This window comes from Burkholderia sp. AU4i (assembly GCF_000466765.1).
GTDB lineage: Bacteria > Pseudomonadota > Gammaproteobacteria > Burkholderiales > Burkholderiaceae > Burkholderia > Burkholderia cepacia.
Genome location: NZ_ASSI01000036.1, coordinates 1 through 51,025, shown reverse-complemented (window position 1 = coordinate 51,025; position 51,025 = coordinate 1). Strand labels below are relative to the sequence as shown.

The following is a 51,025-nucleotide window of genomic DNA, read 5'->3' as shown; positions in this document are numbered from 1 at the left end:
TCGCCGGGTTCGTGATCAGCTCATCGGCGATCTCCTTCGGGTCGCCGGTGAGCACCTGCAGCATCTGCGGCGGCAGGCCCGCTTCGTACAGGATGTCCGCGAACAGGTAGCACGACAGCGGCACCTTCTCGGACGGCTTCACGACGATCCGGTTGTTGGTCGCGATCGACGGCGCGATCTTGTGCGCGACCTGGTTCATCGGATGGTTGAACGGCGTGATCGCCGAAATCACGCCGAGCAGCGGATCGCGCTGCGTGTACACGCGGCGCTTCTTGCCGTGCGGGGTCAGGTCGCACGAGAAGATCTGCCCGTCGTCCTTCAGCACCTCACCGGCGCCGAACGTCAGCACGTCGGCCACGCGGCCCGCCTCGTAGGTCGAATCCTTGATGCACAACCCGGCCTCGGCCGTAATCAGCGCCGCGATCTCCGCCGTGCGCGCACGCACGATGTCGGCCGCGCGGCGCAGGATCGCCGCGCGATCGTGACGCGTGAGCGCCGGCCGGTATGCGCGCGCGACCGCGAACGCGCGCCGCACGTCGTCGAGTGTCGCCTTCGGCACGGTGCCGACCAGCGCGCCGTCGTAAGGGTTGCGCACTTCGATCACCGCGTCGCGCCACACGCGCTGCCCGTCGATGCGCAACGCTTCGTGCCGCACGTCGGATGCGGGAATCGGCTTCAGGACCGTGTTCATGTCGTCTCCGTTGTCGTGATGCGTGATCGTGGCCGCGCTACCGGGTGCCCGGCGCGCACTAGCGCACCACGACCAGCCCTTCGTATTCGAGGCAGCGGCACAACGTCGCCCATGCCGGCGAGTCGGGCCACTCACGCGCGCCGGTATCGATGCGGATCGGCCGTCCGAATTCGCGCGATGCACACGCCAGCAGCGTGTGCGCGATGCCGCTGCGTCGATACGCGGGTTCCACGTACAGACGCGCAAGCGATGGCGATCGCGCGGCACCGCCGCCGTCGTCGTCGATGCCGAGCTCGCCGATTGCCTCGTCGTCGCGATACGCGACCGCCGTCGCGCGCGTGTCGTCGAACACGATGCGGATCACGCGCTCGCAGCGATCCCTGAACACGACGACGTGCATGGCCTCCTCCCTTCGCATCACGATGCGGGCGAACGCGATGCGCGCACGCCCTCCCGCGCCCGCGTACCGGGGAGTTATCCGGATCGTCCAGGGGCGACGACTTGAGTATCGTCTTGCCACGTCGCCGCGCAGTAGTGCCAGACGACACCTTTCATTGAGTCCACATCCGCGGCGCGACGCGCGTATTCTCGCGAAACCGCGCCTCTCGCGGGCCGCGCGCACCCCGACGCGCACCGCCTCGCGTTTCCCGTACCGATCACAGGAGGAAGCATGCCGAGTCGTACCCCGACCGCCCTATGGGCCCAGCAGTTCCGGCGGTCGTCGGCGTCGAGCCTGCAGGACCAGATCCGGCGGATGCTCGTGGCCGCGATCCTCGACGGCCAGCTCGCCCCCGATGCCGCGCTGCCGTCGAGCCGCGAGCTCGCCGACCAGCTCGGCGTCGCGCGCAACACCGTCGTGCTCGCGTACCAGATGCTCGTCGAGGAGGGCTACCTGATCTCGCGCGAACGCAGCGGGCACTTCGTGAACCCGAAGATGCTCGAGGGCGTGCCCGGCTTCGCGGCGGCCAAAACCGGCGAGAAACCGGACGGCAACGACGACACGCCGGGCCGCCCCGCATGGGAGAAGCGCATCGCGCATCCGCCGTCGAGGCAGCGCAACATCGTGAAGCCCGCGAACTGGCAGCACTACGAATTCCCGTTCATCTACGGACAATTCGACCAGTCGCTGTTTCCGACCAACGACTGGCGCGAATGCTGCCTGAAGGCGCTGTCGGTGATGGAGATCCGCAACTGGGCGCCCGACCTGATCGAGCGCGACGACGAATCGCTGATCCAGCAGATCCGCACGCGCGTGCTGCCGCGGCGCGGCGTGTTCGCGATGCCCGACGAGATCGTCGTCACGAACGGCTGCCAGCAGGCGCTGTACCTGATCGCGGACCTGCTGTGCGGCAAGCACACGACGGTCGGCTTCGAGAATCCCGGTTATCCCGACGCGCGCAACATCTTCGAGAACCGCAACGCGCGGCTGCTGCCGCTGCCCGTCGACGGCCACGGGATCGCGCCCGATGCGCTCGCCGATACGCTGGCGCGCTGCGACTACGTGTACGTGACGCCGAGCCACCAGTGCCCGACCACCGCGACGATGCCGGTCGAACGCCGCCGCGCGCTGCTCGACTGCGCGCGGCAGCACGATTTCGTGATCATCGAGGACGACTACGAGAGCGAGAACACGTTCTCCGGCACGCCGCATCCGGCATTGAAGAGCCTCGACACGGCCGACCGCGTGATCTACGTCGGCAGCCTGTCGAAGACGTTCGCGCCGGGGCTGCGGCTCGGCTACGTGGTCGGGCCGCGCGAGCTGATCCGCGAGTTGCGCGCGCTGCGGCGGCTGATGGTGCGCCATCCGGTCGCGTATATCCAGCGTGCGTTCGCAACCTTTCTCGCGCTCGGTCATCACGACGCGCTGCTGCGCCGGCTCGCGCATGCGTACAGCGAGCGCTCGCAGGCGCTGATGGCCGCGCTCGATGCGCATCTGCCGGAAGCGCGTCATGTGCGTGTGACGGGCGGTGCGTCGTGCTGGGTCGAGGGGCCGCCGTGGCTCGATGCCACGCGCCTCGCGATCGACGCGCAGGCGGCCGGCATCCTCATCGAGCCGGGGAACGTGTTCTTCATGGACGATACGGGCGACGCGCGACGCTGCTTCCGGATGGGGTTCTCCGCGATTCCGCTCGAACGGATCGAGCCGGGCGTGCGGGCGCTGGCGCAGTGCGTGCGGGCGCAGAAGCCGGGCGCCTGACCGGATGCGGAGAGGCGTCGTGCCACCGATGCATGACCGCCCTCGCTCGTCGTCCACAATCACGCATCCGGAAACGATCGCGACTTTCGTTGCGCGGCAAGCATGTCGCCGGTGTCGCGCGCGTCGCTCCCGTGCGACGCGCGCAGGTGCCGATCGTAACGATCGATCGGGTTGCTCTTCCGGGCAGCAAGCTGCCTTTCGGGTAGAGGTCGCGTTCACGTGCGCACGCAACGTGCGCCGCCCCCGATCGGCACGTTGTTTCTCGCCTTGCCGTAGAACCCTGCATTCGCCACGTGCTCGCTGCATCCGCTGCACCTTCCGATACCGCGCCACCGCCTGCGCATCGTTTCCACTCGTTTAGTAAATCTAATAAAAACATTACAAATCCGTTATTCGGATTGACAGCGAATTCATGCGAATCCTAGTGTTACGACGCAACACGACAGCAACAACCCACTGCGATCCCGGGATTCGATCGTCGGGATCGTCAAGGCAAAAAGGCATCTCCGACTGGAGGGGACGATCATGAGTCGATTCACGACGCTCGCGGCGTTGCTGGCCGCGGCGTGCGCATTGAGCGGGTGCGGAGGCGGTGACGGCAGCGACGGAACGGCGGCGTCGATACTGGCCGCCCATCCGGCGGAATCGTCGGCCGGTGCGGCCGACACGACCAACCTCGACGACAACCGCAGCCTGTCGTTGACGCAGTATGTCGACCCGCTGATCGGCACGCTCGCGAGCAATTCGCCGAACCCGGTGCCGGCGGGACAGGCCGGCAGCGTCGTGCCGGCCGCCGGGCTGCCGTCGGGCATGGTGCAATGGGCGCCCGACACCAACACCACGCCGGCGCCGAACGACAGCAAGGAACCGAATTCGCCGGCCGGTTATTACTACGACCTCCATTCGATCCAGGGTTTCAGCGTCACGCACATGCCGGGTGCCGGCTGCAGCGGCAACAACGGCGAATTCCCGGTCATGCCGACCACCGACGCGACGCAGCTCGTTCCGACCTTCAGTCATGCGAATGAAACGGCCCGGCCCGGCTACTACTCGGTCGTGCTCGATTCGCAGATCAAGGTGGAACTGACCGCCACCCTGCGCACAGGCTTCGGCAGGTTCACCTACCCGGCCGGCAAACCCGCGCTGCTGGTACTCGACGCGACACGCACCAATACGAAGACCTCGACCACCGGCGCGATTACGCAAGTTTCCGGCAGCGCCCTCTCGGGCAGCACGATCGGCGGCGGCTTCTGCGGCAACTCGGTGCCGGTGCCCGTCTACTTCTATGCCGCGTTCGACCAGGCGTTCACGTCGGCGTCGATCTCGCACGGCGTGGCGCAGCTCGGCTTCCGTCCCGGCCAGGCGGTCAGGATGAAGATCGGCATTTCGTACGTCAGCGCCGCCAATGCAAAGGCCAACCTCGATGCGGAAAATCGCGGCTGGGATTTCGAAGGCGTGCGCACGCAGGCGGACCGAATCTGGAACGACCGCCTCAACGCGATCCGCGTGGCAGGCGGGACGCTCGACGCGAAGAAGAAGTTCTACACGGCGCTCTATCACGCGCTGTGGGCGCCCAGCATCTTCAGCGACGCGAACGGCCAGTACATCGGCTTCGACAATACCGTGCACCAGCTCGGCAAAGGCCAGAACGCGCAGTATTCGTCGTTCTCGGGCTGGGACATCTACCGTTCGCTGATCCAGCTCAAGTCGATCCTCAACCCGTCCGAGACCAGCGACATGATCCAGTCGCTGGTCAACGACGCCGATCAGTGCGGCGCGATTCCGCACTGGGTCAACGACAACGTCGAGGACGGCGTGATGCCGGGCGATGCCGGTTCGCTGATCGTGTCGAGCGCCTACGCATTCGGCGCGCGGCGCTTCGATACGCGCGCCGCGCTGCAGCATATGGTGAAGATGGCGAACATCCCCGGCACCGCCTGCAACAACGTGACCACCAACGGCGGCCGCGCGAGCTACCTGCAGGGCGGCTACATCACCGGCGGCGAGTGGGGGCAGGCTTCGTCGACGCTCGAATACACGAGCAGCGACTTCGCGATCTCGCGCTTCGCCGGCGCACTCGGCGATACCGCCACGCAGCGCATGCTGCTGAGCCGCTCGGCCTACTGGCAGAACCTGCTCAACACCGCGCTGACGCCGCCGCTGATCGCGGCGCGGCAATCGAACGGCGCGTGGATACCCGAAACGCCGGGCAGCGGCGACAACTACGTGGAGGGCAATGCCGAACAGTACACGTGGATGGTGCCGTACAACGCGGCGGGCCTGTTCGCGCAGCTCGGCGGCAATACGGCCGTGACGTCGCGGCTCGACCAGTTCTTCACGGTGCTCAATGCCGGCCTGAGCCTGCCGAATTTCTACATGGGCAACGAGCCGACCTTCGAGGTGCCGTGGCTTTACAACTGGGCCGCGCAACCGTCGGGCACGCAGCGCGTGGTGCAGCAGATCATGGTCAGCGCGTTCGGCACCGGCCCCGACGGCTTGCCGGGCAACGACGACCTCGGCGCCGTGTCGGGCTGGTACGTGTGGGGCGCGCTGGGCCTGTACCCGCAGATCCCCGGCGTCGCGGGCCTGGCGATCGGCAGCCCGCAGTTCCCGCAGATCGACGTGCGGCTCGGCAACGGCCACACCTGGCGGATCCGTGCCGCAGGCGCGCCGGCCTCGAGCTACGTGCAGTCGCTGTCGATCGACGGTCGTGCCCACCCTGCCGCATGGGTCGCCTATGACGACATCGCCAACGGTGCGACGCTGCACTTCGCGATGGGCAGCGCACCGTCTCGATGGGGTGCCCAGGCGCAGCCGCCGTCGTTCGGCGTACCGGTGGCGCTCAACGCGGCCGACAGCTACAACAACCGCGGCTTCAGCATGGACGGTGCGACCAATACCGACGGCCAGGGCGCGGACTTCGACGGCAGCCTGTTCAGTTACTCGGTCAATGCGCTCGGCGCGGCGGGCGTGCAGCCCGGCAAGCCGTTCGCGGTGGCCGGCGCCACCGTGACCGTGGCGGGCGGGCCGCTCTCGCTCGACAACACCGTGACCGTCGGACAGACGGTGATGCTGCCGCCGGGATCGGCCGGCACCGGCGTCGTGGTGCTCGGTTCGTCCAACAACGGCCCGAGCAGCGGGATCGCGCAGCTGAACTTCGCGGACGGGTCGAGCCAGGCCGTCACCTTGGCCTTCGACGACTGGACCCTGAACGGCGGCAGCGCGAGCCCACGCTCGACGGTGGCCGTCACGATGGCCTATCGCAATGCCGGCAACGGCCAGCAGGACAACGTCAAGACCTACATCTTCGCGCAGAAGATTCCGGTGCCGCCCGGCAAGGTGGTGACGAGCATCGTGCTGCCGCGGCAGGTCAGCGCCGGCAAGATGCACGTGTTCGGTATCGGCATGACGGCGTCGTGATGCCTGCATGACCTCGGGGGTACGTCGCACGCAGCGATGTACCCCCGGCTCCTTCTGCCTGCCCGCGACGCGGTTTGAAAACCGCCGGAGCGACGCGGGGCCGGCCCCGATGCCGGTCGAATCCTTCTTCCGTCATTTCCCGGCACGCGCCGTCACCGACCTGATTCGCGACAACGTCATTCGCGCCATGCGACACGGCACGAAACCGGATCAAGCCACACAATCCGCCGGGTCGGACACCCCGTGAACGGGCGAACCTTCCCTGCATCCGCCGCTGGCCCAACCGAATCCCCCGAACTGGCGCTACCGCCAAAAACGAGCGCTCACTAACGTGTCGATACCGCGTGCCGCATGCGCGCCAGCGCCTTGCGCACCGCCCACCATTCGACAGGAGACACGTTATGTCCGATACGCTCACCGCCCCCGCCACGGCCGCCACGCTCGCGGCGTTTTCCGACGCATTCAACCGGCATGACGCGAATGCGTTGATGGGCTTCATGACCGAGGACTGCGTATTCGACGCGGCCGGCGGCCCCGACATCCACGGCACGCGCTTCGTCGGCCGCGACGCCGTGCGCGCCGCGTTCGAAGCCGTGTTCAAGACCTTCCCCGACGCGCACTGGGGCCACGGCCGCCACTACGTGACCGGCGAGCGCGGCGTGTCCGAGTGGGTGTTCACCGGCACGCACGCCGAAGGCTGGCGCATCGAGGCCGAAGGCTGCGACCTGTTCGAATTCCGCGACGGGCTGATCGCCGTCAAGCGTGCGTTCCGCAAGGAACGGCCGAAGCAGCCGGCCTGAGCGCACCACTCGGGGCCACCGTACCCGCGCGCATTTTGAAACGAATCATTTCATTTCATTCCACATTTCCCCGCAGCAGGTGGAATGACTTGACCGGCTTTTCCCGGCAAATAGCATCTGGAACAAGACGTTCCGTTAATTGAACAATCGGAGACAACCCATGAGCGAACAATCCACTTCCCTGCGTGCATCGGCCAGCGGTCCGCAGGACATGACGCCGTCCGAAGCCTTCGTCGAGACCCTCGCGGCCAACGGCGTGACCGACATGTTCGGCATCATGGGCTCCGCGTTCATGGACGCGATGGACATCTTCGCGCCCGCCGGCATCCGCCTGATCCCGGTCGTGCACGAACAGGGCGCGGGCCACATGGCCGACGGTTATGCGCGCGTGTCGGGCCGCCACGGCGTCGTGATCGGCCAGAACGGCCCCGGCATCAGCAATTGCGTGACGGCGATCGCCGCCGCGTACTGGGCACACAGCCCGGTCGTGATCGTCACGCCGGAAGCCGGCACGATGGGCATCGGCCTCGGCGGTTTCCAGGAAGCGAACCAGCTGCCGATGTTCCAGGAATTCACGAAGTACCAGGGCCACGTCACGCACCCGGCGCGGATGGCCGAATTCACCGCGCGCTGCTTCGACCGCGCGCAGGCCGAGATGGGCCCGACGCAACTGAACATCCCGCGCGACTACTTCTACGGCAAGGTCAAGGTCGAGATTCCGCAACCGCGCCGACTCGATCGCGGCGCCGGCGGCGAACAGAGCCTCGACGATGCGGCCGCGCTGATCGCGCAGGCGAAGTTCCCGGTGATCATCTCCGGCGGCGGCGTCGTGATGGCCGATGCGATCGAGGAATGCAAGGCGCTCGCCGAACGGCTCGGCGCACCGGTCGTCAACAGCTACCTGCACAACGACTCGTTCCCGGCGAACCATCCGCTGTGGTGCGGCCCGCTCGGTTACCAGGGCTCGAAGGCCGCGATGAAACTGCTGTCGCGCGCGGACGTCGTGATCGCGCTGGGCTCGCGCCTCGGGCCGTTCGGCACGCTGCCGCAGCACGGGATGGACTACTGGCCGAAGGACGCGAAGATCATCCAGATCGACGCGGACCACAAGATGCTCGGCCTCGTGAAGAAGATCTCGGTCGGCATCTGCGGCGATGCGAAGGCGGCGGCCATCGCGCTCACGCAACGCCTCGAAGGCCGCACGCTCGCGTGCGACGGCTCGCGCGGCGATCGCGCCGACCAGATCGCGACCGAAAAGGCCGCGTGGGAAAAGGAACTCGACGACTGGACGCACGAGCGCGACGCATACAGCCTCGACATGATCGAGGAGCAGAAGCACGAGAAGCCGTTCAGCGGCGGCCAGTACCTGCATCCGCGCCAGGTGCTGCGCGAGCTCGAGAAGGCGATGCCCGAGGACGTGATGGTGTCGACCGACATCGGCAACATCAACTCGGTCGCGAACAGCTACCTGCGCTTCAACAAGCCGCGCAGCTTCTTCGCGGCGATGAGCTGGGGCAACTGCGGTTATGCGTTCCCGACGATCATCGGCGCGAAGGTCGCCGCACCGCATCGTCCGGCCGTGTCGTATGCGGGCGACGGCGCGTGGGGCATGAGCCTGATGGAAACGATGACCTGCGTGCGCCACAACATCCCGGTCACGGCCGTCGTGTTCCACAACCGCCAGTGGGGCGCGGAGAAGAAGAACCAGGTCGACTTCTACAACCGCCGCTTCGTCGCGGGCGAACTCGACAACCAGAGCTTCGCGGCGATCGCGCGCGCGATGGGCGCCGAAGGGATCACGGTCGACCGCCTCGAGGACGTCGGCCCCGCGCTCAAGCGCGCGATCGACATGCAGATGAACGAAGGCAAGACCACGATCATCGAGATCATGTGCACGCGTGAACTCGGCGATCCGTTCCGCCGCGATGCGCTGTCGAAGCCGGTTCGCATGCTCGACAAGTACAAGGACTACGTGTGAGCCCGCGTCGCTGACGCAACCGCTTCAGGCCGCGCGCATCGCCGCGCGGCCTGAAGCCGGCCGGACGCCGTGCCCCGTGCGGGCCGCCGCATCCGGCCGTTTTTCCTTCCCGTTTTCCATTCCTCAGCGAGCGAACGATGAAAGCCCTCGACCGCATCCTCGAATCCGCGCGCCGCGCGCCGATGCGCATCGCGCTGTGCGAAGCGGACGATCCGCGTGTGCTGCACGCCGCCGCGCGCGCGACGCGCGACGGCATCGCGCGCATCGTGCTCGTCGGCAACCGTACGGCCATCCACGCGGCGGCCGCGCGCGACGCGATCGATCTCGACGGCATGACGCTCGTCGATCCGGCCGACGCCCCGCAACGCGATGCGTATGCCGACGCGCTGCATGCGCTGCGCGCCAACAAAGGCATGACCGCCGACGCAGCGCGCGACGCGGTGCGCGATCCGTTGACGTACGCCAACCTGATGGTGCGGCTCGGCGAGGCGGACGGCTCGGTCGCGGGCGCCGTGCATGCGACGGCCGACGTCGTGCGCGCGGCGATCCAGCTGATCGGCGTGGACCCGACGTTCCGGATCGTGTCGAGCTTCTTCCTGATGATGCTGTGCGAGCCGTTCCACACGATCAAGGGCGGGCTGATCTTCTCCGACTGCGCGCTCGTCGTCGATCCGGATGCCGGCCAGCTCGCCGAAATCGCGATGGCCGCCGCCGACAGCGCACAAGCGCTGCTCGGCGAGGAACCGCGCGTCGCGATGCTGTCGTTCTCGACGAGCGGCAGCGCGCATCACGCGGCCGTCGACAAGGTGACGGCCGCGACCGCGCAGGTGCGCGAACGGCGCCCCACCCTCGCGATCGACGGCGACGTTCAGCTCGACGCCGCGATCGTCGCGGAGATCGCCGAGCGCAAGATCGCGCATTCGCAGGTGGGCGGCCATGCGAACGTGCTCGTGTTCCCGAGCCTCGAGGCCGGCAACATCGGCTACAAGCTCGCCGAGCGGATCGGCCGCGCGAAGGCCGTCGGGCCGCTGCTGCAGGGGCTGCGCCGGCCCGCGAACGACCTGTCGCGCGGCTGCGGCGCCGACGACGTGTATCACGTGATCGCGGCAACCACCGTGCAGGCGCAGGCGGCCGCGCAACGCGCCGCGACCGGCGAGGCCGCGCACGCATGACGGCCGACAAACTGGCGATCCTGATCGCGGTGATCGGCGCCGGCAGCTATTTCCAGACCGTCACCGGCTTCGGGCTCGGGATGATCGTGATGGGCGCGACGAGCGGCTTCGGGCTGGCGCCGCTCGCCACCGTCGCCACGCTGATGAGCGTCGTGTCGCTCGCGAACGGCGCGGCCGCGCTTCCCGGCCGGCTGCATCACATCGACTGGCACGCGGTCGGCGCGGCGACGCTCGGCATCCTGCCGTCGGTGGTCGCGGGCGTGCTGCTGCTCGAATGCCTGAGCCGCTCGGCGGCCGACCTGCTGCAACTGATCCTCGGCGCGGTCGTGCTGTACGGCGGCCTGAGCGCGGCGCTGCGCCCGACGCTGCTCACGGCGCGCTCGGACAACCGCAGCTTCTTCGTCAGCGGCCTGTTCGGCGGGCTGCTGAGCGGCATGTTCGGCGTGTCGGGGCCGCCGCTGATCTTCCAGTTCTACCGGCAGCCGTTGACGCTCGTGCAGATCCGCTGCGCGCTGATCGTGCTGTTCACGACGACCTCGGCCACGCGGGTGCTGTACAGCGCTTGCGAAGGCCAGATCGATCGCGACATCTGGCTGCTGGCCGCGATCGCGACGCCGGTCGTGATGCTGACGACGGTCGCCGCGCGACACTACCCGCCGCCGCTGTCGCCGGTCGCGCTGCGCCGGCTCGCGTTCGGCGTGCTGATGGCGATCGGCATCGGGCTGATCGCGACGTCGCTGCCGCCGCTGCTGCGCGGCGTGTAGCACCGCGCGGCGCATGCCGCATCGAACCCTCCGATGCGCGGCATTCGCGCCGCGATGCGCACGCACAGTGCCCGCTTCACCGCCGCGCGCCGATCCAGCGCGCGATCTCGACGAGCCGCTTCATGTCCGGCGCCGACGCAAGATCGATCGCGAGCCGGTGCCGGTAGTACGGGCCGAGATCGAGCCCGACGCCGAGCCCGAGGACGTCGACGCGGCCGGCCGCCTCCTGGCGCGCGACCACCTGCTTCAGGTGATTGTCGAGGTAGAACGGATCGTTCGCGAGCGCCGTCGCGCCGTCCATCGGGCTGCCATCCGAGATCACGACGAGGATCTTGCGCGCCTCCGGCCGCGCCGCGAGCCGCGCACATGCCCATTCGACCGCTTCGCCGTCGACGCCCTCGCGGAACTGGTCGGCCTTGAACAGCGCGGCGATGCCCGTGCGCGCATGCCGCCAGCGCGTGTCCGCGTCCTTGAACACCAGGTGGCCGGTTTCGTTGAGCCGGCCCGGATGGCGCGGCTTGCCGCGCGCAAGCCACTCCTGCCGCGCGCGGCCGCCGTTCCAGGCGAGCGTCGTGAAGCCGAGCACTTCGGTGGCGAGCCCGGCGGCATCGCCGGCGCGGGCCAACGTGTCGACCATCAGCGCGACGCCGTCGATCCACGTCTTCATCGATCCCGAGCAGTCGATCAGGAACGCGAGCGCGCAGTCCGCGTGCGGCCGCACGCGTTCGAGCCGGAACAACCGCCGTTCGGCCGGCGAGCTGACGAGCTGCGCGAGCCGGCGGCCGTCGAGGCGGCCGTGCTCCTCGCCGAACGACCAGCCGTCGGCCCGCGGCACGACAAGCGCCGCGCGCAGCACCTTTGCGAGCCGCGTGACGTTGATCCGTTGCGCGGCGACCTGGCCGTCGAGCCGGTCGCGATACTCGCGCAGCAGTGCCGCGCGGATCTGTGCGGCCGGCCGGAGTTCGCGGTCGTAACGCGTCGTGTACGCGCGATAGACCGCATCGCCGCCATGCAGCACGACGCTGTCGCCCGTTTCGACGAGTGCCGGCAGGTCAATGCCTGTATCGTCGAAATCGACCCATAGCGAAAAATTCGTCAGCGCATCGTCCTGCTCGCGTGCGTCTTCCGATGCCGTTTCGACGACGGCCGCGCGCGCGTCGCGGATCATCGCCGCAATGCGGCGCGCGAGCGTCAGCGCATGTTCCGCGAATGCGCGCTGATCGTGCCGGCAGCGCTTCAGCCCCGCGAGCGGCACGCCGATTTCCGGCACGATCGCCGCGCGCGACGCTTCGATCAGGTCTTCCGTTTCTTCGAGCACCGGCCAGCCGGTCAGCCGCGACCATGCGATCTGCGCGACCGTGTATACGAGGATCCCGACATGCGTATCGGCCTGCCCCGACCGGTGAAACGCGCGCGACCAGGTTTCGAAACGATGGCGCAGGTTCTGCACGACGCCGCGCATCGCGGGTGCCGCGAGCGACTCGCAGCGCAGTTGCTCGAGCATTTCGAACAGCACGCGTTCGACCGGATCGTCGCCGGACAACGCGCGATGCAGGCCGGCATCCGAATGCAGGATGCGCAACGCGGCGCCGTCGGCCGCGCCGCGCCACGACGCGAGATCGTCGTCGGCGGCCTGCGCGCGCAGGTGCGGCGCGTGGATCGGCAGCGGCCGCAGGTCGCGGCACACGCGGCCCGCGCGGTAATGCAGTGCCGCATCGCGTGTCAGCGCACGCACGGTCGACGCGCCCAGCGCTTCGCGTGCCGACGCACGGCGCGCGACGTCGCGATCGGCGCTCACCGCCCTGCTCCCGGCTCGCCACCGCCGCCGGCCCGTGACACAACCGCAAGCTCCTCGCCGAAACAGCGCTGGTAATACTCGGCAACGACGGGCCGCTCGGCGTCGTCGCATTTGTTCAGGAACGTGAGCCGGAACGCGAGCGCCGGATCGCGGAAAATCTGGCAGTTCTCGGCCCAGTTGATCACCGTGCGCGGCGACATCAGCGTCGACAGATCGCCGGTCGCGAAGCCGTTGCGCGTCAGCTCCGCGAGGCTGACCATCGATTCGAGCAGCGGGCGGCCGGCTTCGTCGGCGAGTTCGGGCACGCGCGCACGCACGATGCCGATCTCCTCATCGCGCGGCAGATAGTCGAGCGTGGCGACCACGTTCCAGCGATCCATCTGCGCATGGTTGAGCATCTGCGTGCCGTGATACAGCCCGTTCAGGTTGCCGAGCCCGACCGTGTTGGCGGTGGCGAACAGCCGGAACGACGGATGAGGATGGATCACGCGGTTCTGGTCGAGCAGCGTGAACTTGCCGTCGCGTTCGAGAATCCGCTGGATCACGAACATCACGTCGGGCCGCCCCGCATCGTATTCGTCGAAGATCAGCGCGACGGGCCGCTGCAGCGCCCACGGCACGATGCCTTCCTGGAACTCGGTCACCTGCACGTCGTCGCGCACGACGATCGCATCCTTGCCAACGAGGTCGAGCCGGCTGATGTGGCCGTCGAGGTTCACGCGCACGCACGGCCAGTTCAGCCGCGCCGCGACCTGTTCGATATGCGTCGACTTGCCGGTGCCGTGCATCCCCTGCACGAGCACGCGGCGGTTGCGCGCGAAGCCGGCGAGGATCGCGAGCGTGACGTCCGGGTTGAAACGGTATGCGTCGTCGATATCGGGCACGTGGTCGTCGCGCGCGCTGAACGCGGGCACCATCAGGTCCGAATCGAACCCGAACCGTTCGCGGACCGACACCATGCAGTCCGGCTTGTTCGTCACCCCTTCCATTGCGTTGCGCTCCTGTCGTTGCCTGTCGTTGTCGGTGTTTGTCGGTGTTGGCGTGTCGTTCCCTGATGCGCGGGCGTCGATCCGTGTTTACGGAACGATTCGTTCCATCGCCGGTTATCCGTGCCGGCTTGCCGCACCCGCCGCCCCGCGCGGCCGGCCTGTCGGGCCGTTCGGTACAATGGCCGCAGTCCAGTTTCCGGAACGCCTGCCATGCTGCCCGCGGATACGCCCACGCTGCGCGCCTTCGCGCTGCTCGAACATCTCGTCCAGGCCGGCGATGCCGTGTCGCTCGCCGATCTCGTGCGCGAGGTCGATATCCCAAAGGCGTCGCTGCACCGGATGCTCGCGTCCCTCGAAGCCGGCGGCCTCGTGATCCGCGAGCCGGGCCGCAAGAACGCGTATGCGATCGGCCCGCGCCTCGCCCGGCTCGGCACCGGCGTGATGCTGCATGCGGGCGCGCGCCGGCTGCGCCATGCGATCCTCGAACGGCTCGTCGCCGATCTCGGCGAAACCTGCAATCTCACCGCGCTGCACGACACGGAAGTCGTCTATCTCGACCGCGTCGAAGCCGACTGGCCGCTGCGGCTCGACCTGAAGCCCGGCTCGCGCGTGCCCGCGCATTGCAGCGCCAGCGGCAAGCTGCTGCTCGCGCTGCTGCCGCGCGACGAGCGCGCCGCACTGGTGCGCGCGCTGGCGCTGCCGCGCTACACGCCGAATACGATCTCCGATCCCGAACTGCTCGAAGCCGAACTCGACCGCACCGCGCACAAGGGCGTCGCGATCGACAACGAGGAATTCGTCGCGGGCATCGCGTGCATCGCGGCACCGGTCGTCGGCGACGACGGCGCGTGCATCGCCGCGGTCGCCGTGCATGCACCCGTGTCGCGCGCACCGCTGTCGCGGCTGCTCGACTGCGTGCCGCGCCTGCAGGAAGCGGCCGGCGCGCTTGCGGCGACCTTCTAGCGCCGCGCGGCGGCACGCGCGCAACGTCATGACGCGCGCTGGTAGTAGATGTTCTGCGGATGCCGTGCATCCGCGAAGAAGAACCAGCGTTCCGCGACCAGCCCCGCATACTGGATCACGAATGCCGCGCCGAGCACGACGGCCGCCGCGACCGACGTCGGCGCGAGCGCACCCGCGCCGGTCAGCACGAACGGCACCGCGAATGCGCCGATCAGGAAGCCGGCCTTCACCGCACGCAGCGTGCCGTTGCCCTGCCCGTGAAAGAACTCCCGCGTATTGAACGCGCTGGCCGTGAAACCGCGCGACTTCTGTTCGACCTTCTCGTGGCGAATGCCGGTCGCGCTCTGCACGGTCGACTTCGGCCGCAGCCGCGCATTGCGCGCGAGCGACGCGAGCCGTGCCATGCAGCCCGCGAGCGTCAGCACGCATGCGGCCACAGCGAGCCGGCCGACCAGCGCCGGCGCGAGCCACGCGGCGCAAGCCGTCGCCAGCGTGCAGCCCGACGCGCAGCCGAGCAGCACGAAGTTCACGAGCGTCAACGGGCTCGCCCATTCCTGCAGGAAACGCAGACACGCGTAGATCATCGCGGTACACACGAACAGCGCGACGCTCGCGAGCGCGCCGGCCGCGCCGATCAGCAACGTGCCGGGCCAGCCGAACAGGTGGGCCGCGCCATACGCGAACGCGCACGCGAGAAACACCGGCAGCGCGATGCATTCGCGCGACAGCCACGACGTGCGCCACATCGCGATCGCGCGCCACGCGCGTTCGGGGTGGCCGAGATGGAAGAACGACGCGAACAGGCCGAGCACGCCGAGCGCGACCGACAGCGCGGCGCCCGTCACGTAGAACGCGGCGGCCACGTCGACGCCGGCCAGGCGCGCGAGCGCCTCGACGCTCACGAGCGTCAACAGCAAACCCTGTGCGGCGCCGCACAGCGTGGTGAGGAAAACGACCGAAAAGGCTGGGCGCATGGCAACTCCGTCTGGTTCTGAATGAAATGCGCGGGGCTCAGCGCTGCGTCGCGAGCGACACGAGATCGACGTCGCCACGCGCCGCGCGGGCTTCGAACGAGTCGCTCTCGTCGCGGCCGGTCGACCCGCTGCCGCATCCGCCGCCGCTGCCGCACGCGCACGACGCTTCGGTCTTCACGCGCGGCAGGTAATGGTTCGACGGCCGCGTGTCCCATTCGGGCATCAACGCATAACCGCCGCGTTCGCGGATCGCGCGCGACACGTCCGACTCCGGATCGTGCACGTCGCCGAACAGCCGCGCCGACGTCGGGCAGGCGAGCACGCACGCGGGTTTCCGGTCGCGTTCGGGCAATGCGTCGTTGTCGATGCGGTCCGCGCACAGCGTGCACTTCGTCATCTCCTTGCGGCCTTCGTCGAGTTCGCGCGCGCCGTACGGGCACGCCCACGCGCAGTACTTGCAGCCGATGCACTTGTCGTAGTCGACCAGCACGATCCCGTCCGACTTGCGCTTGTAGCTCGCGCCGGTCGGACAGACGGGCACGCACGGCGGATCCTCGCAATGCAGGCACGACTTCGGGAAATGGATCGTGTCGGTCATCGGGAACACGCCCGCTTCGTACGTCTGCACGCGGTTGAAGAACGTGCCGGACGGATCGTCGTCGTACGGGCGCAGATCCGCGAGACTGCCGGCTTCGCCCGACGTGTTCCATTCCTTGCAGCTCGTCACGCAGGCATGGCAGCCGACGCACACGTTCAGGTCGATGACGAGGGCCATCTGGGTCATGGTCGTGCTCCTTCGATCAACGGTCGTCAGGTTTCGGGCCGGTGGAAGCCGCGCGCCGCAGCCGCGCGGCGAATGCGCCGGTGCCCGCGAAATACGCCTGCACGCGCTGCAGCACGCGCGGCGTGCCGGGCAGCGCCGGCATCGGCGCGAACTGCGGCAGCGTGGTCGCGGCATCCGCTTCGGCCGGATAGATCCGCACCTGCACGTCGTACCAGCCGGCCTGCCCGGTAATCGGATCGGAATTCGACATCCGCGCGCCGTCACGCGCCGCATCCGGCAGCTCGTCGGTAATCACGTGGTTCAGCAGGAAACCGCGCTGCGACTCCCCCGCCTGCGGCCCGAGGTTCCACGCGCCGGCCGCCTTGCCGATCGCGTTCCACGTCCACACGGTGCCAGGCTCCACGGCCTCGCTGTAGCGTGCGCGGCAACGCACCTTGCCCCACGGCGATTCGACGTAGATCCACGCGCCGTCGTCGATCTGCTGCGCGGCGGCCGTCACGGGGTTCACGAACAGATGGTTCTCGCCGTGGATCTGCCTCAGCCACGCGTTCTGCGAATCCCACGAGTGATACATCGCCATCGGCCGCTGCGTGATCGCCGCGAGCGGATAGCGGCCCGCGTCGGTCAACCCGCTTTCGAGCGACCGGTGCCAGAACGGCAGCGGATCGAAATAACGCGCGATGCGTTCGCGCAGATGGTCGGGCGGCTGGCGGCCCGACGTGCGCCCCTGCGCGGCGAGCCGGAATTTCTGCATCACGTCCGAGTAGAGCTGGATCACGATCGGCACGCCGAACTTGCGCATCCCGTTGTCGACCGCCCACTGCATGTAAGGCCCGTTGCAGTTGCGCATGTACTGCAGCGGCTCCGGCAACCGGTGGTGGTACACGCAGTTGTTCTCCGCGTAACGCTTCCACTGGTCGGGGTTCGGCTCGCCGACGACGGCCTTGTCGCCGTCCTTGCCGCGCCAGCCGATCAGGAAGCCGGTGCCCGAATCCGGCGCGGTCTGGAAGTTGATGACGAAATCCGGATAGTCGCGGTACTTGCGCTGCCCGTCCGCCGTCGTGAAGGCCGGAAACTTCAGCCGGCTCGCGAGCTCGATCAGCACTTCCTGGAACGGCTTGCATTCGCCGGTCGGCGGCACGACGGGCACACGCACCGAGTCGACCGGGCCGTCGAATTCGGAGATCGGCCGGTCGAGCACCGACATCACGTCATGCCGTTCGAGGTAGGTGGTGTCGGGCAGGATCAGGTCGGCGAACGCCGTCATCTCCGACGCGAACGCATCGCACACGACGAGGAACGGGATCCGGTATTCGCCGTCGTCGCGCTTGTCGACCAGCATCTTGCGCACTTCCGTCGTGTTCATCGACGAATTCCACGCCATGTTTGCCATGAAGATCAGCAGCGTATCGATCGGATAGGGATCGCCGCGCCACGCATTGGTGATCACCGAGTGCATGAGCCCGTGCACCGCGAGCGGGTATTCCCAGGAGAACGCCTTGTCCAGCCGTGCGGGCGTGCCGTCCGGATGCACGAACAGGTCTTCGGGGCCGGCCGGCCAGCCGAGCGGGCCGGTCGCAAGCGGCGTGTTCGGCCTGATCTGCGCCGGGTCGTTCGGCGGTTTCGCCGACGGCGGTACCGCGCGCGGATACGGCGCCTTGTGCCGGAAGCCGCCCGGCCGGTCGATCGTGCCGAGCAGCGACATCAGCACCGCGAGCGCGCGGATCGTCTGGAAGCCGTTCGAATGGGCGGCGAGCCCGCGCATCGCATGGAACGCGATCGGCACGCCTTTCACCGTCGCGTGTTCCTTGCCCCACGAGTCGGTCCAGCGCACCGGCAGCTCGATCGCGTGCTCGCGCGCGACCGTCTCCATCTCGCGGGCGAGGCGGCGGATCGTGTCGGCCGCGATGCCGGTGATGTCGGCCGCCCACTCGGGCGTGCAACCGGCCACCTGTTCGCGCAGCAGCGTGAACGACGGCGCGACGGGCGTGCCGTCGTCGAGCGTGTAGCGGCCGTCGAGCGCCGGTTCGGCGCCTTGCGTGTGATGCAGCACCGCGCGGTTCGTCTTCGTGTCCCACCACATCCGGTTCTGCGGATACAGCGCGTTGACTTCCGGCGCACCGGCGTCACGCACGAACAGGCCGAACGTGTCGGCGCCGTCGCGCTGGTCGACCAGCTCGGCCGCGTTCGTGAAGCGCGACACGAATTCGAGGTCGAACGCGTCGCGTGCGATCAGCTCGTGCATCAGCGCCATGAACAGCGCGCCGTCGGTGCCGGGGCGGATCGGAATCCATTCGTCGGCGATCGCCGCGTAGCCGGTGCGCACCGGATTGATCGCGATGAAGCGGCCGCCCGCGCGCTTGAACTTGCCGAGCGCGATCTTCAGCGGATTCGAATGGTGGTCTTCCGCGGTGCCGATCATGAAGAACAGCTTCGCGTGGTCGAGATCGGGCCCGCCGAATTCCCAGAACGAGCCGCCGATCGTGTAGATCATCCCGGCCGCCATGTTCGCCGAACAGAAGCCGCCATGCGCTGCATAGTTCGGCGTACCGAACTGTTTCGCGAACAGGCCGGTCAGCGCCTGCATCTGGTCGCGGCCGGTGAACAGCGCGAACCGCTTCGGGTCGGTCGCACGCAGGTGCGCGAGGCGCTTTTCGAGCACGTCGAACGCGACGTCCCACGACACCGGCTCGAACTGCGCGTCGCCGCGCTCGGCGCCCGGCTTGCGCATCAGCGGCTGCGTGAGCCGCGCGGGCGAATACTGCTTCATGATCCCCGACGAACCTTTCGCGCAGATAACACCCTGGTTCAGCGGATGCTCCGGATTGCCGTCGATGTAACGCACCTCGCCGTCGCGCAGATGCACGCGGATGCCGCAGCGGCACGCGCACATGTAGCACGTCGTCGTCTTGATATCGGCCTGTTCGTCGCGCTCGCGTGCCCGATGTTCCATCGTCTGTCCTCGTTCGCGGATGAGGGCGCCCCCCGCAGGGCACGCCCGTGAATCGATTCGTCCATGCTAGTCGCGCCGGCCGCCGACATAAAGTCGCATCCGCCGATCGGTTCTATCACGTGGCCCGATAGTTGGCCGCAAGAGCCATCGGGCCGCCGCCGGCGCCGCATGCGCAAAGACCCGGCTTGCGTGCCGGGCCTTCAGCGTCATGCGTTACCGGGCATTAGCGCGGCGGATACGCGAGCAGTTCGCTGTCGTCGAGATGCTCACGGCGGCCGCGGCGCGTGAGCCCGTAAGCGACGACCAGCACGGCGAGGCTTGCGACGCCGAGCCACAGCGGCTTGCGCTGGTCCGGGATGAACGCCATCGCGACGAGGATGCCGACCATGCCGACGATCGCGACCCAGGTCAGGTACGGATACGCCCACATCTTGACGCGCAGCTTGCTCGCGGCCACCGGGTCGAGACGCTTGCGCAGGCGCAGTTGCGAGAACGCGATCAGCACGTACACGAACAGCGCGACGGTGCCGTACGAGTTGACGAGGAACGCGAACACGGTATCGGGCGACACATACGACATCACGACCGACACGTAGCCGAACACCGTGCCGAGCAGGATCGCGCGCACCGGCACGCCGCGCTTGTTGACCTTCGCGAGTGCGGCCGGCGCGTCGCCGTGGCGGGTCAGTGCAAACAGCATCCGCGACGCCGCATAGAGGCCCGAGTTGAGCGCGGACAGCACGGCCGTCAGCACGATCGCGTTCATCACGTTGGCGGCGGCCGGCAGGCCCATCACTTCGAGCGCGCTGACGTACGGCGTGGCCATCTGATGCGAATTCCACGGCACCAGCGCGACGACGAGCGCGACCGAGCCGACGTAGAACACCAGCACGCGGGTGATCACCGAATTGGTGGCCTTCGCAACCGCCTTGGCCGGCTCCTTCGCCTCGGCCGCCGCGATCGTGACGATCTCGGCGCCGAAGTAGAAGCCGGTCGCCGCGACCGCCCCGCTCATCACCGGCCCGATGCCGAGCGGCATGAAACCGCCGTGGCCGAGCAGCGTCGGCAGCACGGAAGTCGTGTGCATCGACGCGGGCCACAGGCCGAGCACGTAGAGGCCGCCGAGGAACAGGAACACGATGATCGCGCCGACCTTGATCGACGAGAACCAGAATTCGAACTCGCCGTAGCTGCCGACCGAGATCAGGTTCGTGAGCGTCAGCACGACCAGCAGCGCGAGGCTGATGATCCACGCCGGTGTGTCGGGCAGCCAGAACTGGATCAGCTTGGCGCCGGCGACCGCTTCGAGCGCGACGACGATCACCCAGAAATACCAGTACATCCAGCCGGTGAGGAAACCCGCCATCTTGCCGGGCCCGCGCCAGTTGCCGAACGCGAGGCGCGCGTATTCGTAGAACGAGCCGACGGCCGGCATCGCGCAGGCCATCTCGCCGAGCATCCGCATCACGAGCACGACCAGCCCGCCCGTGATCAGGAACGACAGGATCGCCGCCGGCCCGGTCTGCTGAATCACCACGCCGCTGCCGACGAACAGCCCGGCACCGATCACGCCGCCAAGCGCGATCATCGTCATGTGGCGCTGCTTGAGCCCACACTTCAGGTCACTCTGGTTCATCGAGGGTTGCATGTCTTCTCCATATCCAGTTGTCCGGACGCCGCCCGCGCCACCGTCGGGTGAACACGGGCGCCGCCGGCGACGGCGCGTGCAGGGGCGCCTGCAGCCCCGGCCGCACGGATTTCCGTTGCTTTTCTTGTGTTGGACGGCCCGGCGCGCGTTGCGTCACACCGGGCGATGCGCACTGCATTCAGAGCTTCTTCAGGGCATTTTCAGGGCTTTTCGTCGTTCCTGAAGTACGACAGGTAGAGCATCCGCTGCCCGATGCGCCGGAACGGCGCGAACGGGTGGCCGGGCAGCGGCGACGTGAAGATCGGCAGCGTCTGGCGTGCGCCCTTCCCCGCGATCTGTTCGGCGAGCCGGCGGCCGGCCTGCTGCGAATACGACACGCCGTTGCCGCCGTAGCCGAGCGCGTAGTACACCGACTGGCGCGGATCGGGCTGGCACACGCGCGGCATCATGTCGTGGCTCACGTCGACCCAGCCCCACCACGAATAATCGATCTGCACGCCGCGCAGCGCGGGAAACTTGCGCGCCATCCCTTCCTTCAGCAATTCGACATGGCGCGGGTTCGGTGCATCGTCGCCGGTGATCGCGCTGCGGCTGCCGATCTGCAGACGGCGATCGGGCAGGAAACGGTAGTAGAAGCGTAGCGTACGCGTATCGGTCAGCACCTGCGTCGTGCGGAAATTGCACGCGTCGATTTCCGCGTCGGTGAGCGGGCGCGTGACCATCGAATTCGACAGGATCGGCATCACCTTGCTGCGCAGCGACGGATGCAGCGTCTGCGCCGTGTACGCACCGGTCGCGATGCCGACCGCGCGGGCCCGCACGACGCCGCCGGGCGTGCGCAGGTGGTGCACGCCGTCGATCGTCTCGAAGCCGAGCACCGGGCTGCTCGTATGCACCTTCGCGCCGGCTGCGCGCGCGAGGCGCAGGTAGCCGAACGCGAGCTTCAGCGCATGGATGCCGATGCCTTCCGGCTCGTGCAGCGCGCCGGCCGCCTCGTGGTCGTTGATGAATTCACGGCGGAAGGTTTCCGCGCTCAGCAGTTCGGACGGGTAGCCGAACACGTCCTTCCACACCTTCGCCTCGGCCGCGAGCTTCGCCATGATGCGCGGACGGTGCGCGATCAGGAAATGGCCGCCCGGCTGCGGATCGCAGTCGATTTCCGACACGAGCGACTTGAAGTGTTCGAAGCCTTCGAGGATCTCGTCGTGCATCTTCAGCGCGACGTCCTTGCCCCAGCGCTCGATCCACTGCGAGCGCGACAGCCGGCCCGACGCGTTCTGCCCCTGCCCGCCGTTGCGGCTGCTGCAGCCCCAGCTGGTGCGGTTGGCTTCGAGCACGACGGCCTTGATGCCATGGTCCCGCGCGAGGCACAGCGCGGTCGCGAGGCCCGTGTAGCCGGCGCCGATGATCGCGACGTCGACGTCGAGGTCGCGCGTGACGGGACCGTCGTCGGGCGGCGGGTTGCCGGCCGTCGCGACCCAGTAGGTCGGCGCGTACTGCTTGCCGCAACCTGGCCCCGGCGACACGAGCGGATCGTAGGTCGGGTCGTAACGCGTATCGTTCGACCGGCCGCCGGCAAAACCGCTCGCGGTGCGTTCGATGGAAGGGGTCGACATGGTCAGACCTCCGATGCGGGCTTGCCTGCCGCGCCGCAACGGGCGCGCGAGGCGATTCGACTGACTGATGCGGGGCGTACGCTCGCCGGGCGGGCGAATGCTGCCGACTGCCTGTTGGTCATGCCTGTCTCCTGATCGTTCTCTTCGGGTCGATCGTGTGCAGATGCTTCAATGCGGCGATCTGTCGAGGAAAGTGTAGGCAGGCCGTTTTTTGGCAGGTAGGGCCAGTGGGCCGGATTCGCTTGGACCAGCGTGTGAGGGTGCCGGACGGCGGGGAATGGCGGGGAATGGCGGCGATCGCCGGCGGGCGGCAGCAGTCGCGGCGCGGGCTCTCCCCGGGACAATCTGGAGCCCGAACGGCACGCAGCATCAGACGAGCGGCTGGCGGCAACGACAAGCGGCGCGGGTACGGGCGCGGACACCGGCGCGCGCACGACGCCGACCGATGATCGACGACCGACGACCGCCCCGTCGAAACGGCCCCGCGCCCCGCCCGCACCGCCTGCCCGCCCCGCCCGCCGTCACATCGCGCGCACCGCGACCTCGGCCACGCTTCCGCGCTTCTCGATCGCCCGCGCGGACACGATCGACAGGAGTGCAGACAACATCACGTACACCCCGACGAGCCACGGCGCACCGCCGTTCACGCGCAGCAACGCGGTCGCGACGATCGGGGTCAGGCCGCTCGCGAAGATGCCCGACACCTGGTAGACGAACGAAATGCCCGTGTACCGCACGTTCGCGTCGAACAGCTCCGCGAACAGCGCGGCCTCCGGCCCGTATGCCATCGCGTAGAAGATCCCGAACGGGATCACCAGCGCGAGCCATACGGCGAGCAGGTTCGACGATTGCGTCTGCAGCAGCCAGAACGCGGGCAGCACCGACAGCCCGCACAGCGTCGCGCCCCACCGGTACACGCGTGCGCGGCCGAGCCGGTCGGACAGGCTGCCGAACACGGGGATGAACCCGCACATCACGACCGCCGCGCTCATCACGCCGAGCAGCGCATCGCCGCGCGAGATCGACAGGTTACGCGTCATGTAGCCGATCGAGAACACCGCGAACACGTTGAAGAACACGCCGTCGATATAGCGCGCGCCCATCCCGAGCAGGATCGCCTGCCGGTAGTTGCCGAGCAGTTCGACCACCGGCAGCTTCGTGTCGCGCCGCTGGCGCTTGAGCGCGACGAATTCGGGCGTATCGGCCACCCGCGTGCGGATGTAGAAGCCGACCGCGACGAGCAGCAGCGACGCCGCGAACGCCACGCGCCAGCCCCACGCGAGGAACGCGGCGTCCGGCAACACGCGCGACAGCGCCGCGACCACGCCGGCCGCGAGGCACAGCCCGATCGCGAGCCCGATCTGCGGCAGGCTCGCGTACAGCCCGCGCCGGTGCGGCGGCGCATATTCGTACGCCATCAGCACCGCGCCGCCCCACTCGCCGCCGAGGCCGATGCCCTGCAGCACGCGCAGCGTCAGCAGCAGCACCGGCGCCCACATGCCGATCTGCGCGTAGGTCGGCAGGAACGCGACGCCCGCCGTCGACACGCCCATGATCAGCATCGTCAGGATCAGCGCGGACTTGCGCCCGACGCGGTCGCCGAGATGGCCGAACAGCAAGCCGCCGAGCGGCCGCGTGACGAAGCCGACCGCGAACGTCGCATACGCGAGCATTGTCGACACGAACGCGTCGCCCGCCGGAAAGTACTGCTTGTCGAACACGATGCCGGCGACGACGCCGTACAGGAAAAAGTCGTACCACTCGACGGTCGCGCCGATCACGCTGGCCGCGGCCACGCGTCGGACGACCCGGGAATCGATTGCCATGCGAGCTTCTCCAGGTAAGGATGCGCCGCAACCTGCCCCGGCGCCGTACTGGCGGGGGCATCGATGAACGCGCGGCGGCCGTCCGGGCGCAGGCACACGGGCCACGCGGGGAGATGCGTGGCGAGGCCCTACGCGACGGCCTCGGCGGCCGGCGCGACGCTGCGGCCGCGATCGGCGGCGCACGCGTCCTCGAGGATCATGTCGGACGCCTTCTCGGCGACCATCACGATCGGCACGTTGGTATTGCCCGATACGAGGGTCGGCATGATCGAGCAGTCGACCACGCGCAGCCCGCGCGTGCCGTACACGCGCAGCCGCTCGTCGACGACCGCGAGCGGATCGCTCGCGACGCCCATTTTCGCCGTACCGGACGGATGAAAGATCGTCTGCCCGTATTCCCGGCAGAACTCGAGCAGCTCGTCGTCCGTCTGCGCGTCCGCGCCCGGCCGCACCTCGCGCTTCATCAGCGACGCCATCGGCTCGGTGGCCGCGACGCGTCGCGCGAAGCGCACGCCGGCCACCGTCGTGCGGCGGTCGCGCTCGGTGTCGAGATAGTTCGGCTGGATCGACGGCGCGTCGCGCGCATCGTCGGTGCGGATTCGCACGGTGCCGCGCGATTCGGGCCGCAGCTGGCAGATCGAATACGTGCAGCCGGGAAACGGATGCACGCTGCCGCCCGCCGAATCCGCCGACAGCGTCGAGAAATGGAACTGGATGTCGGGCGTCGCCGATTCGTCCGGCAGCGCACGGCAGAACATCCCGCCCTGGTTGATGCCGATCGCGAGCGGGCCGCCGCGGAACAGCGCCCATTGCAGCCCCATCTTCGCGCGGCCGACCCACGAATGCAGTTCGTCGTTGGTCGTGATCGGTTTCGTCACTTCATGGATCAGACGAATCTGCAGATGATCCTGCAGGTTTTCGCCGACGCCCGCCCGATCGGCGACGACCGGAATCCCGTGCCGGCCCAGCAGCGCGGCCGGCCCGACGCCCGACACCTGCAGCAGTTGCGGCGACTGCAGCGCGCCGGCCGCGAGGATCACCTCGCGCCGCGCACGCACGTCGTGAACCTTGCCGTGCTGCACGTACCGCACGCCGGACGCCTGCGTGCCGTCGAACAGCACCTTCAGCGCCTGCGCATCGGTTTCGACATGCAGGTTCGGCCGCCCGCGCGCGGGCTTCAGGTAGGCCACCGCGGTCGAGCAGCGCAGCCCGTTGCGCGTGGTGAGCTGGTAGTAGCCCACGCCTTCCTGGTCGCCCGTGTTGAAATCGTCGACGGTGCGCACGCCGAGCCGGTTCGACGCGGCGACGAACGCATCGACGAGTTCGTGCCGCTGCCGGATCGCGGAAGCCCACAGCGGGCCGCCGGTGCCGCGCGTGGGCCCTTCGCCGAGCGTGTTGTGTTCGAGCTTGCGGAAATACGGCAGGCACTCGCGCCAGCTCCAGCCGCGATTGCCGAGCGCCGCCCAGTGATCGTAGTCCTGCTGCTGCCCGCGCACGTAGATCAGCCCGTTGATCGAGCTGCAGCCGCCGAGCGTGCGGCCGCGCGGCCAGTACAGGCGGCGGTTGTGCATGTTCGGATCGGGATCGGTGTGGAAGCCCCAGTTGTACACGGGGTGGAACATCGTCTTGCCGTAGCCGATCGGCACGTGGATCCACATATAGCGGTCGGCGGGGCCGGCTTCCAGCAGGCACACCGTATGGCGGCCGCCGTCGGACAGGCGGTTGGCGAGGACGCAACCGGCCGATCCCGCGCCGACCACGACATAGTCGAAGCTGCGTGTCATTCCGTGTCTCCGTTCCGGGGTTTTGAAAAAACCGGTATGTTTCGTCCAAATTTATTGAGCACACGGAACACGTACAAGCCGATTTATTGTCCACGCGGCGAATGTGGTACAAAAACCGTTCAATTCGTTTCATTTCCATCGCACACACACCATCCCGGGACGCACGCCGATCCCGACGGAGGAGACACATGCGCGAACCTGCCCCCGCGCTGCCCGACGGCGCGCCCGCCGACGACGCGCGTGTGCTGCGCGCCCTCGCCGTGCTCGAAGCGCTCGCGTCGGCCGGCCAGCCGTACACGCTGTCGCAGCTCGCCGCGCGGCTGCATATCCCGAAGGCGACGCTGCTGCGGCTGATCGAGTCGCTGGAGGCGCGCGGCTACGTGATCCACATGCCCGACTCGCGCGGCCACGACCGCGGCATCGCGCTCGGCCCGCGCGCCGCGCAGTTCGCGCTCGCGGCGCTGTCGAACAACACCTTCACGCGCGGCTGCCGCTCGGTGCTGCGCGCGCTCGTCGACGTGCTCGGCGAAACCTGCAACCTCACCGCGCTCGACGGCGACACGGTGCTGTACGTCGAACGCGTCGAGACGACCGAGCCGCTGCGGCTCGAGATGCGGCCCGGCATGCGCGTGCCGCTGCACTGCACGGCGAGCGGCAAGCTGTTTTTGTCGCAGATGAATGCGCTGGAGCGCAACGCGATGCTCGCGCGGCTCACGCTGAAGAAGATGACTTACCGGACGCTGACCGATGCGCAGCTGCTCGCGGCCGAGCTCGACCGGCTCGCCGCGCGCGGCGTCGGCATCGACAACGAGGAATTCGTGCGCGGGATGGTGGCCGTCGCGGTGCCGGTGAAGGATGCGGCGAGCGGCCGCGTGCTTGCGGCGCTCGCCGTGCATGCGCCGACCGCGCGGGCGACGCTCAACGATTTGCTGGAGAACGTGCCGAAAATGCGCGACGCGGCAACGAGGCTCGCCCCGCTGCTGCAGGCGGCCGATGGCGCACCGGCGGCTTGAAGCGGCCGCGCGCGGTCATGCGGTCATGCGGTCATGCGGTCGTGCGGTCGTGCGGTCGTGCGGTCGTGCGGTCACGCATTCACGCATTCACGCATTCACGCATTCACGCATTCACGCATTCACGCATTCACGCGTTCAAGCGTTCAAGCGTTCAAGCGTTCAAGCGTTCAAGCGTTCAAGCGTTCAAGCGTTCAAGCGTTCAAGCGTTCAAGCGAGGTGATAACGCAGCCAGAAAGTTTCGCGGCACGCGTTGTCGAACGTGATCCGCGTCGGGCCGATCGATTGCGCATCGGGATGGCGAAGCACGTCGTAGTCGATCCAGCACTCGGCGCACAGCAGGTCGGACGGCGCGCGGTCCTGCTCGACCGAGCGGCGCACGATCGCGCCGTTGTCGAAGCGGTATTCGGTTTCGTCGCGCGTGACCTCGACGTCGTCGTCGATCCAGCGGTCGTGCGACGTGGCATGCGACACGATCGACACCGGGCCCGCGAGCCCGTGGATCGCGGCGACGTAGGAAATGAGCTTGTCCATGGCGAGGCGGCGAACGGAAGGATGGCCGCCTCGCGCAACATCGATGGCACGAGGCGGCCCGAGCGGCGAGTATAGCCGCGCACCGATGACCTTGCCGCCCGTGGGGTTTCGCGCGCTACGCCTCCAGCGCGAGCAACGCGAACGTCGCGAGCCAGTGCTCGCCCATGTAGTCGCCGGCCACGTGCGCGAGCGCGCTCGCGAGGTGCCGGCCGGCCGCATCGAGCAGCTTCGCGCGCCGCGCGTCGCCTTCCGGCAGCGCACCGGCGAGCGCGCGCTGGCACCACGCGCGGCTCAGGTTCAACCCGTCGAGGTGAGCGATCTTGCCGTCGCTGCGATCGCTGACCGTCGCCGGCTCGAACAGCGTCGCCGGCTCGCCGCGCGCGAGATCGGGCAGGAAGCGCGCGAACCAGCCGTCGAATTCGGCGGCCGGCAGCACGCGCCGCATCAGCTCGGCCTCCATCAGCGCGGGCGACAGGAATTCGTCGCCCGACGGCTCCCACGCCTGGCACGCGACGTCGTTCAGGTGCCAGCGCTTCGCGGTATCGACGATCAGCGCCGCGAGCCCGTCGCGCTGCGTGTCGCGCGCGAAGTCGAGCGTGAGCGCCAGCGCGAACGCGGTGTTGAAGTGCGTGCCGACGCGCAGCGGATAGGTCGCTTTCGGCAGGAAGGTCTCGAAGCGCGACACGAACAGGTCGGTGAGCGGTGCCATCGTCTTCGCCCAGCGCGCGGCCTGCGGCAGCGCGCCCCTCAGCGCGAGCCGCTCGAGCTGCGCGGCGAGCGCGAGCAGCCACGCCCAGCCGTAAGGCCGCTCGAAGCCGCTGTTGTGCGGCAGCGCGAGGTACGCCCGCTCGCCGGCGACGTTCGCATCGGTGAAGTGCGCATCGACGATCGCGACGATGCGTTCGGCCTCCGGCAACGCCGGGTAGTGTTCGAGCACGCGCAGCACGAGCCAGTAGCCGTGCACGCACGAGTGCCAGTCGTAGCTGCCGTAGAAGATCGGGTGCAGCGCGCGCGGCCCCTGCACATCTTGCGGGCCGGCGAGCGAATGCGTGAGCTTGTTCGGATATTCGCGGGTCAGGTGCGCGAGCGCGAGCGACGCGAACTTCGACGCGAGTTCGGGGGTGAGTCGGTCGGTCATGAGGATCTCGTCCATCGAGTCAGAAGCGGAATGCGAACGCATACATCAGCAGCGTGTTCACGGCGAGCAGCAGCACGGCGGTCGGCCACTGCGCCTTGATCACGCCGTTCTTGTCCTTCAGTTCGAGCAGCGCCGCCGGCACGATGTTGAAGTTCGCGGCCATCGGCGTCATCAGCGTACCGCAGAAGCCGCTCAGCATCCCGATCGCGCCGACGATCGCCGGGTTGCCGTGGAACTGGTGGACGATCAGCGGCAGGCCGATGCCGGCCGTCATCACGGGGAACGCGGCGAAGCCGTTGCCCATGATCATCGTGAACAGAGCCATGCCCACCGTATAGGCCGCGACCACCGCGAACGGCGAATCGATCGGCACCCACGCCTTCACGAGCCCCGACACCACGCCGCCGACACCCGCGACGGCGAACAGCGCGCCGAGCGCCGCGAGCATCTGCGGCAGGATCGCGGCCCAGCCGACCGCATCCATCGTATGGCGTGCCTCCCTCACCGCATGCACCGGCGAATCGCGCAGCATCGCGAGCGCGACGACGAACGCGACGAGCGTGCCGAGCACGAGCGAGATCAGCGTCACGCTCTTCTGGTCGACGAACGGCACGAGCTTCAGCGCGAACGTGCCGATCAGCGTGACGACCGGAATCAGCAGCGCGGGCAGGAACAGCCGGTTGCCGAAGCGCTGCGCGAGTGTCTCGCGGCGCACGGCCGCCGCTTCGCCGGCTTCGTCGGACTTGCCGCGCCCGAGCTTGCCGGAGCCCGCGATCACCGCGAGCGCGATCGCGAGGCAGCCCGTCACGAAGTGCGGCAGCAGCGCGCCGAACAGGAACGTGACCGCGTAGATCGCCCAGAACGCGAAATTGACGACGCGGCGCGGGTTCGTGCGGTCCGTCAGATTGAAGCACGCGAACGCGGCGAACATCAGCCCCGCGAGCGTGTACAGCGATTCGAGGCCGATCATCGCGCGCCCTCCTGCTTCACCAGGCCGAAGCCGCGCGTGAGCCGGCGGTCGAGCAGCGCGAGGCGCGTGCAGTGGATCAGCAGCGCGGCGATCGCGGTCGGGATCGCCCACACCGACAGGTGCAGCGGTTCGATGGAAATCCCGTTCTGTTCGAGAAAGCCCTTGATCAGCAGGATCGACTGGATCGCGATGAAGATGTCCTCGCCGAAGAACACGGCGACGTTGTCGACGCCCGACGCATGCGCGCGGATCTGCTGGCGCACCGCTTCGGGCAGCTCGCCGTGCCGGTTGACCGCGGCGGCCTCGGCCATCGGCGCGATCAGCGGCCGCACCATCTGCGCATGGCCGCCGAGCGACGTGAGGCCGAGCGCGGCCGTCGCCTGGCGCAGCACGAAGTACAGCATCAGCACGCGGCCGGTGGTGGCCGCCTGCACACGCGAGATCATCCGCTTCGCCTGCTCCTTGAGCCCGTTGCGCTCGAGCAGCGCGATCACCGGCAGCGTCAGCCAGATGAGCCCCATGTAGCGGTTTTCGGTGAACGCCTTGCCGAACGCGCTGACGATGTCGACGAGATTCAGCCCGCCCGCCAGCCCCGTCGCGAGCCCCGCGATCGTGACCACCAGCAGCGCATTGAAGCGCAGCGCAAAACCGATCACGACGATCGGCACCCCAATCAGCACCAGCATTGCTCCTCCTTGTATCGGACGCGCGGCGCCTTGGCAACGCACCGCCTGCCCGGTTTGGACCGGGCTCTGACGGCGCAATCTAGCACGAGACTTTATCGATAAAAAGTCGACAATTTGCTGCTTCGGGTAAACGTTGAAGTGTGCGGACACCGTGCCCGGGCCATGTGTCGGCGATGTTTCATCCGAGGAATCGGCGGCTGGCCGGCCGGCACGGACGCACCGGTCGCGGCACGCGCGTGGCCGCCCCGGAGGGCGGCGTGCGACGGGCCGCCGCGCGTGGCGGAGCCCCGGTGCGCCGACTAAACTGGAAAGCATCGGCAACAGACGGGAGAGCCGCCATGATTGACGTATTCCAGACCATCGGCAGCCGTGCGTTCTCCGCTCATCTGGCGAAGGACGGGATGGTGACGCTGATGGAGCAACGCCATGAGGTCGATCGCGTGACGCTCGCGACCGCGTATGCCGCGCTCGTCGAGGAAACCGAGCAGGAAGACGACCTGCTCGACGCGACGGTCGAAGGCATGATGCGCGCGCTGATCCAGGGGTACGCGCGCAGCCATTGACGGCGCGGCCGGTTTCCTCCGGCGCCCGCCGAAGCGGACCACGGGCCCGCGCGGGCGCTACGCGGCCGGCGTCCCGGCGCCCATGTCGAACCACCGGCCCGCGCGCAGTTGCCGGTAGTCGGCCTGCGTGAAGATCCTCAGCAGGTTCGCGACCGCGCCGTTGCTGGCGCGGTCGAGTGCCGTCATGAAGGCTTCGACTTCGTCGCGGCCGGCAAACAGGATCGTGCGGAAGTGGCGTTCGCGTTCCGCGTCGGACAGGTTCGTCGCGCTCAGCTGGCAGGGATGATGAAGCGCCGCGAACAGGAAGTAGTAGCGCTCGGCGTCGTCGCGCAGCACGCGCACCGCGTCGGGTTCGACCGGGAAATCGCGGTGGAACGACGCGTGTCCGCTCTCGATGTAGATCCGGTACAGCAACCGGCCGTCATGCTCGGTCACGATCGGCGCCCCCGGGTCGCGGCTGACGAGTACGGTGTCGGGCACGGCCATCCTGAGTTCTCCCCGTCTTTTTCTTCGAAGCCGCCACGGTAACATGCCGGCTTCCGCGGCCTGCCGTGCCGAAACCGCACGACCGTGCACGCACGCGCGGGCTGGCCCGATTCCGCCGCCCGCCGCACAGCCATAGAGGAAACGCACTGAATCGGCGCAATGCGCAAATTTTTCGATTGCCGCCGCCCGCGCCGCATGACAGCATTCGGGGCGTCGCCAACCGAAAAGAATGCCGTGCCGTCCGGCCGCCGATGCCGCCCGGCGGCGCCGAACAGGCCCCCTCCTTCCATGAACCCGGCCCACCTCCAGTATCACGAACCGACCGGAGAATTCCGCTTGTGAACATCGGCATCGTCAACGACCTCCCGCTTGCCGTCGAGGCGATGCGCCGCGCGATCGCGCGACGGCCCGAGCACCGCGTGCTGTGGGTCGCGACCGACGGCGCGCAAGCCGTCGAACTATGCGCCACGCAGCCGCCCGACGTCGTGCTGATGGACCTGATCATGCCGAAATTCGACGGGATCGAAGCGACGCGGCGGATCATGCGATCCGAACGACCGTGCGCGATCCTGATCGTGACGAGCTGCATCGGCGCGAACGCGTGGCGCGTGTTCGAGGCGATGGGCGCCGGCGCGCTCGACGCGGTCGATACGCCGCGGCTCGGCGACGGTTCGGCCGGCGACACGACCCGGCTGCTGCTCGCGAAGATCGACCAGATCGGCCGGCTGCTCGAAAGCCGTTCCGCGGCGCTCGTGCCGCCGGGGCCCGCGCCCGAGCGCGGCCAGCCGACGCTCGTCGCGATCGGCGCATCGGCGGGCGGGCCGACCGCGCTGACCGCGCTGCTGCGCGCGCTGCCGGCCGACTTTCCGGCGGCGATCGTGATCATCCAGCATGTCGACCAGGCGTTCGCGCTCGGGATGGCCGAGTGGCTCGACGGCTATACGCGGCTGCCGGTGCGCGTCGCGCGGCAGGGCAGCGTGCCGCAGGCCGGCGAGGTGCTGCTCGCGGCGACCAACGATCACCTTTACCTGTCGCCGCGCGGCGTGCTCGGCTATACGCGGCATCCGGTCGAGACACCGTACCGGCCGTCGATCGACGTGTTCTTCAACAGCGTCGCCGACGGCTGGCAGGGCGAAGCGTTCGGCGTGCTGCTGACGGGCATGGGGCGCGACGGTGCGCTCGGCCTGAAGGCGATGCGCGCGAAGGGCTGCCACACGATCGCGCAGGACGAAGCGACGAGCGCCGTGTACGGAATGCCGAAGGCGGCCGCCGCGATCGGGGCGGCGTCGGCGATCCTGCCGCTCGAACGGATCGCGCCCCAGCTGATCTCGCGCATCACGCGTCCGCTGCGCGACTGACGGGCGCTCGAGGGGCCGGCGACACCGTCCCGTTCCGCTGCGCCGGCGGCCGCATTGCGGGCGGCGCGGGGCGTCGCGTACTCGCGTACTCGCGTACTCGCGTACTCGCGTACAATGGCGGCCTGCGGAGATGGCATGCCTCCCTGCGGTCGTACGCGGCGCGTTGCGCACGGTGCGACCCTCAACCGCCGGTAAGCCCGGCTGATGATGCCTGCGTGTTCCTGGGTCGTCAGGAGGTCGCAGGCCGTCCATGCGGTATTCTGCCGCCCAGGTTTTGATGTTCCGTCGAATCTGGAAATCATGTTCTTCACGACTTCTGCCGATCTTCTCGCGACCGTGCGCTACGTGTGCCGCTGGCTCGCGCTCTCGGCCCTGCTTGGCGCACTGGCCGGCACGGCTTCCGCCTTGTTCCTGATCGCGCTCGACTGGGCGACCGGCACGCGCGTCGCGCATCCGTGGCTGCTGTGGGGGCTGCCGGCGGCCGGTTTCGCGACCGGCTGGATCTACCATCGCTTCGGCCAGTCCGTCGCGCGCGGCAACAACCTGCTGATCGACGAGATCCACGACCCGAAGGCGCTCGTGCCGAAACGGATGGCGCCGCTCGTGCTCGTCGCGACCGTCGTCACGCACCTGTTCGGCGGCTCGGCCGGCCGCGAGGGCACGGCCGTGCAGATGGGCGGCGCGCTCGCCGATCGCGTCACGCACGTGTTCCGTCTCGATCGCGAACATCGCCGTGTGCTGCTGATGGGCGGCATCGCGGCCGGTTTCGCATCGGTGTTCGGCACGCCGCTCGCGGGCGCCGTGTTCGGGCTCGAGGTGCTGGCGATCGGGCGCGTGCGGTACGACGCGCTGCTGACCTGTGTCGCGTCGGCGATCGTCGCGGACGTCGTCTGTCGCGCGTGGGGCGTGCATCACACGGCCTATGCGATTCCGTTCGTGCCGGCCGTGTCGGCGACGGGGCTGGCCGTGACGGTCGTCGCGGGCGTGGCGTTCGGTGTGGTCGGGCGGCTGTTCGCGTTCGCGACGCATGCGCTGACAGCGTGGTTCCGCCGCGTCATCCGTTATGCGCCGCTGCAGCCGGTACTCGGCGGCCTGCTGGTCGCCGCGGCTGCGACCGCGTTGAACGTGCCGCAGTATCTCGGCCTCGGCATCCCGACGATCGAGGCCGCGTTTCACGGCCCGTTGCCGCTCTACGACTTCGCAGGCAAGTTCGCGTTCACCGTCGTCACGCTCGCGTCGGGGTTCAAGGGCGGCGAAGTGACGCCGCTGTTCTACATCGGCGCGACGCTCGGCAACGCGCTCGGCCAGGTGCTGGCGCTGCCGGTGCCCGTGCTCGCGGGGCTCGGCTTCGTCGCGGTGTTCGCGGGCGCGGCCAACACGCCGATCGCGTCGACGATCATGGCGATCGAACTGTTCGGCGCGGATATCGGCGTGTATGCGATCGTCGCGTGTGTCGTTGCGTATCTGTTCTCGGGGCACGCGGGGATCTATCGCGCGCAGCGCGTGGCGGTGGGCAAGGGCGCGCAGGCCGAAGCCGAATGACACGGGCGAGGCAAGGTGATGCGGTTTCCCGCCTTCATGCGCCTGAACTGCAGGCGGTTCTCGAGCGACGGCACGCCCGACCGCGTGGCGGGCGACATCGAACGCTTCATCGTGGCGTCGATGCCGTCGAATGAACACGATCCGTGTCCGGTCGCGGGCGGCGGCCCGACGCATCCATGCGGCACCCGCGGTGCCGGAAACTGGGAGCACGACATTCAATGACGCTGGAAGACTTTCTGATCGAAGCGCGGCGCCTCGCCAGGCCATGCCGTCAATATCGCTTCGCGAGTGGCGGTGAACCCGTCACCGGCTACTGGCACGGTGTTGAAGCAGGCGCGCCGTGCGTCTCCATCGAGCGGGACGGCACCTGGCTGAACGTGTATCTCGACGAGGGCGGGACTTCGGGCCGCGTGGAACCCGCCGCGCAACCCGTCCGGTCGGAACGCCCGCTGTGCCGATCCGACGCGACGTCGCTCCCGCCGGTCGACGCGGTGTTCCGCTTCGGCTCAGCCGCGATCGACGCCTATCTCGACGCGCACGGCTGGCAACGCGACTGGGGATTCAACGGCAACTTCAAGGGCATCGCGGCACACGACTACGAGCGTGAGTGGATGGCGCAATGCCCGCTCTACACGGGCGGGGTGGTCGCCGTCTCGGGCGGGTGGAACATGCACTGGCCCGACGACGACGAACCGGTCGATCTCGATCTCGTCCTCTGGACGTTCGAGGAAGCGGAGCCGTGGGTCGAGGTGTTTTGCGACGGCGGCCGGTACTCGGTGATCCAGCGGATCACCTAGCGCGTCGGCATCCGTTACGGCTTCGGCAGGCGCGCGACATGGCGCGCCAGCAGCTCCTCGATATCGATGCCTTTTTCGGCCAGCAACGCCGTGACGACACCGTTCAGTTCGCCGAGCGTTTCCTTGACCGATTCCCGGATCGTGTCCACGACCACCTGCGTGCTGCGCTCGATCTCGATGTTGACCGTGTCGTTGACGCCCTTCGCATCGAAGGTCGTCGCGCGTCGCGTTTCGGGAATCAGCCAGACATCGAACCAGCCTTCGTCGCGGTTGACGTCGGACACCGTCAGGCTGCAGCCGTTGATCGCGATATAACCCTTCGCGAACACGTACCGCTTGAATGCGTCCGGCACGCCGATGCGCACCATCCGGTTATGCTCGGACGATGCGATGTGCCGGATGGTCCCGGTGAAGTCGACATGGCCGGACAGCGGATGCCCGCCGATCTCCGCGCCGTCCTTCGCGGCCCGCTCCACGTTGATCCGCGCGCCTGTCGTGAGCTCGGCCAGCGTGGTGATTTTCAGGCTCGGCAGCATCACGTCGAAGTCGATCAGTTCCGGCGAATGGATGGTCGTCACCGTCAGGCAGACGCCGTCGACCGAGACGCTGGCGCCGATCTCGATGTCGTCGGTAAACCGTTCCGGGAATTCGATGCTGAAGGTTCTCAGTTCCCCGTGGTCGGCGATGGTCTTGATGGTGGCAACGCCCTGGACAATTCCTGTAAACATGGTCGATCCCTTGTCGCAAACTTGCTGGCCCACATGATAAGGGATACCGGAAGAGGCGGCCTTGCGGCGCGCGGCTTCCGGAGGGGCGGGCGGAATTCGCGGCCGAAAAAAAGGCCGTGCACCTGGCACGGCCTCGATCCGGATCCATTTGTCGACGCGCGCCGGCGGTGATGACCGCACCACCGGCGCGCGTCGCGCCTTTCTTGCGTCACGCCTCGGCCGGCTCGCCGAGCGGCCCGGCACGATTGTCCGCCGTGCGCCGCGGCGAATCGGCGAGCCCCTTCGCGAGTTCCAGCGCCTGCCGCTCGAACAGCCGGCGATAGATGCCGCCGTCGATGCGGATCAGCGCGTCGTGGCTGCCTTCCTCGATCACCTTGCCGCGGTCGAGCACCAGCAGCCGGTCGAGCGCGCGCACGGTCGACAGCCGGTGTGCGACCACCAGCGTCGTGCGGCCGACCATCAGCCGCTCCATCGCCTGCTGGATCAGCAGCTCGCTTTCGCTGTCGAGGCTCGACGTGGCTTCGTCGAGGATCAGGATCGGCGCATCGGCGAGGAACGCGCGCGCGATCGCGACCCGCTGGCGTTCGCCGCCCGACAGCTTGATCCCGCGTTCGCCGACCAGTGTGTCATAACCGTCCGGCAGCGCGGCGATGAAGTCGTGCGCGCTGGCGAGCCGCGCGGCGCGCTCGATGTCGGCCCGGCTCGCGTCGGGGCGTGCATACGCGATGTTCTCGGCGAGCGTGCGGTGGAACAGCACGGGCTCCTGCTGGACGATCGCGATCTGGCTGCGCAGCGAATCCTGCCGGACCTGCGCGATGTCCTGGCCGTCGATCGTGATGCGGCCGCCCGACACGTCGTACAGGCGCTGGATCAGCTTGATGAACGTCGTCTTGCCCGACCCCGAGTGGCCGACGAGGCCCACCCGCTCGCCCGGCGCGATGCGCATCGAGAAATCGTCGTACAGCGGCACCGGATGATTGCCGTAGCGGAACGTCACGTGCTCGAAGCGGATCTCGCCTTGCCCGATCCGGATGGCCGGCGCGCCGGGACGATCGTCGATGTCGAGCGGCTGGCGTTCGAGCGCGACGAGTTCTTCCATGTCGTTCACCGAGCGCTGCAGGTTGCGGATGTGCATGCCGACGTCGCGCAGGTAGCCCTGCAGCATGAAGAACATCGTCAGCGCGAACGCGATGTCGCCGACGCTCGCCTCGTCGTTCGCCCACAGCCGCAGCGCGACGCCGATCATCGCGGCCTGCATCGCGACGAGCATCGCGCCCTGCAACCCGCCGTTGAGCGTGCCGCGCACCCACGTGCGGCGCGTGCGTTGCCGCCATTTGCCGATCACGCGGGCGAGCCGCGCTTCCTCGCGCGTTTCCGCGCCGAACGCCTTCACGACCGCGTTGCAGCTCACGGCATCGGCGAGCGCGCCGCCCATGCGCGTATCCCACAGGTTGCCGAGCCGGGCGGCCGGCGCGACGATGCCGAGCGACACCGCAACCGTCACCGTGATGTACAGCAGCGAACCCGCGCCGACGACGAGCCCCATCACGGGCCAGTGCGTGCCGAGCAGCACGGTTGCGCCGACGAGCATCGTGACCGACGGCAACAGCGCGATCAGCACGGTGTCGTTCAGCAGGTCGAGCGCCCAGATGCCGCGCGTGATCTTGCGCACGGTCGAGCCCGCGAAGCTGTTCGCGTGCCAGTCGGTCGAGAAGCGCTGCACGCGATGGAACGATGCGGCCGCGATCTCGCTCATCATCTTCAGCGTGAGCGTGATGATGTTCAGGTAGACGCCTTGTCGCAGCACCGTCGCGCCGAGGCCGAGCGCGGCGAGCGTGCCGAACGCGACGAGGGCCGCATGCCACGCGGCGGCGCGGTCGGTCAGCCCGGTCGACAGCGCGTCGACGAGGCGGCCGGCGAACAGCGGCGTGAGCACGTCGGCGAGCGCGGCGAGCAGCGCGAGGCTCGCGACCGTGGCGGTGCGTGCCGGCTGCTTGCGCCAGTAACGGAAGGTGAAGCCGAAGACGGCCTGGAATGCCTGGCCGCCCAGATGGGTGGTTTTTCTGGTCATGTGTCGTTGCCCGGCGCATCGCGCGACGGGGCTTTCCGGTTGGGCGAACATCGAAAACGCAACAGCCGGGCCGCGCGGAAACCGTGCGGCGAAACGAAACGGGGCTGTCGGGAAACGGCGCGGCTGACGGGTTAGCGGAAAACTCGGGAGCCGGCGCGGACGGCGGGCTGGATCAGCTGCGCCGTGGGACCACGTTCGGGAAGGATGCTGGCATTCGGAACATCTGCACCTCCCCTGAAGTGAACGGTTGAAAGGACGCCGAAAAGACGTGGAAATGATTCTATCAGCAGCGCCGGGCGCCCTGCAACGTCTGACGAATGCGGCGTTGCAGCGTCGATACGGTTAGTATTCAGGGCTTTGGCCCTTCTTTTGCGGGCCTTCCACAGTGCGGCCGCGCAGGGGCCGGCACACGCATCGATTACACTTCGACGTTTGCGGCGCACCGCGCCGAGACCCTCGCAGATTCACCACGATACATTCCTGAGGAAACGATGAGCGACGTTCAGCAAGGCATCCTGACCCCGATCGATACGGCGGCCCGATACCTCACTTTCACGATGTCGAACGACGGCAATGTGGCGGCGGCGCTGGCCGCGCTGCGCGAGATCGTCGACGGACGCGACACGGTCGTCGGGTTCGGGCATGCGCTGGCGGCGCACCTCGGGCACCCGGTGCCGGGCCTGACCGGATTCCCGGCGTTCGCGGTGAAGGACCGCACGCTGCCGGCGACACCGGCCGACGTGTGGGTCTGGCTTCGCGGCGACGATCGCGGCGAGATCGTGCTGCGCGCGCGGGCGATCGAACGCGCGCTGGCGCCGGCGTTCGCGTTGCAGGATGCGGTCGACGGTTTCCGCTATTCGAACGATCGCGACCTGTCCGGCTACGAGGACGGCACCGAGAACCCGGAAGGCGACGAAGCCGTGGCCGCGGCGATCGTGACCGGGCAGGGCGCGGGGCTCGACGGTGCGAGCTTCGTCGCGGTCCAGCAATGGCTGCACGACTTCGAGCAGATGGAGCGCATTCCGTCGGGCGACATGGACAACATCATCGGGCGCCGCCGCTCGGACAACGAAGAACTCGACGACGCACCCGAGTTCGCGCACGTGAAGCGCACCGCGCAGGAAAGCTTCGAGCCCGAAGCGTTCATGCTGCGCCGTTCGTCGCCGTGGTCGGACGCGCGCCGCGCGGGCCTCTACTTCGTGGCGTTCGGCTGCTCGTTCCGCGCGTTCGACGTGCAGATGCGCCGGATGAGCGGCGCGGAAGACGGGATCGTCGACGGCCTGTTCCGCTTCACGCGGCCGTTGACGGGCGCGTATTTCTGGTGCCCGCCGATGAAGGACGGCAAGCTCGACCTGTCCGCGCTCGGACTGTAAGCGCCTGACGGTGTCGACGAACGGGGGGCCGCGCATCGTGCGCGGCCCCCCGTTTCCTTTTGCGCGGCGATTTGCGCGGCGCTCGTGTGTCGTGTGCGTTGCGTGTCAGTTCAACGTCGTGTCGATCCGCGTGCCGCGCTTGATGAACTGCGTGACCGGCGTCTTCTCGCAGATTTCGGCGAGGCGCTGGCGTTGCGCATCGTCGAGCGGGCCGTCGAGCGTCACGACACGGCGCACGTACTGCGTGCCGTCGCGATCGGCGTGCAGCTCGGTGCGCACGTCGATACGCGCGGCCGGCCACGCCTTGCGCTGCATGTACATGCGCAGCGTCGCGGCCGTGCATTGCGCGAGGCCGGCCAGCACGAATTCATAGGGCGCCGGCCCGCGATCCTGGCCGCCCTCGCGTGGGGCTTCGTCGCCGGTCAGCGCGTGGGTGCCGGCCTGAAGCTGGACGACGTAATCGGGCGCATCGGCGTCGAGGACGGCGGCGGCGTGGATGAGCGACATGGCAAGTCTCCGGTCAGCGGGAAAAGGAAATAGGGAGTCGGGAAGCGGAAAGTGGACGCCGCGCGGCGGCGCGCAGCCGTCAGCATACCGCCCCGATGGCGATGGCGATGGCGATGGCGATGGCTCGCGCGATGCGGCTACGCGTCCGCGCCGCCGGCACTGCTGCGCACGAGCGCGGCGATGCGCTCGCGTACCCACTGGTGCGCACGATCGGCGTCGCGCGATTCGTGCCAGTACGCGAGGAGCGGGAACGGCTTGAGCCGCAACGGCAGCGGCCACACGACGATCGGCAGCATCGCGGCCATCCGCAACGCATAGGTGTGCGGCAACGTGACCAGCAGGTTGCCGGTCGCGGCGATCTGGCACGCGGCGAAATAGTGCTGACAGGTGAGCCGGATATCGCGAAAGCGGCCGTCGTTGCCGAGCAGCACGTCGAGCGATTGCGGCTCGCCGAGCGACGACACCGCGACATGCTGCGCCGCGAAATAGTCGCCGCGCCGCAACGGCTCGCGCGCAAGCGGATGATCGCGGCGCAGTGCGACGACGAGCGAATCGTCGAGCAGGTGTTCGGTGGCGATGCGCGGGCCGGTCGGCACGCGGCGATCGACGGCGAGATCGAGATTGCCCGATGCGAGTTCGCGTTCGATCCCGGCTACCGCGATGCGCCGGCTCACGAGCCGCAGGCCCGGCGCTTCGTCGGCGAACGCCGCGACGATCCGCGGCAGCGCGATCGATTCGAGCACGTCGCGAATGCCCACCGCGATGCTCAGGTCGAGCGTCGCGGGATCGAATGCCGACGGCGCGCGCGCGGTGCCTTGCAGGCCCTTCAGGTGCAGTTGCACGTCCGTGATGATCGAGCGCGTGCGTTCGGTTGCGACCACACGGTTGCCCTGGCGCACGAACAGTGGATCGTCGAAATGCGCGCGCAGCCGGTTGAGCGCGTGCGTGACGGCCGGCTGCGTGAGATGCAGCGCGCGGGCGGCCGCGCCGATGCCGCCATGCACGTAGACGGCGTCGAGCACGCGAAACAGGTTCAGGTCGAGACGATGGTCGGCGGGCACGGGGCGCGGGTGGCGTGGTGAATGGTGGAGCGATTCTAAAGGATGCGCAGGCAACGGATACGCGGGCTTTCCTGCGTGGCGATCGGCGGCATTGAATACATGGGGATATCGTTTGCGCCGATATTCGGCGGTGCATTTATCCGGATACCCGCCGCAATTCGTCGTCATGAAAATGCGCGGATTTCGATGCACATGATCGCAACAATTGGCGATATCGGCCCGTGCAATTCCGCACCGGCCCACCAGCAACCCCTGGCAGCCTGTAGTAATCCGCCATCATGCTGTCCACCTCGGCCATTTCGCGCCAAAGCCGTGACCCGTTCGGCTAAGATGCCGTCGCTTCATATTTCGGGATAGCCGTCCTGTCGCACGCATTCAAACCAAATATAAGCCTGACAGTTCGACGGTATTAGAAGAAGTCGAAACAAGTCGGGGGCTTGGCCAGTGAATGCAGCAGATCAGAGATGGGTCGTTATCTATTTGAGTACGGGGTTTTCGTTGGCCCAGGCCGCGCGTATTGGCGAGGCTTTCAACCTGGCGAATCGCCTGCACGCATACAGTGCCGACTACCAGTTGAAGTACGTATCCGAAAGCGGGGGGCTGTTGCAGTCGTCGTCCGGGGTGAGCATCGCGGCCGATCCGCTCGGCGACGAGCACGGTCGCCGCGCGCTCGCGTTCTTTCATCTTCACGGCGACCGTGCGGCCGTCAATTGGGACGACGCATTGCAGCGTCGCCTCACCGACATCCGCCGCCACGCGCGCTGGATCGTCGACGCGATGGATCTGCCGACGCTCGCGGCCATGCAGCGACCGTCGGCGGCGATCGAAGGGCGGCCGGGCCGGGCCGGCCGCCGGGTCGCCACGACGGTCGAGTTGCAGGCCGGCGAAGCCGACGTGTTCGCCGCGGTGCTCGACATGTTCCGCGTCGATCTCGGCGACGGCGCCGCGCAGGAGATCGCCAGCAACATGCTGCGGCCGGTCGAGCAACGCTATGCGCAGTCGATGTGGGCCTTTCGCGAGCTGAGCGCGAGCCCGTCGATCCGGATGTCGGCGCAGCGGCTGCGCGCGCAGAGCGTGAACCGCATCTCGATCGCGAACGCCGCGCAGGCCGCCGCGATGAGCGAGCGCAATTTCCTGCGGCGCTTCAAGAAGGAGATCGGCGTGACGCCGACCGAATTCGTCCAGCACGTGCGGCTCGAGCGCGCCTGCCACATGCTGGTCCACACGACGCTGCCGGCCGACAAGGTCGCGCGCCGCACCGGGTTCGGCAGCGGCGAGCGGCTCGCGAAGCTGTTCCGCCAGCGCATGCTGATGTCGCCGACCGAATATCGCGTTTCCGAGCGTGAACGGATCCTCACCCGCGGTGCGCCGACACCCGATGCGCACGGGGAGGCCTGCGACGGTGCCGGGGAGCCATGCGCCGCGTGCGCCGCCGCGCGGGAAAAAAAAGGACGGATACCCGTAGAATCGTCCTGTCGCGATTTCGATCCCCGGTTTCCATGTCCTTCCTCCCCACCACTGCCACCGCCCCTTTCTGCCCGTCGGAAGTAAAGGGCAGCATCACGATCGATGCCGGCGCGCCGCGCTGGCAGAAGCTCAAGCGCTTCTTCGGCCCCGGCCTGCTGGTCGCGATCGGCTACATGGATCCCGGCAACTGGGCGACCGACATCCAGGCCGGCTCGCAGTTCGGTTATTCGCTGCTGTGGGTCGTCGCGTTCTCGAGCCTCGCGGCGATCTTCCTGCAGATGCTCGCGGCGCGGCTCGGCCTCGTGGCGGGCAGGGATCTCGCGCAGGCCAGCTACGACCGCTACGGGCGGGTCGGCCGCATCGTGCAGTGGGTGACCGCCGAGGTGTCGATCATCGCGTGCGACATCGCGGAAGTCCTCGGCTGCGCGCTCGCGTTCAAGCTGCTGCTCGGCGTGCCGCTCGCGTGGGGGATCGTGCTGACCGCGCTCGACACGGTGATCGTGCTCGGCCTGCAGGGCAAGGGGTTCCGGCAGATCGAGGCGATCGTGCTCGCGCTGATCGCGACGATGGCGTTCTGCTTCGTCGCGCAGGTCGCGATCACGCCGCCCGACTGGCACGCGGTGGCCGGCGGGCTGGTGCCGGGCGATCCGGGCCACGACCGCAAGGACGCGATCGTGCTCGCGCTCGGCATCGTCGGCGCGACGATCATGCCGCACAACCTGTACCTGCACTCGTCGGTCGTGCAGACGCGGCGCGTGGTCGGCGGCGCGCGCGGGGTGATCCGCGACACGCTCGCGCTGGTGCGCATCGATACCTGCGTGTCGCTGTTCGTCGCGATGCTCGTCAACGCGGCGATCCTGATCGTCGCGGGCGCGGCCTTCCATGCGACGGGCCAGCACAACGTGACCGACATCGAGCAGGCCTACAACCTGATTACGCCGATCGCGGGCGGCGCGGCCGCGTTGCTGTTCGGCATCGCGCTGCTCGCGTCGGGGCAGAGTTCGACGCTCACCGGCACGATCGCCGGCCAGGTGATCATGGACGGCTTCCTGCATACGAAGATTCCGTGCTACCAGCGCCGGCTGATCACGCGCGGGCTCGCGCTCGTGCCCGCGCTGATCGGCGTGCTGTGGCTCGGCGACGGCTCGGTCGGGAAACTGCTCGTGTGGAGCCAGGTGCTGCTGAGCCTGCAGCTGCCGTTCGCGATGTGGCCGCTGATCCGCTCGGTCAGCGATCGCAACACGATGGGCGAGCACACGATCGGGCGCGGGATGCAGGCCGCCGCGTGGGCGCTGTTCGTCGTCATCACCGGCACGAACCTGCTGCTGATTACCGGTGTCGCGGGCTGATACAGCCTGTCACAGGCTGACACAGTCGCGCGGCGCGCATGCGGTAAACTGCGGCCTTTCGATCGTCGTCCGAAGTCCGTTATGTGGAGTGAAATCAGCAACATCGGCGATGCCGCGCTGACCTTGCCGATCGCGCTGACCTGCGCGGCCTGGCTCGCGCTGACCGACTGGCGCCTCGCCGCCCGCTGGGGCGTGCTGCTCGCCGCCGGCATGGGCGTCGTCGGCGCCACGAAGATCCTGTATGCCGGGTGCGGCATCGAGCTTCCGCAATTCGATTTCCGCGTGATCAGCGGCCATACGATGCTGTCGACGTCGGTGTGGACCGTCGCGCTGTCGATGCTGTGGCAGGCGTTCCGGCCGGGCAAGGTGCCCGGCATCGCGGCCGGGCTGGCCATCGGCGCGGTCACGGCCGTCGCGCGCGTGTTCGATCATTCGCATACCGTTCCTGAAGTGATCGTCGGCTGGATGCTCGGCGCGCTGGTCGCGCTGGTGTTCCTGCGCGGCTACGACGGTGTGCGGCAGCGCGCATTCTCGCCGCGCGTCGCGGCCGTCTGCCTGCTGCTCGTGTCCGGCATCGCGTACGGGCACCGCGCGCCGTTCCAGCAGATGATCGACACGCATTCGCCGCAACTCTGCGCGTTCGTGCGCGCGCCGTCGGGCGACGGCTTCTGACGGTCGCCGGCCGCAGCGCCCCGGCGCCGCTTTCCTGCCGCATTCGCCCGGCGGTTGCACGATTCCACGCCGCCCGTCTTCCCGATTGCTTCCTCGCCTGCGCGGAACCCGACCCGCGCCATGACACGATTCGACGAACCGGCCGGTCTGCGTGACCGGCCGCGCCGGCTTGCACGTGCGTGCCGATACGCGAAGGTCATGAGCCCAGCCTATGACCGGGCATAACGAAGATTCATTTCATCGATCGGCGGCATTCGCGTACGCTGGCTGTCGTTCAACCGGGGCGGGCTGCCCGGCGTGTCCGGCGCGCGCCACGCTCATCTCGATATACTCGCGGAAACCGTGCGGCGCCTCGTGATGGCGGCGAAGGGTCAACCGGCCCGCGCTGGCGGGAACCGGCACGGAACATCCGTCGCGGCAGCGTTCCGCGGCGACGATTCACGATAGGAGCAGGTCACATGACAGTCGTTTCTTCGCGCCTTGCCGGCAAGTGCGCATACATCACGGGCGCCGCGGGCGGCCTCGGCCGCGCGATCGCGCGCCGGATGGTCGAGCAGGGCGCGCGCGTGTTCGTGACCGACATCGCCGACGCGGCGGTGCTCGACGCGTTCGCGCAGGAACTCAACGCGGGCCATGCGGCGCCGGTCGCGTTCGCCGCGACGCAGGACGTGCGCGACGAAGCGCGCTGGCAGGCGCTGCTCGCGCAGGCGGTCGACGCGATGGGCGGGCTGTCGGTGCTCGTCAACAACGCGGGCGTCGGCTCGATCGGCTCGCCCGCGCAAATCGAGCTGGACGAATGGCGGCGCGTGATGGCGATCAACGTCGAGAGCATCGTGCTCGGCTGCAAGCATGCGCTGTCGTATCTGGCCGAAAGCCATCCCGCGTCGATCATCAACATCTCGTCGGTCGCCGCGTTCAAGGTCGAACCGGATTTCACCGCGTACAACGCGTCGAAAGCAGCCGTCGCATCGCTCACGAAGTCGGTCGCGATCGACTGCGCGCGCCGTGAGATCGACGTGCGCTGCAATTCGATTCACCCGGCGTTCATCCGCACGGGCATCGTCGAGCCGCTGTTCCAGTCGCTCGGCGAACGCGACGCGACGCGCAAGCTCGCGCGGGGCATTCCGCTGCGCCGGCTCGGCGAGCCGGACGACGTCGCGCACGCGGCCGTTTATCTCGCGTCCGACGAGAGCCGCTTCGTGACGGCCGCCGAACTCGTGATCGACGGCGGCATGTGCGCGGTCTGACGCGCATCCCGAACCACAACGATTGGAGGAGAACAGCATGTCCACACCCGTGAACCGCCAACTGCTGCTGAAGACGCGCCCGGAAGGGCGGGTCGGCCGCGAACATTTCTCGCTCGTCGAAGCGCCCGTGCCGGCGCTCGCGGACGGCGAGGTGCTCGTGCGCGTGCTGTACCTGTCGATGGACCCGACCAACCGCGTGTGGATGAGCGACGTGCCGCAATACCTGCCGCCGGTGGCGATCGGCGAGGTGATGCGTGCGCTCGGCATCGGGCGCGTGGTGGCGTCGCGCAACGCGGGTTTCGCGGAAGGCGATCTCGTGCAGGGGCTCGTCGGCTGGCAGGACTATGCGGTCGTGCCGGCCGACCAGGCCGCGCAGCTCGTGAAGCTGCCCGCGCAGTCGGGCCTGCCACTGCCGACGCTGCTCGGTGCGTGCGGGATGAGCGGGCTGACCGCGTATTACGGGCTGACCGACATCGCGCCGGTGCAGCCGGGCGAGACGCTCGTGGTGTCGGCGGCGGCCGGTTCGGTCGGCTCGATCGCCGGCCAGATCGGCAAGATCCACGGCGCGCGCGTGGTCGGTATCGCGGGCGGTGCGGACAAGTGCCGCTACCTGACCGAGACGCTCGGCTTCGATGCGGCCGTCGACTACAAGGCCGACGATTTCCGTCAGCAGCTGAAGGCCGCGACGCCGGACGGCGTGCACGTGAATTTCGAGAACGTCGGCGGCGAGGTGATGCGCGCGGTACTGTCGCGGATGGTGATCGGCGGGCGCGTCGCGCTGTGCGGCGTGATCTCGAACTACAACAGCGGCCGTGCGGCGGACGACGTCGGCGTGCTGATCTCGAAGCGGCTGACGATGCGCGGCTTCCTGATCCTCGACTATCGCAAGAGCCGCGAGGCCGTGCAGACGCTCTCGGGCTGGCTGCGCGACGGCCGGCTCAAGGCCGAGGAGACGGTCGCAGACGGTCTCGAAAACGCGCCCGACGTGCTGAATCGCCTGTTCGACGGCGATCATCGCGGCAAGCTCGTGCTGCGCGTCGATCCGGACGCGTGAGCGGCCCGCGACTCGGCGTGCGATGCCGTTCGCACGCTGCCGCGAGAGGGTGTCGACCGCGAGGCGTTCGATCAATCGCGCCCAAGTTTCGGACTTGTCTCATGTATTGTCGGGGCGTGTCTCCCTAAAGTGATTGCCAGCAGATGGCGGCGTGACCGACGCGTCACGCCGCCTTTTTTTCTGGCTACACGGAAGAGGAGCATGAACATGCGAAACGACGCGAAGCGGGCGGCATCGGCGGCGACGCGCAATCGAACGGTGCGGCGCGCCAGTCCTGTGCCGAGGATCGCGATCGGGCTTGGTGTTGCATTGGCGATGTCGAATGCAATGGCGGCCGGGCATGCCGCGCCGGGCGGTATCGTGCGGTTTGCCGGTGCGCTCGTCGATCTCTACGACGTGACGCTCGACGCGCGGTCGGGCGTGGTGGCCCCGGGACGCGAGGTGGCGAGCGGCGGGGCGGTGGCCACGCTTCGGTTCGATGCACATGGCCGGCGCTTGCCGGGGGCTCATGTGGCGCTGGTCGGGCCCGACGGCGCGCCGTTCGTACCGGATGCCGCATCGGGTGTGCGCGCAACGTGGCGCGATGCGCACGACGATCGAAGCGTGCCGCTGGTATCGGGTCACTCGTATCGTGTGGGTCCGCATGGCGGCGTGATGACGCTCGCGGCGGATGACGCGACGGGCGCCGTGGCGCCCGTCGTGATCCGCATTCGTCATCCGTGACGGCGCGCGTCGGCAGGGGCGTGGCACGTGGCCACGCGTTGCGTCATTCGTTCTGTTCGGCGCGTGCGTAGATGTCCCAACTCGCCATGAACAGCGCGGCGACGAGCGGCCCGATCACGAAGCCGGTGATGCCGAACAGCGCCATCCCGCCAAGCGTCGAGATCAGCACGACCCAGTCGGGCATCTTCGTGTCCTTGCCGACGAGGATCGGGCGCAGCAGGTTGTCGACGAGACCGATCACGCCCACGCAGAACGCGACGAGGATCGCGCATTTCCACACCGCGCCGATCATCAGGAAGTAGAGCGCGGCCGGCACCCAGACGAGGCTCGCGCCGATCGCGGGCAGCAGCGACAGGAACGCCATCAGCGCGCCCCACAGCACGACGCCTTCGATCCCGAGGATCCAGAAGATCAGGCCGCCGAGCGCGCCCTGCACGAGCGCGACCGCGATGTTGCCCTTCACCGTCGCGCGCACGACCGTCGTGAACTTGGCCAGCAGCAGGTTCTTGTGCTCGTCGTCGAGCGGCAGCGCGCGGCGCACGCGGCGGCCGATCTCGCCGCCGTCGCGCAGCAGGAAGAACACCATGTAGAGCATCACGCCGAAGCTCACGACGAACTGGAAGGTGTTCTGGCCGATGCTGAGCGCCTGGGTTGCCGCGAGCTGGCTGATCTGAGCGGCGCCATCGGTCAGCTTCTTCTGGATGCCCGGGAGGTTGCTCAGGCCGTATTTCTGCAGCAGATGCTGGATCGACGTAGGCAGCGCGTGGATGATGTCCTGGAAGTACTGCGAATAGTTCGGCTGCGCGGTCTTGATTTCCTGGTACACGTACGCGATTTCCTGCACGAGCGTCGCGGCGACGAACACGAGCGGCAGGATCACGATCAGCACGATCAGCGACAGCGTCACGAGCGCGGCCAGATTGCGCCGCTTGCCGAAGCGTGCGGCGAGCCACCGCTGCACGGGCTGGAAGAGGATCGCCAGTATGGTGCCCCAGAACACGGCGCCGGAAAACGGCGTGAGAATCCAGCAGAGTCCGACGGTGACCGCGGCCAGCAGGAAATAGAAGAATTTTTGGTGGTCGTGTCCGCTATCCATGGATGACATTCGCGCAGATTGATGCGTGGTTTGATTGAATCTCGTTGCCCCGTGCGCGATCGGTTCGCGATCGTCACGGGTTCACGGCGCAACGCGCTGCGGGCGGCCATCCGCCGGGCGGCCCGAACCGGAGTATGCCCGCAAAGGTGCCGCCATCATAGCGGCTGCGCGCGGCACATGCGAAAACGCCGCGGCCGGGGCCGCGGCGCTGCCGGGAAGCAAACGCGGCGCAACGCCGCGTGCCGCATCGTCAGATGTTGAGCTTCGTGACCTTCGTGCCGTTCACCGACAGGTCGCCCATCAGGCCGGCGTTGGTCAGGATCAGCACCTCGACCGGTGCGGTGGCCGTGTTGGAGTCGACCGCGCCGTTCGCGCCGACCTTCACGACCGCGACCGACGCGTCGGCGCCGGCCGACCAGCCTTCGGACTTGCGGAACGAGTCGAGCGCATCCTGCGTCATGAACAGGAACACGACCGCCTTCGACTGCGCGCCGGCCTGCAGGCCGACCGACAGCGACGACGTGTTGTAGTAGCCGACCGTGCTGCCGCCGACGCGCAGCGCGCCGTTGCCCGACTGGCCGCCGACGATGAAGCCGGCCTGCAGCACGCTCGGGAACACGAGCACGCCGCGCGATTTCGCGACGAGTTCACGCGAGCCCGGCACCGTCGAATAGAGGCGCGAGAGCGTCGCGTTGACGCTGGCGTCGATCGACTGGCGCTTCGACGCGCTGGCCGCGGCGCCTTCCGGCTTGTCCGGCGTGGTCGTGCAGCCGGCGAGCGCGAGGCTGCCGAGCAGGACGGCGGCGGCGGCTTTCATGGCAAAGGTCTTCTGCATGGCGTTTCTCCTTCTTTGTCTGATTGAGGACGGACGGGGCGGGCGTCGGAACGGCCGGCTCCGTTCAACGGCGGGCAAGGAGCAGGCCCGCAACGAACGCGAGGCCGGCAACGACGCCGGCGGTTTGCCACGGGTTGTCTTGCACGACCTGCGACACGCGTTCGGCGGAATCGCGCAGCCGGGCGGCTGCGCTGCCCGACGCATGGTCGAGCGCGCCGCGTGCTTCATCGAGCCTGGATTGCACGCGCTTGCGCAGCGCGGCAATATCGCCGTCGCCGTCGTTTTTCAGCAGATCTTCGAGTTCATCGACCAGCCCGCGCAGATCGTCGGTGACGTCGGCATGCAGGTCGCGGGCGGCCGAGCGCGTCGTGCGTCCCACGCGCCGGCCCGTGCGACGAATGTCGGACAGGCCGCGGTCCAGCTTGTGTTCGATCGAGTCAGTGAGCGCCATGGTGTTTATCCTCCTTCGATTCAAGGCCAATTTGAAGATAAGACGAATCCCAGCAACTAATGTGATTCACTTGGCCCGGTTGAGTTTCGAGACAAATTTTCAATTCGTTGGCGGATTTGCCGGAAAGCCCCGCCACGCGGGGCCGCGCGAAGATTGAAAAAAATTCTCAAATGGGCGAAACGCGTGCAACAAGAAGCGATACGAAGTGAATGTCCGGTAAATATGGCGTCGCCCGGGGTACCAGGTAAATAGTGCCATTGCAGGCGATGGGCTGATGCAAATGCACTAATCGACGCTGTACGGGCGAGCAGGGTTTGTGCCTGCGGCCGGCATTCGCGAGCCGTTGTCCAGTGCAAGGTCGACGACGACGGGATCGTGGTCCGACGATCGATACGCGTCGGGTGCGTAATAGGACGACCGATGTGCGGCCGTTTTGTAATCGGGCACGGGTTGCAGTGCAGACGGTTCATCGGCGTTGATGTGCCAGACGTGCACGGCTTTGACGCGCGCGGTCAGGGCCGGCGTCGCGAGCGCGTGATCGAGGCTGCCGGCCTCGCCGCGAAATACGTAGCTGTACGCAGTATCGCCGACGAAGCGCGCCACCAGGTTCGCGTAGCCGCGCGATTCGAGCGCGCGAACCGGATCTTCCTTCGCATAGCTGTTCAGGTCGCCGACCAGCAGTACGCCATCGGCCGCGGCGCCTGTCGGCGATCCGGCGAGCCAGCCGGCGATGCGCACGGCGGCCCGCGTGCGCGCCGCGTTCCAGCAGCCCTGGCCGTCCGACCTGTCGAGATCGGCGCCGGTCGCGTTCGGGCAGTTCTTCGATTTCAGGTGATTGACCGCGACCGTCAACGCGCGCGTGCCGCCGATGCGCCGGAATGTCTGCGCGAGCGGCGGGCGATGCCGGCCGCCGAGCGAGACGGTCGCGGCGCGGCCGACCGGCTCGACCG

45 protein-coding genes and 1 riboswitch are annotated in these 51,025 nt (G+C 68.2%); of the genes, 21 read left to right on the top strand and 24 right to left on the bottom strand.

Annotated elements, in window-relative coordinates:
- Positions 1-691, bottom strand: a 691-nt coding sequence (locus L810_RS06950) for an aldehyde dehydrogenase family protein (RefSeq protein ID WP_042973623.1), incomplete at its 3' end; no start/stop codon positions are given.
- A 58-nt stretch (positions 692-749) separates the two neighbouring features.
- Entirely contained in the window at positions 750-1,091 is a 342-nt protein-coding gene (locus L810_RS06945) for a GNAT family N-acetyltransferase (protein WP_021157646.1), read from the bottom strand.
- 270 nt (positions 1,092-1,361) lie between these two features.
- Between L810_RS06945 and pdxR the strand changes: the two genes are divergently transcribed.
- The 7 genes from pdxR (at position 1,362) to L810_RS06915 (ending at position 11,022) form a co-directional block, all read left to right on the top strand.
- Positions 1,362-2,888, top strand: a complete 1,527-nt coding sequence (gene pdxR / locus L810_RS06940; protein WP_021157645.1) for a MocR-like pyridoxine biosynthesis transcription factor PdxR — start codon at positions 1,362-1,364, stop codon at positions 2,886-2,888.
- Positions 2,889-3,413: 525 nt separating this feature from the next.
- Entirely contained in the window at positions 3,414-6,308 is a 2,895-nt protein-coding gene (locus L810_RS06935; RefSeq protein WP_021157642.1) for a GH92 family glycosyl hydrolase, read from the top strand.
- 109 nt (positions 6,309-6,417) lie between these two features.
- A complete protein-coding gene (locus L810_RS46925; protein WP_021157641.1) occupies positions 6,418-6,555 on the top strand; it encodes a hypothetical protein in 138 nt (45 codons plus the stop codon).
- A gap of 154 nt (positions 6,556-6,709) precedes the next feature.
- On the top strand, positions 6,710-7,108 hold the full coding sequence (locus L810_RS06930; RefSeq protein ID WP_021157640.1) for a nuclear transport factor 2 family protein: 399 nt from the start codon (positions 6,710-6,712) through the stop codon (positions 7,106-7,108).
- A gap of 160 nt (positions 7,109-7,268) precedes the next feature.
- Complete coding sequence (gene xsc / locus L810_RS06925) at positions 7,269-9,086, top strand: sulfoacetaldehyde acetyltransferase (RefSeq protein ID WP_021157638.1); 1,818 nt, start codon at positions 7,269-7,271, stop codon at positions 9,084-9,086.
- 137 nt (positions 9,087-9,223) lie between these two features.
- Positions 9,224-10,258 carry a phosphate acetyltransferase gene (gene pta / locus L810_RS06920; protein ID WP_021157637.1) on the top strand — a complete coding sequence of 345 codons (1,035 nt, stop codon included), beginning with the start codon at positions 9,224-9,226 and terminating at the stop codon, positions 10,256-10,258.
- Positions 10,255-11,022 (top strand): sulfite exporter TauE/SafE family protein, encoded by a 768-nt coding sequence (locus tag L810_RS06915; RefSeq protein ID WP_021157636.1) that lies wholly within the window; start codon positions 10,255-10,257, stop codon positions 11,020-11,022. Before pta ends, L810_RS06915 begins: the two co-directional genes overlap by 4 nt.
- A 76-nt stretch (positions 11,023-11,098) precedes the next feature.
- On the opposite strand, the gene L810_RS06910 is transcribed toward L810_RS06915, so the two are convergent.
- Together L810_RS06910 and L810_RS06905 are read right to left on the bottom strand one after the other, a co-directional pair.
- Entirely contained in the window at positions 11,099-12,820 is a 1,722-nt protein-coding gene (locus L810_RS06910) for a cobaltochelatase CobT-related protein (protein ID WP_021157635.1), read from the bottom strand.
- Positions 12,817-13,809: an AAA family ATPase gene (locus L810_RS06905; protein WP_021157634.1), complete on the bottom strand. Its 993-nt coding sequence runs from the start codon at positions 13,807-13,809 to the stop codon at positions 12,817-12,819. Before L810_RS06905 ends, L810_RS06910 begins: the two co-directional genes overlap by 4 nt.
- Before the next feature lie 210 nt (positions 13,810-14,019).
- Between L810_RS06905 and L810_RS06900 the strand changes: the two genes are divergently transcribed.
- Complete coding sequence (locus tag L810_RS06900; RefSeq protein WP_021157633.1) at positions 14,020-14,772, top strand: IclR family transcriptional regulator; 753 nt, start codon at positions 14,020-14,022, stop codon at positions 14,770-14,772.
- A gap of 26 nt (positions 14,773-14,798) precedes the next feature.
- Here the strand turns inward: L810_RS06900 and L810_RS06895 are convergent, their stop codons facing one another.
- The 7 genes from L810_RS06895 to L810_RS06865 form a co-directional block, all read right to left on the bottom strand.
- Positions 14,799-15,746, bottom strand: coding sequence for a dimethyl sulfoxide reductase anchor subunit family protein (locus L810_RS06895; protein WP_021157632.1), 948 nt, complete (start codon positions 15,744-15,746; stop codon positions 14,799-14,801).
- Positions 15,747-15,783: 37 nt separating this feature from the next.
- A complete protein-coding gene (locus tag L810_RS06890; RefSeq protein ID WP_021157631.1) occupies positions 15,784-16,530 on the bottom strand; it encodes a 4Fe-4S dicluster domain-containing protein in 747 nt (248 codons plus the stop codon).
- A 16-nt stretch (positions 16,531-16,546) separates the two neighbouring features.
- Positions 16,547-19,483 (bottom strand): molybdopterin oxidoreductase family protein, encoded by a 2,937-nt coding sequence (locus L810_RS06885; protein WP_021157630.1) that lies wholly within the window; start codon positions 19,481-19,483, stop codon positions 16,547-16,549.
- 223 nt (positions 19,484-19,706) lie between these two features.
- Positions 19,707-21,131 (bottom strand): amino acid permease, encoded by a 1,425-nt coding sequence (locus tag L810_RS06880; protein ID WP_021157629.1) that lies wholly within the window; start codon positions 21,129-21,131, stop codon positions 19,707-19,709.
- Between the two features lie 200 nt (positions 21,132-21,331).
- Positions 21,332-22,747 carry an NAD(P)/FAD-dependent oxidoreductase gene (locus L810_RS06875; protein ID WP_021157628.1) on the bottom strand — a complete coding sequence of 472 codons (1,416 nt, stop codon included), beginning with the start codon at positions 22,745-22,747 and terminating at the stop codon, positions 21,332-21,334.
- A 521-nt stretch (positions 22,748-23,268) separates the two neighbouring features.
- Positions 23,269-24,573 carry an MFS transporter gene (locus L810_RS06870; RefSeq protein ID WP_021157627.1) on the bottom strand — a complete coding sequence of 435 codons (1,305 nt, stop codon included), beginning with the start codon at positions 24,571-24,573 and terminating at the stop codon, positions 23,269-23,271.
- A gap of 128 nt (positions 24,574-24,701) precedes the next feature.
- Positions 24,702-26,357: a GMC family oxidoreductase gene (locus L810_RS06865; RefSeq protein ID WP_021157625.1), complete on the bottom strand. Its 1,656-nt coding sequence runs from the start codon at positions 26,355-26,357 to the stop codon at positions 24,702-24,704.
- Positions 26,358-26,545: 188 nt separating this feature from the next.
- Here L810_RS06865 and L810_RS06860 point away from each other — a divergent pair, with 188 nt between their 5' ends.
- Positions 26,546-27,370: an IclR family transcriptional regulator gene (locus tag L810_RS06860; RefSeq protein ID WP_021157624.1), complete on the top strand. Its 825-nt coding sequence runs from the start codon at positions 26,546-26,548 to the stop codon at positions 27,368-27,370.
- Positions 27,371-27,577: 207 nt separating this feature from the next.
- Here L810_RS06860 and L810_RS06855 read toward each other — a convergent pair whose 3' ends face one another.
- From L810_RS06855 to L810_RS06840, 4 genes are all read right to left on the bottom strand, one after another.
- Positions 27,578-27,901 carry a hypothetical protein gene (locus L810_RS06855; protein WP_021157623.1) on the bottom strand — a complete coding sequence of 108 codons (324 nt, stop codon included), beginning with the start codon at positions 27,899-27,901 and terminating at the stop codon, positions 27,578-27,580.
- A 115-nt stretch (positions 27,902-28,016) separates the two neighbouring features.
- A complete protein-coding gene (locus tag L810_RS06850; RefSeq protein ID WP_042973625.1) occupies positions 28,017-29,039 on the bottom strand; it encodes a DUF2891 domain-containing protein in 1,023 nt (340 codons plus the stop codon).
- A 19-nt stretch (positions 29,040-29,058) separates the two neighbouring features.
- Positions 29,059-30,009 (bottom strand): DUF979 domain-containing protein, encoded by a 951-nt coding sequence (locus L810_RS06845; RefSeq protein WP_021157621.1) that lies wholly within the window; start codon positions 30,007-30,009, stop codon positions 29,059-29,061.
- Positions 30,006-30,695, bottom strand: coding sequence for a DUF969 domain-containing protein (locus L810_RS06840; RefSeq protein WP_021157620.1), 690 nt, complete (start codon positions 30,693-30,695; stop codon positions 30,006-30,008). Before L810_RS06840 ends, L810_RS06845 begins: the two co-directional genes overlap by 4 nt.
- 338 nt (positions 30,696-31,033) lie before the next feature.
- Here L810_RS06840 and L810_RS06835 point away from each other — a divergent pair, with 338 nt between their 5' ends.
- A complete protein-coding gene (locus tag L810_RS06835; RefSeq protein ID WP_021157619.1) occupies positions 31,034-31,258 on the top strand; it encodes a hypothetical protein in 225 nt (74 codons plus the stop codon).
- A 57-nt stretch (positions 31,259-31,315) separates the two neighbouring features.
- Here L810_RS06835 and L810_RS06830 read toward each other — a convergent pair whose 3' ends face one another.
- Positions 31,316-31,744, bottom strand: a complete 429-nt coding sequence (locus L810_RS06830) for a hypothetical protein (RefSeq protein WP_042973619.1) — start codon at positions 31,742-31,744, stop codon at positions 31,316-31,318.
- 338 nt (positions 31,745-32,082) lie between these two features.
- Here L810_RS06830 and L810_RS06825 point away from each other — a divergent pair, with 338 nt between their 5' ends.
- The 4 genes from L810_RS06825 to L810_RS06810 all read left to right on the top strand — a co-directional run bounded on the left by L810_RS06825 (position 32,083) and on the right by L810_RS06810 (position 35,441).
- A complete protein-coding gene (locus L810_RS06825) occupies positions 32,083-33,102 on the top strand; it encodes a chemotaxis response regulator protein-glutamate methylesterase (protein WP_021157618.1) in 1,020 nt (339 codons plus the stop codon).
- A 117-nt stretch (positions 33,103-33,219) separates the two neighbouring features.
- Positions 33,220-33,323, top strand: a riboswitch (Fluoride riboswitch).
- A gap of 79 nt (positions 33,324-33,402) precedes the next feature.
- The gene (locus L810_RS06820) at positions 33,403-34,644 is read left to right on the top strand and encodes a voltage-gated chloride channel family protein (protein WP_021157617.1); all 1,242 of its coding nucleotides are present in this window, start codon (positions 33,403-33,405) and stop codon (positions 34,642-34,644) included.
- Between the two features lie 18 nt (positions 34,645-34,662).
- Entirely contained in the window at positions 34,663-34,866 is a 204-nt protein-coding gene (locus L810_RS48360) for a hypothetical protein (protein WP_021157616.1), read from the top strand.
- Positions 34,863-35,441 (top strand): hypothetical protein, encoded by a 579-nt coding sequence (locus tag L810_RS06810; RefSeq protein WP_021157615.1) that lies wholly within the window; start codon positions 34,863-34,865, stop codon positions 35,439-35,441. Before L810_RS48360 ends, L810_RS06810 begins: the two co-directional genes overlap by 4 nt.
- A 14-nt stretch (positions 35,442-35,455) precedes the next feature.
- Here the strand turns inward: L810_RS06810 and L810_RS06805 are convergent, their stop codons facing one another.
- Positions 35,456-36,169 carry a riboflavin synthase gene (locus tag L810_RS06805; protein ID WP_021157614.1) on the bottom strand — a complete coding sequence of 238 codons (714 nt, stop codon included), beginning with the start codon at positions 36,167-36,169 and terminating at the stop codon, positions 35,456-35,458.
- Between the two features lie 208 nt (positions 36,170-36,377).
- Entirely contained in the window at positions 36,378-38,240 is a 1,863-nt protein-coding gene (locus tag L810_RS06800) for an ABC transporter ATP-binding protein (protein ID WP_021157613.1), read from the bottom strand.
- A 491-nt stretch (positions 38,241-38,731) separates the two neighbouring features.
- Between L810_RS06800 and L810_RS06795 the strand changes: the two genes are divergently transcribed.
- Positions 38,732-39,613 (top strand): Dyp-type peroxidase, encoded by an 882-nt coding sequence (locus L810_RS06795; RefSeq protein WP_021157611.1) that lies wholly within the window; start codon positions 38,732-38,734, stop codon positions 39,611-39,613.
- A 105-nt stretch (positions 39,614-39,718) separates the two neighbouring features.
- On the opposite strand, the gene L810_RS06790 is transcribed toward L810_RS06795, so the two are convergent.
- Together L810_RS06790 and L810_RS06785 are read right to left on the bottom strand one after the other, a co-directional pair.
- Positions 39,719-40,120 (bottom strand): OsmC family protein, encoded by a 402-nt coding sequence (locus L810_RS06790; protein ID WP_021157610.1) that lies wholly within the window; start codon positions 40,118-40,120, stop codon positions 39,719-39,721.
- Between the two features lie 137 nt (positions 40,121-40,257).
- Complete coding sequence (locus L810_RS06785; protein ID WP_021157609.1) at positions 40,258-41,181, bottom strand: LysR family transcriptional regulator; 924 nt, start codon at positions 41,179-41,181, stop codon at positions 40,258-40,260.
- Between the two features lie 498 nt (positions 41,182-41,679).
- Here L810_RS06785 and L810_RS06780 point away from each other — a divergent pair, with 498 nt between their 5' ends.
- The 6 genes from L810_RS06780 to L810_RS06755 all read left to right on the top strand — a co-directional run bounded on the left by L810_RS06780 (position 41,680) and on the right by L810_RS06755 (position 47,693).
- Positions 41,680-42,732, top strand: a complete 1,053-nt coding sequence (locus tag L810_RS06780; RefSeq protein WP_021157608.1) for a helix-turn-helix domain-containing protein — start codon at positions 41,680-41,682, stop codon at positions 42,730-42,732.
- The gene (locus L810_RS06775) at positions 42,681-43,997 is read left to right on the top strand and encodes an Nramp family divalent metal transporter (protein ID WP_042973617.1); all 1,317 of its coding nucleotides are present in this window, start codon (positions 42,681-42,683) and stop codon (positions 43,995-43,997) included. Before L810_RS06780 ends, L810_RS06775 begins: the two co-directional genes overlap by 52 nt.
- Positions 43,998-44,078: 81 nt before the next feature.
- On the top strand, positions 44,079-44,669 hold the full coding sequence (locus L810_RS06770; protein WP_021157606.1) for a phosphatase PAP2 family protein: 591 nt from the start codon (positions 44,079-44,081) through the stop codon (positions 44,667-44,669).
- 458 nt (positions 44,670-45,127) lie between these two features.
- On the top strand, positions 45,128-45,916 hold the full coding sequence (locus L810_RS06765) for an SDR family oxidoreductase (RefSeq protein ID WP_021157604.1): 789 nt from the start codon (positions 45,128-45,130) through the stop codon (positions 45,914-45,916).
- 37 nt (positions 45,917-45,953) lie between these two features.
- Positions 45,954-46,970 (top strand): NADP-dependent oxidoreductase, encoded by a 1,017-nt coding sequence (locus L810_RS06760; RefSeq protein WP_021157603.1) that lies wholly within the window; start codon positions 45,954-45,956, stop codon positions 46,968-46,970.
- A 207-nt stretch (positions 46,971-47,177) separates the two neighbouring features.
- Positions 47,178-47,693, top strand: coding sequence for a hypothetical protein (locus L810_RS06755; protein ID WP_021157602.1), 516 nt, complete (start codon positions 47,178-47,180; stop codon positions 47,691-47,693).
- A gap of 43 nt (positions 47,694-47,736) precedes the next feature.
- Here the strand turns inward: L810_RS06755 and L810_RS06750 are convergent, their stop codons facing one another.
- The 4 genes from L810_RS06750 to L810_RS48065 form a co-directional block, all read right to left on the bottom strand.
- Positions 47,737-48,789: an AI-2E family transporter gene (locus L810_RS06750; protein ID WP_042973615.1), complete on the bottom strand. Its 1,053-nt coding sequence runs from the start codon at positions 48,787-48,789 to the stop codon at positions 47,737-47,739.
- A 250-nt stretch (positions 48,790-49,039) separates the two neighbouring features.
- Complete coding sequence (locus L810_RS06745) at positions 49,040-49,624, bottom strand: BPSL1445 family SYLF domain-containing lipoprotein (protein WP_021157601.1); 585 nt, start codon at positions 49,622-49,624, stop codon at positions 49,040-49,042.
- Positions 49,625-49,688: 64 nt separating this feature from the next.
- Positions 49,689-50,075, bottom strand: a complete 387-nt coding sequence (locus tag L810_RS06740; protein ID WP_021157600.1) for a DUF883 family protein — start codon at positions 50,073-50,075, stop codon at positions 49,689-49,691.
- A gap of 285 nt (positions 50,076-50,360) precedes the next feature.
- Positions 50,361-51,025: endonuclease/exonuclease/phosphatase family protein (locus L810_RS48065; protein ID WP_042973612.1), on the bottom strand; the 665-nt coding region annotated here is incomplete at its 5' end.

What these genes read in the sequence shown, in the direction of transcription:
- L810_RS06945 (WP_021157646.1), bottom strand. Translation starts at nt 1,091, where the DNA reads ATGCACGTCGTCGTGTTCAGGGATCGCTGCGAGCGCGTGATCCGCATC.
- pdxR (WP_021157645.1), top strand. Translation starts at nt 1,362, where the DNA reads ATGCCGAGTCGTACCCCGACCGCCCTATGGGCCCAGCAGTTCCGGCGG.
- L810_RS06935 (WP_021157642.1), top strand. Translation starts at nt 3,414, where the DNA reads ATGAGTCGATTCACGACGCTCGCGGCGTTGCTGGCCGCGGCGTGCGCA.
- L810_RS46925 (WP_021157641.1), top strand. Translation starts at nt 6,418, where the DNA reads ATGCCGGTCGAATCCTTCTTCCGTCATTTCCCGGCACGCGCCGTCACC.
- L810_RS06930 (WP_021157640.1), top strand. Translation starts at nt 6,710, where the DNA reads ATGTCCGATACGCTCACCGCCCCCGCCACGGCCGCCACGCTCGCGGCG.
- xsc (WP_021157638.1), top strand. Translation starts at nt 7,269, where the DNA reads ATGAGCGAACAATCCACTTCCCTGCGTGCATCGGCCAGCGGTCCGCAG.
- pta (WP_021157637.1), top strand. Translation starts at nt 9,224, where the DNA reads ATGAAAGCCCTCGACCGCATCCTCGAATCCGCGCGCCGCGCGCCGATG.
- L810_RS06915 (WP_021157636.1), top strand. Translation starts at nt 10,255, where the DNA reads ATGACGGCCGACAAACTGGCGATCCTGATCGCGGTGATCGGCGCCGGC.
- L810_RS06905 (WP_021157634.1), bottom strand. Translation starts at nt 13,809, where the DNA reads ATGGAAGGGGTGACGAACAAGCCGGACTGCATGGTGTCGGTCCGCGAA.
- L810_RS06900 (WP_021157633.1), top strand. Translation starts at nt 14,020, where the DNA reads ATGCTGCCCGCGGATACGCCCACGCTGCGCGCCTTCGCGCTGCTCGAA.
- L810_RS06895 (WP_021157632.1), bottom strand. Translation starts at nt 15,746, where the DNA reads ATGCGCCCAGCCTTTTCGGTCGTTTTCCTCACCACGCTGTGCGGCGCC.
- L810_RS06890 (WP_021157631.1), bottom strand. Translation starts at nt 16,530, where the DNA reads ATGACCCAGATGGCCCTCGTCATCGACCTGAACGTGTGCGTCGGCTGC.
- L810_RS06885 (WP_021157630.1), bottom strand. Translation starts at nt 19,483, where the DNA reads ATGGAACATCGGGCACGCGAGCGCGACGAACAGGCCGATATCAAGACG.
- L810_RS06880 (WP_021157629.1), bottom strand. Translation starts at nt 21,131, where the DNA reads ATGCAACCCTCGATGAACCAGAGTGACCTGAAGTGTGGGCTCAAGCAG.
- L810_RS06875 (WP_021157628.1), bottom strand. Translation starts at nt 22,747, where the DNA reads ATGTCGACCCCTTCCATCGAACGCACCGCGAGCGGTTTTGCCGGCGGC.
- L810_RS06870 (WP_021157627.1), bottom strand. Translation starts at nt 24,573, where the DNA reads ATGGCAATCGATTCCCGGGTCGTCCGACGCGTGGCCGCGGCCAGCGTG.
- L810_RS06865 (WP_021157625.1), bottom strand. Translation starts at nt 26,357, where the DNA reads ATGACACGCAGCTTCGACTATGTCGTGGTCGGCGCGGGATCGGCCGGT.
- L810_RS06860 (WP_021157624.1), top strand. Translation starts at nt 26,546, where the DNA reads ATGCGCGAACCTGCCCCCGCGCTGCCCGACGGCGCGCCCGCCGACGAC.
- L810_RS06855 (WP_021157623.1), bottom strand. Translation starts at nt 27,901, where the DNA reads ATGGACAAGCTCATTTCCTACGTCGCCGCGATCCACGGGCTCGCGGGC.
- L810_RS06850 (WP_042973625.1), bottom strand. Translation starts at nt 29,039, where the DNA reads ATGACCGACCGACTCACCCCCGAACTCGCGTCGAAGTTCGCGTCGCTC.
- L810_RS06845 (WP_021157621.1), bottom strand. Translation starts at nt 30,009, where the DNA reads ATGATCGGCCTCGAATCGCTGTACACGCTCGCGGGGCTGATGTTCGCC.
- L810_RS06840 (WP_021157620.1), bottom strand. Translation starts at nt 30,695, where the DNA reads ATGCTGGTGCTGATTGGGGTGCCGATCGTCGTGATCGGTTTTGCGCTG.
- L810_RS06835 (WP_021157619.1), top strand. Translation starts at nt 31,034, where the DNA reads ATGATTGACGTATTCCAGACCATCGGCAGCCGTGCGTTCTCCGCTCAT.
- L810_RS06830 (WP_042973619.1), bottom strand. Translation starts at nt 31,744, where the DNA reads ATGGCCGTGCCCGACACCGTACTCGTCAGCCGCGACCCGGGGGCGCCG.
- L810_RS06820 (WP_021157617.1), top strand. Translation starts at nt 33,403, where the DNA reads ATGTTCTTCACGACTTCTGCCGATCTTCTCGCGACCGTGCGCTACGTG.
- L810_RS48360 (WP_021157616.1), top strand. Translation starts at nt 34,663, where the DNA reads ATGCGGTTTCCCGCCTTCATGCGCCTGAACTGCAGGCGGTTCTCGAGC.
- L810_RS06810 (WP_021157615.1), top strand. Translation starts at nt 34,863, where the DNA reads ATGACGCTGGAAGACTTTCTGATCGAAGCGCGGCGCCTCGCCAGGCCA.
- L810_RS06805 (WP_021157614.1), bottom strand. Translation starts at nt 36,169, where the DNA reads ATGTTTACAGGAATTGTCCAGGGCGTTGCCACCATCAAGACCATCGCC.
- L810_RS06800 (WP_021157613.1), bottom strand. Translation starts at nt 38,240, where the DNA reads ATGACCAGAAAAACCACCCATCTGGGCGGCCAGGCATTCCAGGCCGTC.
- L810_RS06795 (WP_021157611.1), top strand. Translation starts at nt 38,732, where the DNA reads ATGAGCGACGTTCAGCAAGGCATCCTGACCCCGATCGATACGGCGGCC.
- L810_RS06790 (WP_021157610.1), bottom strand. Translation starts at nt 40,120, where the DNA reads ATGTCGCTCATCCACGCCGCCGCCGTCCTCGACGCCGATGCGCCCGAT.
- L810_RS06775 (WP_042973617.1), top strand. Translation starts at nt 42,681, where the DNA reads ATGTCCTTCCTCCCCACCACTGCCACCGCCCCTTTCTGCCCGTCGGAA.
- L810_RS06770 (WP_021157606.1), top strand. Translation starts at nt 44,079, where the DNA reads ATGTGGAGTGAAATCAGCAACATCGGCGATGCCGCGCTGACCTTGCCG.
- L810_RS06765 (WP_021157604.1), top strand. Translation starts at nt 45,128, where the DNA reads ATGACAGTCGTTTCTTCGCGCCTTGCCGGCAAGTGCGCATACATCACG.
- L810_RS06760 (WP_021157603.1), top strand. Translation starts at nt 45,954, where the DNA reads ATGTCCACACCCGTGAACCGCCAACTGCTGCTGAAGACGCGCCCGGAA.
- L810_RS06755 (WP_021157602.1), top strand. Translation starts at nt 47,178, where the DNA reads ATGCGAAACGACGCGAAGCGGGCGGCATCGGCGGCGACGCGCAATCGA.
- L810_RS06750 (WP_042973615.1), bottom strand. Translation starts at nt 48,789, where the DNA reads ATGGATAGCGGACACGACCACCAAAAATTCTTCTATTTCCTGCTGGCC.
- L810_RS06745 (WP_021157601.1), bottom strand. Translation starts at nt 49,624, where the DNA reads ATGCAGAAGACCTTTGCCATGAAAGCCGCCGCCGCCGTCCTGCTCGGC.
- L810_RS06740 (WP_021157600.1), bottom strand. Translation starts at nt 50,075, where the DNA reads ATGGCGCTCACTGACTCGATCGAACACAAGCTGGACCGCGGCCTGTCC.